We start from the raw sequence: 57,671 nt of genomic DNA on the forward strand, positions 1-57,671 counted from the left end.
CCCTTTCATGACGACAAATTTTGCTTGGGCCAACGGTTTTTTGGCGCCTTGACCCTTTCATGACGACAAATTTTACTAGGGCCACTGCTTTTTTGGCGCCTTGACCCTTTCATGACGACAAAATTTACTAGGGCCACTGCTTTTTTGGCGCCTTGACCCTTTAAAAGCGACAAGATCCCTTGGGTTTACTGATTTTTTGGCGCCATAAACCCTATTTTATTTGCCAAAGAATCGTCCTAACGAAGATGAGATAAACAACAATATTTAAGAAAGCCGAGCTAAGGAATACAGAATCCGCACCCCACCATAGGACCATCCAGCCGGAAACATACATGGTCAACGGCATGCCGACACGAAACAAAGTACCAGTAATTCCGCTGATTCTCCCAATCAATTCAGCCGGAGTTTGTTCCAGCCGAAAGGTATAGGCACTCACCGTATACAGCGCCAAAGCAAATCCGCTCAAGAATAACGACACTGCGAGAAGCTTCACATCATGGGCAAAAAACATCCCGATATAAGCAATCGCGAAAATAAGTGAAGATGTACCAAAAACAATCCCTAAACCAACGATCTGCCGCAGCTTATTCACAATAAGACTTCCTGCCAGTCCGCCGATCCCCGCAAAAGCCATAATCGAGGCAACCGCAGCTGAAGTCATTGCCAATTCTTCCTTTGCATAGATAACCGCAGTCGTACTCACAACCGTCATACTGCAATTCATGACCGCAATAAAAATAGTCATTAACCAAAGCGGTTTATTTCCGCGGAAGGATTTCCACCCCTCTAAAAAGTCCTCCGTAAACGTAGATTTTTTTCGATCAGCAAAACTTTCCTGACTAGACGTTAACTGCGTCAATAATACGAAACACAGGAAATAGGCCAAAGCTGTTATCAAGATCCCGTCATAAAGAAATGGGAGCAATAGAATAAGACCTGAGATCACCGGTCCCATCACTCCGACAAACGTTTCAATAAAGGAAAATTTCGCATTGGCCGAAGTCATTTGCTCCCTTGGGACCGTCAACTTGGTTAGGCTTACCTGGGCATTAAAATAGCCGTAATTCAAGGTCATTAATAAAAAACCAATGACATAATAAGGAAACAGCAGACCTACATCCAGCCGAATCAGCTGCACCATGGCTAGCAGTAAGAGAGCCTGCCCCCCCACCATCCACATCGCCCATTTTCTCTTTTGAACCCGGTCCACAATCACCCCGATAAAAATGCCAAAAAGCAAATTAGGCAGGAGCTCGGCCGTCCTCATCGAGGAAACCGCAACAGGTGAATGGGTTAATTCATAAATAATTAATGGCAGTAGCAATTCATATATTTTATTTGCTACACTTATTAAAAAAGTGGAAATAACCAGAATGGCAAACGATTTATTTTTCCAAATACTGGTCTGTTTCGTTTGTGTTAATGGCAAGGACATTTTCCTACCCCCTTTGTTTTTCAGATTACTAAACAATGAGATTGCTAAAAATGGAAAGATGGAAGAGTTTTATTTCATCTTTTTTGAAAAATCGTCATGGGAGGCTGTAATGCAATGAAGGAATTAGTCGAAGATTTTATTCAAATCAGCAATCATTATCCAGTAGAAAAGGTCAGCAGCCCCTTCATGGTCACAGTGGAAGAACTCTCCTCCATGCTGTTTTGCACGCCCAGAAATGTAAAATTCATTTTGAATAAAATGATTGATGAAGGATGGATCCGATTTGAACCAGGACGAGGCCGTGGAAAAAAATCCACCCTCACTTTATTGAAGTCAAAAGAGGAGATTCTGTACGAGGAAGGAATCCGCTTGATTCAGCGAGGCGCGATCTCCCATGCCTTTGAGTTGATCAGCAAGCATGGGACCCCGATACTCCGGCTGCATTTGTTGAACTGGCTCGGGGAATATTTTGGCTATAAAAAACAGGACAATGCAACTGGCTATAAAGAAATCCTTCGGCTCCCTGTATTCCGAACGATCAATACCTTAAGACCCGATCTTGCTTACTATGATTTTGACGTCCATCTTGTTAAACAAATTTACAATACTTTAGTGACGTTTGATCATAACACCCAGAAAGCAACAGGTAAATTGGCTCATTTCTGGGAGGTAAACGCGGACAAGACCGTTTGGACTTTTTTTCTTAAGAAGGGTGTCCTGTTCCATCATGGCAAGGAGTTCGAAGCAGCCGATGTTGAATTCACAATCAAAAGACTAACTAGACCAGACTATCCGCAGGCATGGCTGGTTTCAACTATCAAACAAGTAATGGTGATCGATCGATATACGATCCAATTTCAATTAAACAAGCCGAATGCCTTATTCCTTCAGTACCTTTCGTTCCCGGCACTATCAATTGTGCCCCTTGATGAGAGTATTGATCATGATGCCATGCTGCCAACAGGAACCGGGCCGTTCCAAGTGGTCAGCTGCCACTTGGACCAGTGCATCTTAGAAGCACATCCCTATCATTTTGAGGGCCGGGCCTTTATGGACCGAATTGAGATTATGAATATCCCAAAACTCTTTCCTGAAGGCTCTCCATTATCGAATAATATTTTTATCAACACCGGTGAAAATCAAGCCTATACCAAAAATCCTGATTGGTCTGCTTTAGAAGATACCTATGATGGATGCTCCCTGTTAACGTTTAACTTAAACAAGCCAGAGAGTCCCCTCTGCCACAAACTTTTCCGGCAGGTTTTGGACAAATTGATCAATCGCCGAAAAATGATCCGTGATTTAGGCTATCCTCGTGTTTATCCAGCAAGTGGATTCGAGCGCAGCAAGACCCGAACGCAGGACACACAGGAGATCACGCCAGATGAAATTAACAAATGGATCCATCATTCTGGATACCTTGGTGAACCTATTAGGTTGTTTACCTATGACCGCCATGAACAAGATGCCAACTGGCTCAAGCAGGAATCCATGGAATATGGAATTAATTTGACTGTATCCATCTATAGTTGGACGGATATGCTGGATCCTGCTATCATGCAGCAGGCTGACTGTATCTTATTTGAAGCCGTTTGGGGAGAAGACGAGTTGTCAAAAATAGAATTGTATCAATCGGGCTATAGCTTTATGCGGGTCCATCTTGATGAAGAAAACCGGAGGATCCTTGATCAAATCATAGAAAAACTTCTGAATGAAGAAGAAAAAACAGCAAGAGATCTGCTATTTGATGAAGTCGAAGAACGATTGAAGACTGAGATACTTGTCTCCTTTTTGGTTCATAAAGATAGTCATACAAATTTTCATCCGTCCATCCGCGGAGTGAAACTAAATTCCCGGGCCAGCGTTGACTTTAAGGATATATGGATCCATCCAGATTCCTCAAAAAATTAAGCGGCTCCCTCTAGGGAACCGCTTGTTTTGTGATGCATCGTCATTATCCAATGTCTTGACGGCGTTTTTGTCTATTTCTTTGCAATTCACTTTGTTTCCATATGTATTTTTGCATATAAAGCCTAAGTACTTCTTTCATGCACTTTCCATTTCTCTCCACCGCATCCCGAAAATCATCTCTTATATTTTCTGGAATTTCAATGGTTAATCGAACCATTTTTGGAATGGCTTCGTTCCCCTTGCTCTCCCTAATATTGTTGTTTCTCCCTATCTGGTTCATCTTTCTGCCCCCTGTCTTAAGATATACCCCTTTTCAAATTAGTCATAAGAAAACAAATATTTATAATAGTTATAATAAATTAAATAATAACAGTAGTAAACGTATTCAATCTTCAATTGTTTTTCGACAAATTCCGACATTCTTTCGATTATGTTCCACATCCCTCAGACAGAAACGGTCATCGTGACAGACATTTTTGAAGGAATAAAGGGATTTGGAAGACAAATAGAGAACTAATTTTCAAATACATTAGGGAGTTTTTTATACTATGGAAAAAATCGCTGTTATTTCTGACATTCATGGAAATATCCCTGCACTGGAATCCGTGCTAGCGGATATAAATTCCAAAAACATAAGGAGAATTATTTGCCTTGGTGATATAGTTGGCAAGGGGCCGCAATCAAGCATGGCCATCAAAATGATTGAAAAGCATTGTGAAAGTGTTGTTAGAGGCAATTGGGATGATTTTTTCCCTAAGCCGCAGGAATCCGCCGTTATCAAATGGCACCAAAACCAAGTAACAAAAGAACAAATGAATTATTTAAAAGAACTGCCATTTTCAGTGGAGTTTATGATGAGCGGAAAGCTTGTCAGAATGTTCCATGCTTCCCCCCGAAGCGAGTATGAAAGAATCCGTCCTGGGGACCCTCTCGAACGTCGATTGAGCATGTTTGAAAACACGGAACTCACACAAAATATCTCTGAGAATAGGGAAGCAGATGTGGTTTGTTATGGAGATATTCATGATGCCTTCCAGCAGCATATAAAAGGGAAAACCTTGTGCAACGCAGGCAGCGTCGGAAATCCGCTTGATCTCACTCAAGCCTCCTACGCCATACTGGAAGGAGAATACGGGCAACAAGAAAATGGAGTTTTTTCGATACAGCTTGTACGCGTTCCATATGACATTGATTTATCGATCCAATTAGCCAGAGAAGCGGAAATGCCCGAACTGCAGGAATATATACAAGAATTAACAACAGCCCAATATAGAGGTTTAAAAAATAGAGCAGATAACCGGCATCCCCAATAATTGGAACTATTACCTTTCCCCGTTACTTATACAAGTTTTTGTGTTACTATTTTAAGGGTATTTAATATTATTAAGAGAAAAAAGTAACAACGGAGGAAAGAAAAATAATGTCCGAGAATATCATTGCTTTAATATTAGGAATCGTAGAAGGCTTAACAGAATTTTTGCCTGTATCATCTACTGGACACTTGATATTAGTCGGTAGTTTGTTGGGCTTCCAAGGGCAAAAGGCAAACACCTTTGAGGTTATCATCCAATTGGGGTCGATGCTGGCTATTCTAGTATTGTACTGGAGAAGATACCTTTCTCTTTTAAATTTTAGTACGATCGGAAAGCCTGAAAAGAAATTAGATGTGATCCACATTATTTTGGGAGTAATACCAGCTGCTTTAGTTGGATTATTATTGCATGATTTTATCAAAACTCAGCTTTTCTCGCCCAAGGTTGTCGTAGGAAGTCTTGTTGCCGGGGCCATTTTGATGATTTTTGCCGAAAAGCGGCATCCAAAGTTCTCGGCTGGCACAGTGGATGAACTAAGCTACAAACAAGCTTTAACGATCGGAATTTTTCAATGCTTGGCTGTTATCCCTGGTTTCTCTCGTGCGGGTTCTACAATTTCTGGGGGGTTAATTGCAGGAGCCAACCATAAGACTGCAGCTGAATTCTCATTTTTAGTAGCACTGCCGATCATGGTAGGGGCAACTGGGCTGGACTTTATTAAGAGCTTGGATTTCTTGCATGCATCTGATATTCCGATGTTTGCGATCGGGTTTATTACAGCTTTTGTTGTGGCAATGTTAGTAGCGGTTGGTTTTCTTAAACTAATAGAAAAAATTGGCCTGACAATTTTTGCCTACTATCGAATTATCCTGGCCATTTTATTTACGATCTTTGTCATCTTATAAACCGTATATCATTAAATAAGGCTCGACTATATGTCGAGCTTTACATTTGTTTACGAGTTCCTTTATTCAACCTTACCTTCCCAAGCTGACATTCCGCCAGTCATGTTGATAACATTGAATCCATAGCTTTCAAGGAATTGAGATGCGCGGCCGCTTCTGCCTCCTGATTGGCAAATCATGATATACTCCTTAGATTTATCTAATTCATGCATACGGAATTCAAGTAATCCTAAAGGGATATTGATGGCACCAGGTATCTTGCCAGCCTTTACCTCCTTTACCTCACGTACATCGATCATGTTTAATTTCTTGCCGGCATTTAATAGTGCTTCTACTTCTTTTGCAGTTAGCTGTTTCATCTTTTTTCCTCCTTAATCTCTTTATATATTCCCTTTTTCCAAAGGGGCATTCCATCGTAAAATCAATTACCCTAATAGGTATTAGCCTGTTTAAAATAAATGACAGTGCTTCACCTTTCCTCAACGGCTCTTTACAAGGAGATTGACTGCCTCTTTTACTAGATCTTCCATATTTTCACCTTGACTCTCCGCTTTTTGGACGCCTTGCAGTCTTTGTCCTCTTCCATCATTTTTAAAATTCCTCTTACCTGCCCCTCAATGCGTTTTACTCTATTTTTGACTTGATCATTGTAGTCCATGAATGAGTCACCTATCCATTCGTTTCTATAGCTGCTGCTCCACCTGACATTCCAAATACGAGTAACACTTTACCCGTCATCTTGCCCCGCAAGGATTATACCCATACAGGTATTATAAACGGTATAAAAGGATTGTAAAATAAAATGCTTTTAGGTACGAAAATTATCCAAAATTGCTGGTGAACGGACATGATACATATGAAAAGGAGGCTGCTATACTTTGCAGCCTCCTTTTTTGAAGGGAATCCATAAAAAATAAATCTTATCCTGTTTTCTTATCATACTTCTGCCCTTCCTGGACAAATAAGATGCCTAGTTCATGATGGTCTCCTTCGAATAACGCACGTTGGACAAAACGGATTTCACCGTTTGTATCAAGGACCTCCAGCTTGCAATGCGCCCGATTTTTCTGCAAAGCTTCGTAAAACAACGTTTCATCACGGACTATTACACCGTTGGCCTTTGCAATAATTTCACCAACCTGAAGACCCATTTTACACGCCGGTGAATCGGGAATCACCCCAATAATCATCAAACCGTGATTTTTCCTTGAAAAATAAACCGGTCTTCCCTCGTCCTTAAGAAGTGCAAACAAGGAGATCAATTCACGGCCAATTACCGCAAGTGCCGCAGCGATAATCGACACAAGCGGATACCAATAACCTGCGCCAGCAACTATAGTGATGACCAGACCAAACACCATAACCTGACGTCCTAACTGCTTAACTGCCAATCTAGGAAGCATCCCCTTTATTTGCTGATAAAAACCGATGGCAAACGGCACAAAAATCAGCGAATACTCTTTCGCTCCTAAATGAAATACCGGCCACCACTCAAATGGCAAATGAAGCGCATCCCCGGGGACCAGCAAAAACAACGGCACCATCCAAACCCGCTTGACTTCATGCACACCAATGGTTTGCCCCCGTTTACTTTTTGCCAGTTTAGGAGATGTCCCTTTGGGTCCATTTTTATCAATCAGAATCCCTTCCGCTATTAAAAGAAGACCAAGTACCACCACAATCGAAGGATAGACTTTGTCGCCGATGGATTGAAAGGCTTCGGAAAACAGCGGTATCGACCAGCCTTTTTCAGCCATCAGAATTATGGCAAAAAATGCAGCCCCCATTGTATAGGCAGGAGAAATCCAGCGGACATTGGTGGTCAGTGACCATAAAAAGGTGAACCCTGCGATTAACACAAGCGCAGCAAAAGGAACCGCTATACCTGCACAAATCGTTGCTGCCGATAACACCAGTCCGATCAAAACTCCCTTAGGAAACAGCTGCCTAAGTTCAAAATACGCATCCTCTGCGCGAATATGGAAATTTTTCCGCTCACGTTTTACCCTTCTAACTCCTAAAATGCCGGCGAGGAAAACGAGATAGTAAAAAACAGGATGAAGAAATAACTTGCCTGTCCCCTTCAGAAACTCCACAAGCCATAGTTGCACCACTTCCTGCCACCTGCCTCTATAAAAAATTCGTCACTCATATTAAAAAGTCTCTTAAATAATATTTTACCAAATTGCAGTAATAAAAAATATTGCTAGATTCTAGAAAAGCAGTGTTTTCGTAAAAATCTTTTAAAAATAAAACAGTGAACCCGTCAATCAAGGTTCACTGTTTCTTCCAATCTCCAAGATTATTCTAAAACAAGCCGAAGCGCCGTCTGCAGTTGAAGGTCATTTTTTTCTTTTTTCATTTCTTTGATGGCTTCCTCTTCCAGTTTAGCGGCAGTCTTAGCATCAATTTTCCCAGTTACAGGCAGGTCATTTTCCTGCTGGAATCCTTTTACAGCAATCTCTGTTTGTTCGCTAAAGTAACCATCTTTCCGTCCCGGGGCATAGCCCAGTCCGGCTAAAATTTCCTGGGCGTTTTGAACCTGCTCATTATTCATATCCTCTGACAGCGTCTCTTCCACCTGAACCGGGTGCGTTGCAAAAATGGCTGGCTGCTCAACTGGCACATCCGGCTGAATGCCCTTTTTGTGAATCCAATTTCCATCTGGTGTCAGCCACTTAAACAAAGTAAGCTTGATATTGCTGCCATCTCCCATTGGCACCGCCTGCTGAACGGTTCCTTTGCCAAATGTTGTCTCACCCACTAGCGGATAATCCGCCCCTTCTTTTAAGGCCCCTGCCAATATTTCTGAGGCTGAGGCACTCCCTTTGTTTACCAAAACAGCAACCGGATAGTCTTTTTTCTTGGTTATGGTTGAAAAATAACGCTGTTTATCTCCATTTCGCTGCTCAATTTGAACAAATGGCTTATTTTTAGGGACAAACTCTTTCACAATTTCTTCCACACTTGATAACAGCCCTCCTGGGTTCCCGCGGACATCAATAACCAGTCCTTTGATATCATCCTTTTCCAACTCGTCAAGCTGCTTTTTAAAATCTTGAGCTGTGTTTTCTGAAAAGGTGGTAATTTCCATGTAGCCCACCTTTTTCCCGTCTTGTTTCTTGATGTCGGAATGGACCGTCTCAAGTGGAATCTCATCCCTTTTCACTTTGACAGTCAGCGGTTTTTTCAGTCCCTCTCGGGCAATTTCCAAGGTAACATACGTGCCTTTTTTGCCTCGAATTTGCAATGTGGCTTCTTGCAGGTTAAGGTTTTCGACACTTTTGCCGTCCACCTTTAAGATTTGATCATTTGGCTTGATACCTGCCTTTTCGGCAGGAGAATTTTTAAACGGTGATATTATCACAATTTTGTCATCGACGTTCCCGACTTCGGCTCCGATTCCTTCAAACGAGGACTCCAAGGTTTGGGTAAATTGCTGTGCCGTCTCTTTGTCCATATAAACAGAATAAGGATCTTCCAAAACGGAGAGCATCCCCTGAATGGCACCCTCCACCAACTCTTCCTCTTCTACTTTTTCCACATAGCGGCTTATAATTAGCTCATAAGCCTGCTCGACTTTTTTAAGATCGGTTGTCTCCACCGCAGTGTCAGTCGATTTATTGTTCGCAGAAACCGAATCTTCTAATTGTGACGGTTCTTCCTTTTGCTCCAATACCTGCAGCCCTGCATAGGCGCCTCCTGCTCCGGTCAGCAGCGAAGCGGTCATTAACAAGGCAACCCATTTTCGATTCATCCGGTACCCCCTCCATTATTGCTTGTTTTTATAAAAAGAAAATCCTGCAATCAGCAGTTTGATACATACGCAATGTTTCCCCTGAAAAAAACATCTGCCAATGTTTGTAATTTTCTTTAATATATGGGCAGCAATTCCTGCCCCGATTATTAACATATATGAAAGGAATGGACGAGTTATGAAATTATTTATTTATTCTTTGTATCTCCCAGTCTATTGGGCTTATTTTGATACACAAAAAAGGTGATGCATCATTTGCATCACCCTCATAGCTATAGCCCTGGAATAATTCCAACTGGATTAATTTTATTTCGCTTATCTGCTTCCCATTTTCCTTTATGCAATTCAAAGTGTAAATGTATACCGTCAGCTTGCCCCGTTTCTCCCTTTATGCCAATTTGCTGACCTTTCTTAACAGTTTGGCCCTCACTAACCAATCTGCTTCCACTCACCATATGGGCATAAACTGTAGTATAAAGCTGGCCATTTACCATAGAGGTAATCATTACACATTCACCATATGAACTCGACAAATAAGATCTGAATACGATCCCATCAGCTGCAGCAACAATTGGATCAGAATTGGTTACACGCCCAAAGTCAACCCCATTATGAAATTCATTGTTATACGTTCTATATCCATATCCAGAAGTAACCGGACCATTTGTTGGTCTGGTAAATGCCCCACTTGAAACACTGATGGATGCATTACTACTAGATTTTGACGACGAAGCCGACTGTTGTTGTTGCTGCTGCTTTTGGCGTTCTTGCTCCTGTTTAATTAATTTCTGGATAGCAGATTCCTGAGCAGCCAAGGCTTGTTCCTGCTCCTGAAGCTCCATTTTATATTCGTGGGCTTCTCCTTCCTGCTCCACAAGGTCACCTAATAGCCTGTCCTTTTCCGCACGCTGTTCAGCTAACTGCTGATTCATTTTCTCTAAATCTGCCACTAGTTTTTCGAGATCAGCCAGATCCTTTTCAACCTGAGCTTCCTTCTCTTCCAAGGTCTTCTTGTCAGCTTCCTGCTGCTTTAAAATATCTTGGTCTGCCTGCATAATCGTGGCAACTGCATTTGCCCGGTCAATGAAATCGCTGAAGCTGGTCGCCCCCATTAACACATCCAAGTAATTGACGGCTCCACCCGTTACTTGGTAGTTACGAATCCGGTCTTTTAATAGTAAATTCCGTTTCTCGATTCGCTCACTAATGACCTTAATTTCATCTTGCAGCTTAGAAATTTCAGCCTTTGTTTCATTAATTTTCGCAGTTTTCGTTTCAATTTCCTTGGTTGTGCTGCCAATCGCCAAATCAATCCGCTGCATTTCGGTCTTTACGTTCGTTTGCTGATTTTTCAAGTCATTAATTTGTCCTTGAACATCATTTAAATTCGACTGAACACCCGAGCGTTTCTCTTGAATATTACTTTGTTCTTTCTTCAAATTGGAAATAGATTCTGCTTGTGACTGTAAAGGAATGCCTCCAAAAAAAGTTCCCAGCCCAACCGCAGCGGCAGCGGCGAGTAGTTTTACCGACTTTCTCAATTCGATTTCTCCCTTCCCTTATCTCTCTATATGTACAGGCAATCGTTGTTTATCTGTTGCACATATTTAAACAGCGAAACCAGAAAGGAGCTAAAAGCACCTTTCTGGTTTTGGGGTTACACTTTTAAGAACTTACGTACGGACATGACGCTGCCCCATATCCCAATCAGGGCTCCCATTAACAGCAGGATTCCAGACACCTGATACATAAATGGATCAAATGGCAGCACTCTAATAAAGGTTCCCTGTAGTTTTGGACCAAGATAGTCATATGCCCGATAGTAGGCGATGGAAATCAGAATGATTGGCAGTACTGCCCCCAGAATCCCCAGCCACAATCCTTCCAACAGGAATGGCCAGCGGATAAAGCCGTTGGTTGCTCCTACCAATCTCATAATTTTAATTTCCCGGCGTCTAGCAATAATCGTTATTTTAATAGTATTGGAGATTAAGAAAATAGCAGTAAAGAACAGGCCGACAATCAAGACAATCCCAACATTTCGGCTTGCCTTAATAAATTTAAATAGCTTTTCAACCTTGCCTTCACCATAGTTCACTTTTGAAACAAAATTAAGCTTTTCAATTTTCTTTGCAGCATCCATGGTATCCGTCGGTTTTTTTGTTTTCACGATAAATACGTCATTTAACGGGTTATCTTGTTCAAATAGCTTAAATGCCTTACCTTCTTCACCCATGCTTTTGACTAAATTATTTAATTCCTCTTCCTTTGAGGAAAACTTAACGGATCCAACCTCTGGCATATTTTGAATGGAATCTTTTAAAGCAGTTTGATCCTGTTCGGTTGCAGCCACATCGATGTGAACGCGGATTTGCACGTCCTCTTCAATGGTCTCCGCCACACGATTTAGGTTCATCATAATGACGACAAAAACGCCAACCAAGATGAGGGTAATTGTAACAGCACTCACGGAGGCAAATGTCATCCAGCCATTTCTGCTGATGCTCTTTAAACTTTCGCGGGCGTGACGGCCTAGTGTTCTAATTTTCATAACCGTATTCACCTCTTTGTTCATCACGGGCAATCTTTCCGCCTTCAATGGCGATGACGCGATGCTTGATTGTATTAACAATTTCTTTGTTGTGGGTGGCCATCACCACGGTAGTTCCTCGATTATTAATCTCTTCAAAAATTTTCATGATCTCCCAAGACGTATCCGGATCCAGGTTTCCGGTTGGTTCGTCGGCAATGACGACTTTTGGAGAGTTGACAATCGAACGCGCAATGGAGACACGCTGCTGTTCTCCACCTGACAGTTCAGTAGGAAGCATTCTTGCTTTATGCTTTAAATTAACTAAATCCAGCACTTCCATGACGCGCTTTTTAATATATTTTGGCTGTGCCTCGATTACCTCTAAAGCAAACGCAACATTTTCATAAACAGTAAGAGTCGGAAGCAATTTGAAATCCTGGAATACAACCCCCAGCTGGCGCCGGAACTGTGGGACCTTAGTATTCTTTAATTTGGCTACGTTCACGCCATTTAACGTAATCGTCCCAGATGTCGGCACTTCCTCCCGGTACATCATTTTGATGAAAGTGGATTTTCCGGCACCACTTGGTCCGACCACATAAACAAATTCGCCCTGGTTGATCCGGACGTCGATTCCATTAATGGCGGATACGCCATTTGGATACTTCTTATATACTTCTTGCATTTCTATCATTCAGATCACCTGTTAGTTTATTTTCGTATAGAAATAATTCGACAATATTCTATTCTATTTCACAAAAAGAACCAAAATACCAAACAATCAGTGCAATTTCTTGCATGTTTTCATTATAACATCATAATCCGCTAAAAAAAGTGGTAATTATATTACAGTTTCTTTTCAAAGAATACTCCCCATGGCGTTTTTATCCAATAATACCAATATTCTTGTAGAACCCATCCTTTGTTTGTCGAATTTTATTCATTGATTAACCATATAACTATATGGTAGTACTGTCAATCTTTGTGGAAAAATTATGGGGACAGTCCCCCGCTGCGTTAAAGCGCTGCTTGGGTGGAGGACTCTCCCTTGAATTAAGAAACGCCCTGTTCAATACAGGGCGTTTAGGAATATTATTTTTTAGCAGCGAGCCAGTCTGCTACTTCATCAGCGTCATCGCCCTCTACTACATTTGGCGGCATAGCGCCTTTTCCATTTTTAATTATGTCTCGGATTTCGTCTTTCGTGTAACGGGAGCCGACTTTTGTTAAGTCAGGACCCATGCCGCCCTGAAGATTTTCGCCATGGCAGCTTGAGCATTTTTGGTCAAATATTTTTGCACCGCCTGAAGCCGTCTCATCTCCAGCTTTGTCCTCACCGCCGCCGCAAGCAGCCAGTCCCATTACAAAGGCTGTTCCGATTAATAGTGTTAACACTTTCTTCTTCAAGCTAATCCCCCCTTAAGGAATAAATCCCATCAATGTATAAGTATACCAGCATTATGAACGCTTGAAACCTTCTCCTAGCACCTCAGCCGCATCCATAACCACGACAAATGCTGATGGGTCAATGGTTTTAACCAATTGTTTCAATTTTGTGAACTCTGTTTGATCAACAACGCACATCAAGACTGGTCGTTCGTGTTCAGTAAAACCGCCATATGCCGATAGTTTTGTCACACCCCGGTCAATTTTATGCAAAATCCCGTGACGGATTTCCTCTTGCTTTTCGGTAATAATCATTGCCATTTTTGACCGCCCAAAGCCAATTTGAATTAAATCAATCGTTTTGCTTGTAACATAAAGTCCGATTAACGCGTATAAGGCTTTTTCTATATCAAATACGATGGCTGCGGCCAGAACAATTAATCCATCTATGAGTACAACGCATCTGCCCAAGGTAAAGCCTGTATATTTGTTGATAATCTGTGCGGCTAAATCCGTGCCGCCTGTGGAGGCATTGCCGCGAAACACAATCCCCAAACCTAACCCGACACCTATCCCGCCAAACAGCGATCCAAGCAGCGGATCATTGGTCCATGGCTCCACCTCTTTTGTTAAGAAAACAACAAATGGCAGGAATATGGTTCCCGCTAATGTTTTTGCCCCAAATTGCTTGCCTAATAAAAGGACACCGGCGAAAAATAGCGGGATGTTAAATGCCCATTGGACATAAGCAGGTTCCCAGCCAAACAGTGATGTAAGAATGGTGCTGATCCCGCTGACACCTCCAGAGGCGATCTGGTTCGGGAGCAAGAAAACATTAAACGAAACGGCTATAATAGCCGCACCGATAAGGACTAATAGATAATCCAAGGCGATTCGCATTTTCGGGCTCGAATCCAGCATATTTCCTATATAATTCATATGTATTCTCCTCAATCATCGTTTTATAATGATGAACCGAGAGTGAGTATAACATGGTCAAATATTGGGTGTAAATGGCATTGCACTGCCGTGATAAAGGGGTAAACTAATTATTAGCTTTTGCAGGTAATAGCGTTTTGATGATAAACTTCTCGTTCCTTAATCAACCATTTTCACAGTTTTATCGGTAGTTATTCTTTTTCTTCAAAAAAAAACGCCACAGCATTTACACTGTGACGTCTTTGATATTATGAGATTCTTGAACGCAAGTAAGCATCAATAAACTGGTCAATATCTCCGTCCATGACACCTTGGACGTTGCCGGACTCCGCACCTGTCCGATGATCTTTAACCATGGAATAAGGGTGGAACACATAAGAACGAATTTGGCTTCCCCAGCCGATTTCCTTTTGCTCTCCGCGGATTTCCGCAAGGGCCTTTTCTTTCTCCTCAATTTCCCTTTGATAGAGCTTGGATTTCAGCATCTTCATGGCATGCTCGCGGTTTTGAATTTGGGACCGTTCCGTTTGGCAGGCCACCACTATGCCTGTCGGAATATGGGTAATCCGGACAGCCGATTCCGTTTTGTTGATATGCTGTCCGCCTGCCCCGCTTGCCCGGTACGTATCTACTCTTAAATCCTCCGAGCGGATTTCAATCTCTATCTCGTCATTGAACTCCGGCATAACATCACAGGAAACGAAGGAAGTATGCCGGCGCCCTGATGCATCAAACGGTGAAATCCGCACCAAGCGATGCACCCCTTTTTCAGCTTTCAAATATCCGTAAGCATTATGTCCTTTGATGGCAAGGGTAACGCTTTTAATCCCTGCTTCATCCCCTGGTAGATAATCCAAAGTCTCAACCTTAAAGCCTTTCTTCTCCGCCCAGCGAGTATACATTCTAAGCAGCATTGAACCCCAGTCTTGGGATTCTGTTCCGCCAGCACCTGGGTGCAGCTCTAAAATAGCATTATTTTTATCATACTCCTCACTGAGGAGAAGCTGCAGTTCATATTGATTCAACCGTTCTGTCAGCTGCCCGAGCTCTTCTTCCAGCTCCGCCTGCAGCTCAGCATCATTTTCTTCTTTGACCAACTCGTAAGTAACTTCGAGATTTTCAAAGATCTCATTGAGTTCGTAAAACTCATGAACTTGGTCTTTTAAGGCATTCGATTCACTGATCACCTTTTGTGCCGTTTCTTGGTTGTTCCAAAAATCGGGGTGAAGCATTTCATCTTCTAGCTCAGCAATGCGGGCTTCTTTGTTTTCAAGGTCAAAGAGACCCCCTAAAGTCCGCTAATGTTTTAGCTGTTTTTTCAAGCTCGTTTCGAATTTCCGCTAATTCCATATTCGTCACCTCTATAAAAAATATATCATAACTACATTGCAGTTTATTCCAAAACAGTCTCATTGTTCTTGTCCATTATACCGTGACAACGGTCAAAAATTCAAAAATCAAATGGAATGCGGAAATTTCACCTGTCGAACTCTCCTTCTTATTGACAATCAGTTTTCTAAAAGTAGGAATGTATATTGTTATTCATGGAAGTACCCTCAGAACATAAAAAAGGCTGCTTCATATTTAAAAGCCGCCTAATTATTGATTACTATTAATTTTCTAAAAGCATTAAGGTCATGGATTTGATTTATGTTTTTTCGTTATGGATTACTTAATTTAGTAGGAGCATGCGCTGCTTCCATAAATGACTTAGATGAACCGCCATGGCACTCCGAACATGCCAAATGCTTGGTTTTGGAAGTATCCGTTGGGTCCAAGTCATGATTAGCATCTACTGTCTGTCCGACTACCCCATAGATGGAAGTCGCCGTTGTACCATCATGGCATTTCATACAAAAATCCTTTTCCTTCGATGCATCCCAAGAGCCTGTCGCTGCTGTAAAATCTTGAGGGTTTTCATGGCCTAATTGTGTTTTTAACATTTTAATATTTGTTGAACCATGCGTTTCGTGACATTCAGAACAAGGTATGGACCCATTTAAATTACTTCCATCGGCTTGTAAGGCTTGACCATCCGGTAGTGCCAAGAAATGTCCGGATTCTGCAGCAGATTTTGTATAGTATTTTTCAATGTCTGTAGCTCCATTTTTCTGATTATTATTATTATTATGACACTGCAAACATAATGAATAGTCTTGAACAGTGTTCGGTGCATCAGTATCCGTTATTTCCTTTGCTGTTATTTCACTTGTAGCGGTCAACGACTTTTTATAGGCTAGCGCACTGTATTCCACACCCGGAAAACTATTTGTATCAAAGATACTTACTTTTTTCTGAGCATCCTTGTCATAGACTAAGTTATCAATATGACATTTACCACAATGAGTATCCAAACTATCAATTTTAACTGCTGTAAGTTTATTTTGATCTGGATCATTTGCCACAGAAAGATTTAAATCCTCACCGTTATGTTGATAAATGTAGTGGTCCTTCAACAGATTGGAATTTTCTTTTGACCACTCCATATGCGGATTATGGCAACTTGTGCAGGTTGTTGCATCTTTTAATTTGTTTGTACTATTTTTGCCATAGTCTGAAGGATTATCATGGTGATACGTGGCGCTTATCCCACTGGTTACAGGTGCATTTAAAGTTCCATCATGACAGGCGGTACAATAGTTTTCAGAGGCACTTTGATTAAGTTGTTCATTAAAATCAATTAGGTAGTTGCCTCCCTCCCGTGATGTGGTCATTTGTGCCTTTACATCTTTTTGGTAAGGCGAGTCCACATGGGTAGTATGACAAGATGCACACATATTAGTATTTAATTGATAATGGCCATGCGGATTGGAAGAATCTTTAGTATTCTCATCCATGTCGTCCCAATCTACATTTGTCCCAGTGGTAAGTTGAAACTTTTTCGAAAAAACGGGACTTTCCGAATCGTCAACGACCAGGTCTTGGTCCAAGGTAACTGTATAAGTCTTGTTCAGTTTCAACTCATCCTGTGCAGCGGTAAAGAGTATCTCATAATAGTACTTTCCGTCGGTGGGGTCCAAGTCCAATTGGTTAACTTCGGTTATTCCTTTAATTACTTCTTGCCCTGGTCTGCTAACAATTATCGGTGTTAAAGACTGGTTATCATCCATCTTTTGTTTAAACTGCTCCATCGGCTGATCATCTGCGATTATAACCTTTATTATTGCGTCAAGCGGAACGTGGGTAAAATCTTCACCAACTTGTTGTTCGGTGCGGTCAGCCAGAAGAATCTTTGCTTCAGTAACATATGGCCTTTTCAAGAGGATAGAAAAATCAATAGAATCCTCTGTTACAGTACCGGCTGTTGTATCCTTCATTTCTATCGTAATAGTATGTGTTCCTACTTCTAATGCTAATGCGTTTATTTTAAAAGTCCAAGTCTTTGTCGTGCTGTTGGTATTGATGATCCAATCTGATACATTTGCGGCGGAATCAGATAGGTTCTCTCCGTTCTCTTTAGCAGTAAAGAGTAAATTATTTGCCGAAGCATCAGTCACATATGTTCCGGTTATTTCAATATCCTTTGTATTTAATTGGGTTCCAGATTCAGGCGATGTAATTGAGATATCCTGGATAACTGACAATTGTGCTGTATCAATTGTAAAGCTTATGGATGATTGAGCCAACTCTTCTCCAGTTGAATTCTTCTTCATTTTGATTGTCAGTGTATGAACTCCATCACTTAGTGACTGTGTTGATAAGGACCAAGTCTTTGGTGAACTTGTGTCATCAATGGTCCAAGAGGAGCCAGAAATAGCCGTTCCATTTTCGTCCGCTGTGAACACTAGATCTTCCTTAGCGACATCAGACGAGTAATTTCCTGCAATGACAACATCTTTCGAGTGAATTTGTTCATTCTCAGAAGGTGATGTCACAGTTAAGGACTCAGTTTCTCCTACTGCAAATACATCAACGATCGGTATGGAGAAACTAGTAGTTATCACAAGGATCATGATTAGACAAATATAATAACTTGATTTCATTTTCAAGAGGTTTCGAACCATCCGCAACCAGCCCTTTTACTTTATTATTTATGTACTATGTATATTGGTTTATATTCTATATGAGTTTATATATACATTATATCAATGTTGTCTGGATAAAATTGGGGCAGAAATAAAGCGATTTATCGACGAATTTGTGTCGTAGCTTTTGACAAATTTGTGTCTTTTCAAGATAATTAAAGAAAAACAAGGCAGCAATCACTGCCTTGCTTTTTTCAAATCGTATTACTCTTTTAAAAGCTAACAAATAGTGGGCTAATTGTTGGCTTTTTTAATTGGTAACATCCCATCTTGCTTCTCCAGGCATACCGCCTTTTAGGTGTTCACCAGTGCTGGTATCTGCCTCAGTGTTACGCGGGCTGCCGACGAAACTTTCGCCGCCGCCATGGCAAGCATAACATACAGACATGCCAGTGTAACGTTTTAATGCAGAAGAAGGGTTAGGATCTTTTAAGTAGTCAATAGCTCCCTGATTATTTCCTTGGAATGCTCCGCCACTTGCTGTTAAATCAAATATTGAGTTGTCATTTGCATCGTGCATGATTGAAGCTTCAGTACCATGTGCATAGTGACAACGTACACAAGTAAGCTCGTCTCTACTTACGTTAGCATGACGGTGTGCTGTTGTATAAGTTCCACTAACATCGTTACGGGATTCAGATAGATAGTCAATGTGACAAGCCGCACAGTATTTGGTCATTTCAATGCCGCTGTCAGGAACGGTACCATCCCAAAGATGTTCAATATTGCCATCTGTTTCAACGTCAATACCGAGTGCAATGTTGGCGCTCTTAATATTGCCAACATCGGCACCATATGCAAAACCATCTTTATAGACAACTTTCAAATTGGAAGCCAAGTTTAAGCTGCTTGCCTCCGGTTTACCTGCCGCAACGTTATCATATGTTGGTGCATCACTGCTGTATAATACAGTATTGGCTGTAAATGGATAGCTTAACTCACGTAACCATAAAGAGTAGTCAGCTACATATTTTGAGCTGCTCCATCTGTAGGTTTGGATAACAAGAGTATTTTCATCTGTAATACCAGCGCGCGAGTAGAAGCTGTTACCAGTTCCTGCAGTTTGTTTTACTAATACATATGGATATGGTTTATTTCCAGCAGCTTTAGATGCTGTTCCTGCAGCTGTTGCTTCTGCAACACTGTTGTAAATCGGAATATTAATAAATAATTTACCATTCGGGCTGGTTTTATTATCATAGTTGAAGGTTTTCATAGCATGCCCAGAATAAATAGTAACTGTACTTCTAGTACCAGTTGATTCAAGGTATGGAACTTCACCCCATCCAGCTGGATCAACCGCCAGGTTGTTTTCTTCAGCAGAACCTGATCCGTGGGCGTTGTGGCAGCTTGCACAATCAAAGTCTGCCGTTGCATTTGGATTTCCTCCAGGTGCTGCACTAAGTTGCACCGCACCGTCAGCATTGTGCATGGAGCCATTTTGATTAGTACCATGTACATCAAATGTACCTTGAATAGATTCTACCGTTTCCGTCGTTGCAGGAGCAAAGCTGTTGTAGGCGCCAGTTGTACCATCATGGCAGGCGGAACATGTGCTGTATACGCCATCTTTGAACAATAAGGCATTGCCTTCTGCAGCTGTGTGGGTTTGGTGACAACTTGCACAAGTGTTGGTATTGTTTTGGAAAGCTCCATGGGTAGGATGTGTTGAAGCTTTACCTACAGTATTGTTGGCGTTATTGAGGCCAGAACCGTCAACATCTAATAATCCGTCCGGATCATCAGCAATGGAAGCCATTTTAGGGTTCGAAGTGCTTGTTAAAACACCGAATTTCACGCCAACGTCACTAGCAACACCATCTTTAACCGTATATAGAACCATTTTGTAAATAGTACCTACTTGGATGCCTGCTGATGCCGGGATATCAATACTATCCTGAACACCTGCTAGTACTACCTTTTCAGGCGACGTATACAACTCCGTTGTATACGTATTAGCAGTAGTATCTTTTGGAAAAACTTTTACAACAAATGTTTGGTCAACGGAAGCCGTGTTTTTTAAACCAAAAGTAAAACCGCCAGTTCCGTTAGCTTTTACGGATTCCCAGTAGGTTCCTCTGGCGAATGCAGTTGTACTTAGCAATCCCACTATAATCAGTGCTAAGAATAATGAGAATCCAAACTTCTTCTTGCTCATTCCAAAAAACCTCCCTATTTATTTTTCTCTCTCTCTCTCTCTATCTATAAAAAAATCTTCTATAAATCTTCTTTTGAGGCACCACCTCCTATAATGCTTAGAATTATTAATTATAGACAGCAATCCGTTGGTTTACAGTATCAGTAACAAATACTTCCCCGTTATTATCGACAAATAAACCATTGGGCAAGTAAAACTGTCCCTTGTCGCTGCCAATTCCGCCTATTTGGAAAACCTGTTCCCCTTTTTGGTTAAATCCATAAACATAATGGGTCATGTTATCGACCATTAACAAGGTTCCATCTGGTTCTACTCCAACACCTCGTGGATTCACGAATTTGGTATCTCCTTTATTATTCTTGGAACCATTGATAACTCGGACATACTCGCCATTTTTTTTAAAAACTACGATGCGCTGATTTCCTGAATCAGATACATAAATGTTTTTCTCATCATCAAGCGCGACAGCATTTGGTGCATTCAGCAGGTCGTCTTTATTGGCGGCTGTTGAGACTTCCAACAATTTTTTCCCTGTTAAACTATATTCAAATACTTTACCGAGCTTAATGTCGGTTACCCATAAGTGATTGTTGAAAATTCTTAACCCTGCAGGCGACTGAAGAAAGTCTGCTTTATTTTCGTCATTGGTAAAGTATTTTACAAACTTTCCTTTTGAATCAAAAATGGATATCCGATTATTGTACAAGTCGGCAACATAAATATTGCCTTTTTTATCACCAGTAATTCCGTACGGGAATAGGAATTCCCCCTCTCCAGTTCCCTTTTTGCCGAATTTAAAGATAAATGCTCCCGATATATCAAATACTTGTACTTGCTGGTGATTTGTGTCCGTCACATAAACCCATTGCCCGATTTTTGTCGCATCCATTGGTTTATTGAGAGGGTTGTCCATATCTCCCTGAATGTAATTGCTTAAATTTGGCTTTCCACCTTTGATATTGCTCGCTACCTTAACAGCATCATTTTGAAGATGGAAGAAGTAAATGACTGTAAATAATACAATCGTCAAAGCCGCAATGGTGCCCATCCAAATATAAACTGTTTTTTTCTTCACCGGTTCCATCTCCTCTCTAGTTCTTTTTAGATAACTTATCTAGTTCTTTTAATGCGGGTTTATAGGTCGGATCATAGGATAAAACTTCCTTAAACAAGTTTTCCGCATCCTTTTTCTTCCCCTGGTCTCTAGCGACTAAGGCTGCTTCATAAACAATATCCGTGTTTGCAGGTTTATAGCGTGCCGCCTCCTCTAGGGCAGCAGAAGCTTCTTTGTACATTTTTAATTTGCGGTAGCTCCTTCCTTTTAACAACAGGCTCTTATAATCCTGCGTGACTAAACTGGAAGCCTTTATCGCCATTTGCAAAGCATCATCATTTTTATTTTCTTTATCGTAAACAATCGCCAGATTCAAATAGGCACCGTAACTTTTCTTATCAAGGTTTTTGGCTGTTTTTAATTCCTTGATGGCATTACTATCATCACCTTTTAAATAGTACGTGTATCCTAATTGAACCCTAAGTTCAGCGTCATTTGGCTTTGCTTTCACCTGTGATTGGTAATATTTTAATTGTTTTGTAATTTCATCACTTGTTTGGTTCCAAAGATACTTTTCACTGATATAGTAGCCGGCTGAAAGGCAGATGGCTAAAGTTGCCGCAAGGATAATCAATGCTTGCCACCATGTAAACTGGTCTTTTTTTACTTTTTGTACTTCTTCTCTAGAAGGTTCTTGTGCAACTGGCTGTACTGGACTTTCCATATTACCCCTCCTCATCTTGTAAATTCTTAGGATTCCTTATGACAGGATTTACATTTCTGCTCACTGTGACAGGTATAACACTTGGCAGATGGTGCCGTAATTCCTGTTAAGTCAATCGGGTGGCCTTGTCTGTAATCCGAATTGTCATGACTTGCCGGGTGGCAGCTGTTACAGGCAGGGGCTGTACCGGTACTTGATGTTGATACCGCGTTTGAAGTCAAGCCATTACTCGTCGTTCCAACGGTTATACTTTGCTCACCATGGCAAGCCATACACCCTGATTTGTCCTGCTTTGCTAACGCGCCATGGGCGTTGACATAATTGGCTCCGTGACTTTCCGGACGCGTACCGGTATGACAATTTTTACAATAGGTGTTTTCTTTCGCATAAGCTTTGGCGGGTATCGTTTCCTGCTTTGTTGACCCTGTTTTCAAAAATTGTTGTGAGGCAGGTGCGTTTGTTATATCCTTTATTTCATCACTAGACATGTATTGATGACAGCTATCGCATTTCTGTATGTCCTTATCTGCTAATTTCCCATGACCCTGTGCTTTAAAATCTGCGGCTGTATGGGATTTTGGCACCATGTTGGAACTGTGGCATGTTTCGCAATCGGTAGCAATATTACGCGCTTTATGGCAGTCCATGCATGTCTGCATTTTCGGTTCTGTATATTTTACCGTCATCATTGATTTTGCCAAAGAGCCATCCCATTTGCTGTAATCAGATTTAAAGGTAACGTTGCGTTCCGAAATATCCCCGTGAGCCACGCCGCTATGGCATTGGGTGCATTTAATGTCTTTCTCCAGGTGCTTATCGTGGGGAATAATTAAATCTCCGGATGGTGTCACTTTGCGATTTTCCATATTATGGCATTCTTCACAAGCTGAGTTTGGGATATCCTTCGGCATTTGGATTGGTGCTGTATAGGTATCAGTTCCCTTTTTATAAAGCTCTACCACAGTATTGGCCTTGCTTTTTGCTATTTTTTCTACCCCAGATCCCACGTGGCAGTTAACACAATCCACTTCGCTATGTGCGGAGGTTTTCCATGTGTAATACTCTGGTTTCATTTCATGGCACGATGAACAAAACGTTGAACTTGTGGTCGCTTTTAGCCCTAATCCGCCTACGGTAAAGAAAAGGGCTAAAAACAACACGGTTAGAGTTGCTATCTTAATTAACCTATAACTATTACGAGGAGGGGCCGACCGCGTTTGTTTTTCTTCTTCCATAAAATCTCCCTCCAGTTTAATAAATCTTTTTACTGTACATCTGATTTAAACCCTGTTCTGTGACAGTATTGGCAATAAATATCTGTCGGAGCTTTTGCTTCAGTTGAACCATCTGCCGGTTTCTCGCGGTCGTGGCAGACGAAGCACTCAGCCTTTTGTTCTGCTGTTTTCGCATTTAAAGCATGTCCAGTCAACCAATAGTTGCTCTGATCGTGACTCGCAGGACGGTTGGCGTGACAGGCGCTGCAAAACTGGTTGTTTCTGGTTTGTTCTTTTCCAACGGTTAAATTCGGTGTATACTTGCTGGTTTCTGAATCCTGCCCATTTGATTTTATAATCGAATCAAGATTGCCTGTTGGTACATCTTTAATCCACTTAGAATCTTGGTGACAATTTAAACATTTGTCTAATTGCTGAATGGCAGTGCTGCCGTGATTTCCGCTCCAATCCGATACTTTGTGATTTTCCGGAACTTTTATTTGTTTGTGGCAGGTCTCACAAGCCATAGACAGTTTCACATCTTTTTGCTGCTTTCCGATTGCCTGTAAAATAATATCCTGTGTTTTTTCATCCTGGACAGCCGAGTCTGAAATTTTTGCTTCAGTTGTTTCAGTGGTTGCCGCTATATCGGTTGTTTTCTTACTGTTTACTTCTTCCGTCTTTTCTTTCTCTTCTTCTGGATTCTTTGGTACGAGATATGCAGTATCCTTCCAAGGCTTTTCGCCGTTGTTGACTTTATCGTGGCAATCAATACAAGTTCCCATGTTCGGGTCGGTGTATTCCTTCGTCATGACAAGTTTCCCTGTTTCTTCTGTATACTTATCCCGGTCTTTTTCGGTATTAAGCTTACGGACCCCAATTTTGCCATGCGCAACCCCTGCGTGGCAGGAGATACAAGGAACCCCTTCCTCAATATGGCCTTTATGATCAACTTTCAAGTCACCGGAAGCGGTTACCAGCCGGTTCTTGGAATGACATTGTAAACAGTTCTCATCCGATACTGCCTCATCTACGGTTGAAACAATTTGCTCTGGAATGCCAGTCACATGATAGTACACTTCTTTTAACGACTTCATTTTGTGCAGTACCATCGTAACGGCACCTGGTTTAATATGACACTGGACACAAGTCAGATTGCTATGGGAGCTGGCCACATACGTTGTATGCTCCGGCGCCATTTCGTGACAGGCTTTGCAGAATGTCGGAGAGTTGGTAAAAGCGATGACACCATATCCTCCTGCACCAATCACAATAAGTGTAATGATGGATGCAAACATCAATTTCCAGCGTGTAACCGGATCCTTCCAGTTAATATTTTTTATCCAATGCCAAAGTCTCCGGAAGATTCCCTTCTTTCTCTCTTCTCTTGTATCGGGATCGGTCTCTTTGTTTTTCTTTTTCCCCCATAGAGCCAATTTCCTCACCCTTCCCATATTTATTTGGATATCTATTTATTCTCCAGATTAACCTCTCTAAAGGTAGTATCCATCATTATGAGAGTATATTCCAATGTACAATTTGTGAATATTTTTCCATAAAAAAAGCGGTTCTATTTTCACCCAAAAACAACATGTAAATGTTGATATATAAGCATTCTATTAACATCATTAATATAGTGATAATATGAATAGAAAACTAATATTTATTCATAATTACCATCGAATATTCACCCCTCATTCACTCCCCTCCTATTTCCACTAATACTTTGGAATCAAGCAGGTAAGAAAAGTCATCATCCTGTCATTTTTGTCGAAATTCCGAACATTTTGGGATGGGGAGATTCTTGATATGGCAAATCCAGTTCCAGTTTTCACAGGATATAATCGTTTTTCAAAAGCTTCCTTCGCTGGCCAAGCAGGGACAAATTTTGCAGAGGCGCTAACAGGTTGTCACTCCGTTGTTTAAAATGGTAAGATGAAGAAAGGATTATCTGCCATTTGCAATAGCATTCAGTGGTTTTTAGTAATGACAAAAAGGAGCGTTCATCATAATATGGGGATTTTAAATAAAGTCTTTGACTTGAACAAACGTGAGCTAAAACGATTAGACAAGCTTGCTAACCAAATTGAAGCGTTAGCTTCTGAAACCGAAAAACTGACAGACGAACAGCTTCGCGAAAAAACGGAGGAATTTAAATCCCGCTATCAAAAAGGCGAATCACTCGATGATCTGCTGGTTGAAGCATTCGCCGTCGTCCGCGAAGGTGCCCGCCGCGTACTTGGCCTTTACCCATACCATGTACAGTTAATGGGCGGTATTGCTCTCCATGAAGGAAACATTTCCGAGATGAAAACCGGTGAAGGTAAAACCTTGACAGCCACCATGCCCGTATACTTAAACGCTATTTCCGGCAAAGGGGTTCATGTTGTAACGGTCAACGAATATTTGGCCCACCGTGACGCCACCGAAATGGGCGAGCTGTACCAATTCCTAGGCTTAACGGTCGGCTTGAATTTGAACAGCATGGATAAAGAGGAAAAGCAGGCAGCCTATGCGGCTGATATCACATATGGTACCAATAACGAGTTCGGATTTGATTACCTGCGCGATAACATGGTCCTTTATAAGGAACAAAAAGTTCAACGTCCGCTTTTTTACGCGGTTATCGACGAGGTTGACTCCATTTTAATCGATGAGGCGCGGACTCCATTAATTATTTCAGGACAAGCTCAGAAGTCTACTGTCCTTTATATGCAGGCAAACGCTTTTGTCCGCACTTTAACCAAAGACGTGGATTACACCTATGATGAAAAAATCAAAGCCGTTATGCTGACAGAGGAAGGGATCAGCAAAGCGGAAAAAGCTTTCGGCATTGAAAACCTGTTTGATATTTCACATGTCACATTAAACCATCATATTAACCAGGCACTGAAAGCAAACGTAACGATGCACCTGGATGTGGATTATGTCGTTCAGGATGGAGAAGTCGTCATTGTTGACCAATTCACAGGCCGTTTGATGAAGGGGCGCCGTTACAGTGAAGGCCTGCATCAGGCGATCGAAGCAAAAGAAGGCGTGGAAATTCAAAATGAAAGTATGACCATGGCTACCATTACGTTCCAAAACTACTTCCGGATGTATGAAAAATTGGCCGGTATGACCGGTACTGCAAAAACAGAAGAAGAGGAATTCCGCAACATCTATAATATGAATGTTATCGTGATTCCAACCAACCGCCCGATCATCCGTGATGACCGTCCAGACTTAATTTACGCCACCATGGAAGGCAAGTTCAATGCAGTAGTTGAGGACATTGCCCAGCGCCATATGATGGGACAGCCGGTACTTGTTGGGACAGTTGCAATTGAAACCTCTGAATTGATTTCAAAAATGCTGCTAAAAAAAGGCGTCCGCCACAATGTATTGAATGCGAAAAACCATGCCCGCGAAGCGGAAATTATTGCCGAAGCAGGGCATAAAGGCGCCGTTACGATTGCGACCAACATGGCTGGACGCGGTACAGACATTAAACTGGGTGAAGGCGTAAAAGAATTAGGCGGTCTTGCTGTTATCGGCACTGAGCGCCACGAAAGCCGCCGGATTGACAATCAGCTCCGCGGACGTTCCGGACGCCAGGGAGACCCAGGGGTTACCCAATTCTACTTATCAATGGAAGACGAATTGATGCGCCGCTTTGGTTCTGACAATATGAAGAGTATGATGCAAAGGCTTGGCATGGACGATTCCCAGGCCATCCAGAGCAAGATGGTTACCCGCGCGGTAGAATCTGCCCAAAAACGGGTAGAGGGCAATAACTTTGATGCACGTAAACAACTCCTTCAATACGACGACGTTCTTCGTCAACAGAGGGAAATTATTTACAGGCAGCGGGATGAAGTAATCGAATCAGAAAATCTAAAAGAAATTGTGCAGGGCATGATTTTACGTTCCATAGAGCGGAATGTTGGTGCCCATACACCACGCCATGAGGACGAAGAAGAATGGAATCTGCAAGGTCTCGTTGATTACGTACATGCCAGCCTGCTGCCTGAAGGCGACATTACTTTAGTAGATCTAAAAGGTAAAGATCCTGATGAAATGGTTGAGATGATTTTCGCAAAAGTAAAACAGCGTTATGACGAAAAAGAAGAACTTCTTCAAGATCAAATGCGTGAGTTTGAAAAAGTCGTTACCCTTCGTGCTGTTGACTCCAAATGGATCGACCATATTGATGCAATGGATCAGCTTCGCCAGGGTATTCACTTAAGGGCTTATGGACAAATTGACCCGCTTCGTGAATACCAGCATGAAGGATTCGCCATGTTTGAATCGATGATTCAATCAATTGAAGACGAAACCGCTATGTATATCATGAAAGCGGAGATTCGCAATAATCTGGAACGGCAGGAAGTCGCGAAAGGCCAGGCTGTGAATCCAAAAGAAGACAGCGAAACGGTCAAGCGCAAACCGAAGGTAAACAAGGAGCAGATTGGACGCAACGATCCATGTCCTTGTGGAAGCGGCAAAAAATATAAAAACTGCCACGGGGCAGCGATGTAATGAATGAAAAAGAGAGCCGGCGGGATGATCGCTGGCTCTCTTTTTCATGTTTGACCGAATAGCTTTTCCATATATCCCCAGGTTTTGCAAAAAAAATCTAAATATTATTGAATTATATCCCTTTTTTGCAGAAAAGTGCCCCAATTTTATAGAAAACCATCGCCATTCGAATATATCCACATGTGGATACTCCTATATGAACAAACTAAATAGCCAGGCATCAGCCTGGCTATTGGAATGAATCTTGTTGTTTCATAAACTCCAACACTTCTAAGTCAATCCATCCGATCTTCTGCTCGCGCATCTCGAAGTTTTCAGTGTGAAGATATGTCGTAAGAGCCTTATATAAGGTCACGTCATCTCCCTCCGTCTCCGGCAGATAGTTGAGACGGGCTAACTGCCTAATAACCTCTGCCCTGACTTCGCCTTCGACTGCTGCCACTTTTTCGGGACTTGAAGGAGCAAAATAAAGCCGCTGAAGCTGGTAAATGCGCATCAGCTCCTTAATTGGTTCTGGATGGTCGTCCACTCGAAGATCAATATAGCGGTCATTAAAGCCGCCATAGCCTCCTTTTTCTTTGACCACCAATAAAGCAGCCGATTGTTTGCCGCGGCTGTCGCCTCCAGCTTCCTGCCCCGCTTCTAATGCTGCCAGCAGACGTTCAGCCAGATTCCCTTCTGCAGACTGAAACGTCTCTGCCATCACCGTAACTGTTTTTTCATTGACTAGAATATTCCCTTGCGCCGCAAAATGAGCCCCCGTCATATCGCCAGCCCAATCATAGCAGGCAGAGCCTGTATACGAAGCGGCATTTCCTTTAGCGTCAATCAGCCCGACTTGCCGCATTTCTTTGTCCGGGTCATCAGCCAGCAGTAATTTCAGCGTTTCTTGAGCCGATTTTCCTTGCCCCATTAGGTCTAAGGCTATTGGGCCATATGCTGTATTGGCATACGATTGGGTTGCTGCTGCTCCTGCTCCAGCCCTCGCCCATGGAACCACTGCCCCTACCCCTAAAAACTTGGATTGGACGGCAATTCCCCATTCTTTTCCTTCCGGATCATAACCGACTATTGAGAAAGTCATTTTTTCCCCTCCGCAACTAGGCTAAAAAGATTCCCCCATATACTAATGCCCCGGCAATGACATAAGCAGGATGCACCTTTATTTTTTCCATTAAAATATAGCTGACAGCACCAATAAACAGTGTTTGCCAGATGCCAAAATCCTGATAGGATTGAAAAATGAAATCATAGGTCATGACGCCAAGCAACACCGCAATCACGGGCCTGACAACAGTTGTCATATTTTTGACCCTTGGGGATTCTTTATATTTCATCAGCAAACTTAAAAGGGTAATCATCAGTATTAAGGATGGGGCTACGGTTGCAAATACCCCAACCACCGCGCCTAACACCCCTCCTTGGGCATAACCAATATAACCCGCCATTTTGGTGGCAATAGGGCCAGGCAGCGCATTCCCCATGGCCAGCACCTCGGAAAATTCCTGGACCGTCATCCAATGATACCGGTCAACCACTTCCGCCTCTATTAACGGGATCGAAGATGGACCTCCTCCATACCCCAGGATCCCTGGGATAAACAATGCTAAAAAGATATGCAGATAAATCATGCTGATTCCTTCTCCTTATTCTTGGCTACCTTGCCATTGTCCCCCTTTATTAGTGCCCCGAGCAATAGGGCAAAAATCAAAATGGCCGGATGGAGGCCAAACCCCTGAAGAATAATCAGACTAGCAGCCACAAAAATAATCGTCCATTTCCATCCGAGATTGGACTTTTTCGATTTCACGACAAAATCCCAGGTCAACGTGCCCAACATGACAGCCACCACTGGGACCACACCTCTCGTCGCCCCTTGCACCCAAGGTTTATCTTTAAACGCGTTTAAAGATGTCAAAAGGATGACCATCAAGATGATGGTCGGCACAATGGTTGCAGCAACCGCACTGATCATCCCCCAATATCCGCCGACTCGGTAGCCAATATACCCAGCCATTTTTGTATTAATTGGACCAGGAAGTGCATTCCCGAGCGCCAAGATATCGCCAAACTCATCGGAGTCCATCCATTTATATTTTTCCACTACTTCCTTATGTACAAGCGGAATCGAAGACGGTCCGCCGCCATACCCAAGGATGCCAACTCGGAAGAACGCTAAAAAAATTTGCCATTGCTTCAAAGTTGGTCCCCCCTTTCTAATGGTAAACTATAAAAACCTATTACAATTTCCAGCTTATTCGGTCCCAGGCTGATTCATGTCTTTAAATGTCCACACAGTTCCCGATTTAATTGAAACTCTAAAGTGTTACTGTTATTTTACCACGAGGCAATGGAACCATCCGTCCTCGGCTCTGTGCCTCCCATTAACACTCCCGTTTCCGGATCCCGCCAGATAATCTGTCCGCGTCCAAAACCGCCGGAATCAACAGCTACTTCAATCTGATGTCCTCTTCGGGCCAGTGCTTGAGCGATGTGGTTCGGAAAGCTTGGCTCAACCTGGATTTTCTTTCCTTCCACCCACTGCCACCTCGGCGCATCAAGTGCCGCTTGAGGATTTAAACCAAAGTCAATCGTATTCATAATCACCTGCATATGTCCCTGCGGCTGCATGTAGCCGCCCATTACCCCAAAGGGACCGATTGCTTGATTCCCCTTTGTTAGGAAACCAGGAATAATCGTATGATATGTCTTTTTGCCGGGCCTTAATGCATTCGCATGCGCTGGATCCAATGAAAAATCATATCCGCGGTTTTGCAATGAAATCCCCGTTCCCGGGACAACAATTCCAGATCCAAAGCCCATGTAATTGCTCTGAATATAGGAAACCATATTGCCTTCACCATCGGCTGCAGCAAGATACACTGTGCCTCCTCGAGGCGGCTGATAAGGACTTGGCATAATAGCCTCACCACTGATTTCACTCCGTCGTGACGCACCATACTCCTCGGACAGCAGTGTCTCAACCGTGACTTTCATATCGGCAGGATCCGTAATAAACGCCTTCCCATCTGTGTAAGCTAATTTCATCGCTTCCAGCTGCTTGTGATAAGTGTCGACTGTCTCTTTTTCCGTAAAATCAAAGCCCTTAACGATGTTCAGGCCTAAAAGCGCCACTAATCCCTGGCCATTTGGGGGAATCTCCCACACATCATAGCCGCGGTAGTTCACCTTGATCGGCTCGACCCATTCTGACCGAAAGCCCGCTAAATCTTCTTTGGAAATAAACCCATTGTAGCGCTCGGAAAAGTCTGCGATTTTTTCAGCAATTTCCCCACGATAAAAACTCTCGGCGCTTGTTTCGGCGATAGACCGCAGCGTCTTGGCATGGCCTTTCGAACTCCAGATTTCTCCCGCTCTTGGGGCTCTTCCATTAGGGGTAAATACATCAAACCAAGGCTGGAACTCTTCACCTGTTAGTGTCTGTTTAAAATTCCTAAATGCACGCTCCCAATTCTTGGCCAATATCGGGGATAACGGATAGCCGTTTTCTGCATATTCAATTGCGGGCTTCAATACATCCGTTAGCGGAAGCTTTCCAAATTTCTCCGATAACTCCGCCCATGCTGCTGGTGCTCCCGGCACTGTGACTGGAATCAGGCCGTGCGCAGGAATCTTGTCATAACCGCGCTCCTTAATGGCCTCTATCGTCATTTTTTGCGGTGCCGGACCACTGGAATTGAGTCCATGGAGCTTGCTCTTTGTCCAAACTAACGCAAACGCATCGCTGCCGATCCCATTGGAAGTCGGCTCCACCACAGTTAAAGCGGCTGCTGTCGCAATTGCAGCATCAATGGCGTTACCGCCCTTTTTTAAAATTTCAAGACCTGCCTGCGCTGCTAACGGCTGTGAGGTCGCAACCATTCCGCGGTTGGCAAACACCGTAGTACGCTGGGATGGGTAAGGGTGATATTGAAAGTCAAACTTCATGATTGAACACCTCTTTCTGCTATTCTTGTTTTCTATTATAATGAACATTCTAAATTTAGTATATCTAAATAAATTTCAGAATTTAAAATGATTGTTTAGCACCAGGATCTCTCTGCACAAAAAAAACGCTGCCAGGTATACTTGGCAGCGTTCTGCTTATTTTATATTATTGAGCTTCAATCAGCCCATAACGGCCGTCTTTTCGGCGATAGACTACATTTGTCCGGTTTGTATCAGAATTAGTGAACACATAGAAGCTATGTCCTAGCAGGTTCATTTGCAGAATGGCTTCTTCGCTGTCCATTGGTTTCAAATCAAACCGTTTGGTGCGGACTAATTCTAAATCCTCATCGTCATCATGAACTTCTGATGCCCCCGTAGGTGCAAATGCGAGCGGAACATTTCCTTTTTCACGGAACTTCCGGTTAATTTTCGTTTTATGCTTGCGAATTTGACGTTCCAGCTTATCGGTAATTAAGTCAATTGCTGCATACATATCAATATTTGTTTCTTCAGCCCGAAGAGTTAAATTCGGCAGCGGTATCGTCACTTCTACTTTGGAGGTTTTATCTGGATTAAATCTAAGATTGACATTGACATTCGCATTTGGTGCTTCAGTAAAATAGCGCTCCAATTTAGAAATTTTCTTTTCCAAATATTCTCTGATTGCTGGAGTTACCTCAATGTTTTCACCACGTACGTTATAGTTCATGTGTGGAGTCCTCCTTTATTTAAGGCTATGTATTACATTTCTATTTTACCCTATAAGAATCCTGCTAGTGACTAATAAAAAATTTGTCGATTTATTGACAAAAACACTGGGAAAATAGTGAGAAAGTTCAACTACATTTTTGCTTTACACGGGAGATTTTTAGTAAAATAATTGGTTATTCATCTTTATTTTAATATTATCAGGGACAATTTTCCACAAATATGGGCAGCGAATAAGGTAAATGGATGTGATATTAAAGGAGGATGCTCGATGACCACAGAAGAGAGAAGAACATTAGCCTGGCATGAAACTTTGGAATTACATGAAATGGTGGCGTTCCAATCCACCGGGCTGATGAAACTAAAAATGTCAATAAATAAAGTGACCGATCCCGGTTTAAAGGAACTTTATCGAAGATGTATCCGCGACCTTGAAGCAAACCTTAGAGAATTACTAAAATTTTATCCTCAAGCAGCAGGTTATCAGGGGCGTGAAGAGGAAGTTCGCGAAGATATGGGCTTTTTTGCAGCTGATTTGCTCGCCCTATCGAAAACATTGGTACGCAGCCTAGCGATTGCGATAACAGAGACAGCGACGCCCTCCCTTAGGAAAACATTTAGCAAGCAGTTAACTGGCGCTATCCAGGGGCATGAAAGAGTGTTTAACTACATGTATGAGCATGGCTACTATCCTGCTTATGACCTGGGCCGGCTATTGGGGAATGATATGCAGTTAGCTGAAAAGGCACTTGGGATGAAGATCTGAAGGGAGTCGGGGCGGCGCTTAGCTGCCGTCCCTTCGATTTTATGATTTCAAGACATGTCATTGCCGGCCTCTACCTCGCCAATGTTAGAGACTTAACACTAACGGCTCCTGCACCTTTTAAGAGTTTTGCAGCATGCCTTAAAGTTGACCCGGTTGTATATATATCATCAACCAAAATGGCCCTTTTCCCTTGCAATTGGACCTCATGAATAAATTGAAATACCTGCGGCAGATGGATACGCTCTGTCCGGGATTTTTTCGACTGCTTTTCTGAATGGATTCGGGAAAGTATATTTGCCGGTGGAAACCCTGCTTCAATGATCATCGCTTCCGCCTGATTAAATCCTCTCTCATAAAGCCGCTCCTCACTTAACGGAATTGGAATGAGTAAATCAATTTCCATTTTTAAAAGTGCTCTTTTCATATCCTCTGAAAAAACTTTAGCCAACATATAATCCCCACGAAATTTAAACTTGGCAATCACCTCTTTTAAAAAATCATTGTAGTGGAAAATCGGGCAGTTTTTCTCAAGGAGACCCTGCCACTGAGGATCCTCTTCCCATCTCCAGCAGTCATGGCATAAATCCCCATGACGAAAATCATCTGCCAATGCTGCAAACGAACGGCCGCATATCCGGCATGTCTCCCCCTCAATCCTCTCTAACCTCCCTTCGCAAGTGCCACAAATAAACTGGTCGGTTTCAATGGATAAAAGCGATCTCCAACCTACCTCTGGGCGGATCAACTGATCGCAAATCAAGCATCGTTCTTGCAGGAAAATATTCATATCTGTCCCCCTTAAGTGTTTATTGATGATCAAGTAATCCCATTTTAAATCCCTCTCGGTTCATCATTAAGATTTGTCTTTTGGCTTTCAACATCTCTTCCGTTTTCCCATAATGAAAGAATGTCACCATCCCGTCAGGATGATCCTTGCTTCTGCCCGCCCTGCCGGCAATTTGGACAAGCGCGCTTTCAGTAAAAATACTGTCTTCCGCTCCAATGACAGCCACATCGATGTTTGGAAAAGTAACGCCCCGCTCCAATATGGTCGTCGTCAGCAGCATAGATATTCCTTTTGCCCGCATTTTTTGGACTTTTTCCTTCCGCTTAGGGTCTTCCGCATGAACAGCTTCTATTTCGGGAGCAAGCTGGCGAAGAATCGGGAGGGCTTTCTCCATCAATGGGATATGCGGGAAGAAGATCAAGGCCTGTTTTCCGGAATCTATCCTGTTTTTGGCCCATTGAAGGACCCTAGGAGGGAGCTTGCCTTTGTGAAGCAGCTTTTGCCAATTTCCACACCAGGAGAATTCAGGAACCGGCAGAGGCTGGCGATGGAATCGGGCGGGGATGGTCGTAAAATTTCTCTTTCCTGTTCGGCATTCTTGCTGTCATTTTTGATTTGGAGTGGCAGAGAGATAAATCAGTGCTGATTCGGATTTTCGAGCATGAATCGCAGCGTGTTGAAGCGATTCTTCCACCGTATAAGGAAAAGCATCGACTTCATCGAGAATGATCGCATCGAAAGCATGATAAAAGCGGAGTAATTGGTGGGTGGTGGCAATGGTAAGCGGGGCATATACATGACGGTCTTCACTCCCGCCGTATAGAACAGCAATCTCGATGTCAGGAAATGCTGATTTCAGCCGGGGTGCCAGTTCAAGCACGACGTCTGTCCTTGGTGCAGCAATGCAAATTCTTTTAGTCGCTGCGAGAGCGGCCTCAATTCCTGCAAAAAGCACCTCCGTCTTGCCTGCCCCGCAAACGGCCCATACAAGCCATTCTTTATTTTGAAGAATCGCCTCAACTACCTGATCAGAAGCTAGTTGCTGACCTGCGGAAAGTGTTCCAGACCACCCCATAATTTTTGCTGGAAGCTCGGTGTCTGGTTCAGGCCCATTCCAACCGAACAACGGTGTGCATTCACTTATTCGACCCATCATGATGCAGTGACGGCAATAAATGCATGTTTCTCCGCATCTAGCACACTGGAATGCTCCAAATAGCTGTGGATCCTTGTTTCCGCACCGGGTACATACTGGCAATTTTCCTTGATACTCAATGCCTTTTCGGTAAGTTATATATCCGTTCTCATAGTGGGTTTGAATTTCGTCGAAAGGGAAAGGGATATCTTCAAACAGGAGTTGCTTGCCGGTGAGAAATTGCTGGAGTGCGGGGTTATAGGAGAATTCTGGTTTTAGTGCAGGCTGAGGGATTATTGGGAATTGAGAGATTCGAAGGGAACCATTCGAGGTAAATTTTTGCGGGAATATCTTGTTATTCTCAATTAAAAAACGCATTAGATATTGTTCATCTCTTTTCTAAAAAAGTATTTATATTACTTCTCCGAATAGAGTTATTTTTCCTTTTTATTTTGAATTACTTTTAGATCTAATGGTTCTTGTGAGATTTTAAAATGATTAATTTAAAAATAGTAAACTTTAATTTTATATATATTTTTAAATATGACAATAGTATTATTAAATTGTTAATAACCTAGCCAGAAAGGATGAGAAATGAGGTTAATAAAAAATATTGGAACTATTTTACTAGCAGGAATTGTTTTGGTATTGTTTACAAAAATATCATCATTGGCTTCAGCACAAACAATCGGACCATTAGGAGTGATTGATTCACCAATAAATGGCTCTACTGTTAAGGGACAAATAATGGTGAATGGATGGTATTTGGATGAATCGAGTGTATCAAAGATTGAAGTATTAGTGGACGGAGCTGTCGCAGGTCAGGCTGCCTATGGAGATCCAAGACCAGATGTACAAAATGCTTATCCACAGTACAACAATGGGAAGGCTGGCTTTCATTATACTCTCGACACCACTAAATATAGTGATGGAATACATACAGTTACAATCCGGGGGACAGGATTGAATGGCCGAGTAAACACAATACCAGGCAGCACCATCGTAATCTCCAATGTCAAAGGATATGTCGATAATCCAAGTGCTGAAAAAGCACTAATCGGGACTATTAACGTGTCAGGGTGGGTTTTAGATGAAAGCGGCGTATCCAAAATTGAAGTACTGGTGGATGGCAGACTGGAAGGGCAAGCTGCGTATGGAGATACCAGACCGGATGTCCAAAAAGCTTTTCCCCAGTACAACAATGGGAAGGCTGGCTTTCATTACACTCTCGATACAACCAAATTCAATGATGGGGCGCATACTGTTACTGTTAAAGAAACAGGATTGAACAACCGAGTTACCACATTATCTGAAACTATAATAACCTTTGAGAATGTAAAAAGTTATATAGACAACCCGGTTTTCGGAAAAACACTAACAGGTACTCTTAATCTTTCGGGATGGTTACTAGATGGCGGAGGAGTTTCCAAAATCGAAGTATTAGTGGATGGAGAATTGACAGGTGAGGCCGTTTATGGTGATGAAAGAACAGATGTCCAAAAGGCCTATCCACAGTTTAATAATGGTTCAGCAGGTTTTCATTACACTCTCGACACTACAAAGTTTAATGATGGCAGCCACACTATTACGGTTAAGGAAACAGGTGCAAACGGGCATGTCACAATATTGCCCCCTATAAGTGTCTCCTTCTCAAACGTAAAAGGATATTTGGATCAGCCTGCATTCAATTCTATCCTAAAAGGAAAAAGTAACATATCTGGTTGGTTTTTGGATGCTGGCGGGGTATCAAAAATTGAAATTCTTGTGGATGGAGAAGTCTCAGGACAAGCCGTTTATGGAGATGAAAGAACAGATGTCAAAAAAGCATTTCCTGAATTCAACAATGGTTTTTCTGGGTTCCATTATATCTTAGATACCACAAAATTCAGTAATGGCACCCACTCGATTACCATTAAGGAAACCGCAGCAAACGGTCGAATCACAATGTTTCAGGAAATAAAAGCGAGCATATCAAATGAAGTAAAAGGATATCTGGATAATCCAAATCCGAATTCCCATGTAATAGGAACAACGAATGTCTCCGGCTGGCTGTTAGATCCCAGTGGTGTTTCCAAGATCGAAGTATTAGTGGATGGCCAAGTAACTGGAGAAGCCGTATACGGTGATGAGCGCCTGGATATTAAAAACGCCTTCCCAGAATATAGTAACGGAAAGGCTGGCTTCCATTATGCATTAGATACCTCACGTTTCCCCGATGGGATACATTCCTTATCCATCAGAGAGACAGGGGTGAATGGAAGCATTAACCAATTAATTAATATTCCTATTACAATCTCAAACTTTAAGGCATATCTGGATAATCCTATTCCTGGCACAAAAATGAAAGGTACCTATAACCTTTCCGGCTGGTTGTTTGATGAGTTCGGGGTAGAAAAAATTGAAGTATTGGTAGATGGTGCAGTAGATGGCCAAGCGGTATATGGAGATGCGAGACCAGATGTACAAGGTGTTTTCCCCGAGTATAACAATGGAAAGGGCGGCTTCCACTATGCCCTTGACACAGCCAAATATAGCGATGGAAAGCATACAATTACGATTAGAGAAACAGGAATGAATGGCCGTGTAAACACATTGCCTGAAACGACCGTTATCTTCAAGCAAGTCTTCACTACAGTATTTTTGGACCCAGGACATGGCGGTTCCGATCCTGGAGCAATTGGCGGCGGCTACCGGGAATCTGACCTGAACTTGGCTGTTGCAAAAAAGGTCCAATCATTGTTAGTAGATCGTGGTTATACTGTTTATATGTCTCGTAATGATGACACTTTTGTTGAATTGCTTGATCGTTCTGAAATGGCCAATAATTTAGCCGCAGATATTTTTATTAGTATCCATCACAATTCAACAGGTGCTGGACCTACTTCTGCTTCTGGTATCGAATCTTATTTTTATAAATATAATCCGGATTACCCTTCAAAAATCAATGTGGATATGCATAATAATCCCGAAAGGATTTCAAAGAGTATGACACTTGCGAATATCATCCAAAATAATATGGTTGAGTATACAGGTGCAAACAATCGGGGAACTGATGGACAATCATTTGCAGTAATACGTGAAGCAGCTATGCCTGCAACTTTACTTGAGCTAGGTTTTATTAACAATGCAAGTGAGCGTCAAAAATTAGTGGCCGATTCTTATCAAAATACATTAGCAAAAGCAATTGCTGATGGTATTGATGAGTATTTTAAAAATTATTAATGTATTTTAAATGATTAAGAAAGTACATCATTTCAAAAAAGGACTAGAAAAAATTTTCTAGTCCCTTTTTAATGAGCTATTTTTTCATCCAGCCCATTCCCATCGATCCTTCACCCAAATGGGTGCCAATAACAGCCCCAAAGTAGCCTATAGAAAACTCAACATTTGGATATAAGGTTTCCAGTTCGTCCTTCCATTCGTTCGCTTCTTTCTCTCGATTTGCATGGATAATAACAGCGCGATAGGCTTTGCCGCTAGCCGCATCTTCTCCCAGCAGGTCACTAATCCGTTTCAATGCCTTTTTCCTAGTACGGATTTTTTCAAAAGGAACAATCACTTTGTCTTCAAAATGAAGCAATGGTTTAACCTGAAGCAAACTGCCAATGAATGCTTGGGCACCTGACAGCCTTCCGCCCCTTTGCAAATGCGATAAGTCATCTACCATAAAATACGCTCGGGCAGTCTTTTTCAGCTCCTCAAGCCTCTCCAAGATAACCTCGGGAGTTTTTCCTTGTAAAGCCATCATCGCAGCTTCAATTGCATACAAGCCCTGAACCATACAGCTGATTTCTGAGTCAAATGCAAAGACTTTAATTCCATCCACCATCGTTCCGGCTGTGATGGCTCCTTGGTACGTCCCGCTGATACCGCTTGATAAATGGATGCTGATGACTGCATCATAATCCTTTGACAGCTTTTCAAGCAATTCAACCATCTGGCCAATCGGCGGCTGGGAAGTCTTTGGCAGCTCTTTTGTCCTTACCGCTTCATAAAATTCACTTGCTGTTATATCAATTTCTTCTTGTAAAACCTCTGTTCCGAATATCACTTGTAACGGAATCATATGGATATTCCATTTTTCCCGTATATCTTTCGGAATGTACGCGGTACTGTCAGTGACAATTGCCGTTTTCATCTTAATAACCATCCTTGTTAGTTTTATATCAAACGTTTGCATAAACATCATTGTATATGAATCAAACCAAAAAAGCATTATGAAATGGCTTAAATTTCCCAACATAAAAAGAGCATACACCTGATGTATGCCCTTTTACTTGCCATGATTTCATAATTGTTTCTTACTTATCGAACCTCTACCCAGCCATTTTTAATGGCGGATACCACTGCTTGGGTACGGTCATTAACGTTCATTTTTTGAAGTATATTACTTACATGGTTCTTAACTGTTTTTTCGCTGATGTATAAAGCTTCGCCAATGCCCCGGTTGCTTTTTCCATCGGCCAGCATTTGCAGCACTTCGCATTCACGGCGTGTTAATAAGTGCAGTGGACGGCGAATTTCAACTGTTTGGGCGTAAACACCTCCGCGTGAAACGCCTGCTGCCAATTTACGATATTCATTGACTAGATTGTGTGTTACCTTAGGATGCAGGTAAGAACCTCCGTCAGCCACAACCCGAACGGCCTCAATCAAGGCATCCGCATCCATTTCCTTCAGCAAATAGCCGCTGGCGCCTGTTTGCAGGGCATGGGTGACATAATTTTCATCATCATGAATCGATAAAATAATCACCTTTGTATCTGGGTATTTTTCAATCAACTCACGGGTTGCTTCCACTCCGTTAACTTGCGGCATATTAATATCCATAATCACCACATCAGGGCGGTGCTCCTCCACAATCGTAAGTGCATCACTGCCGTCATCCCCTTCGGCAACGACTTTAAAGGATTTTTCAAATTCAAGTATTCTTTTAACGCCTTCTCTAAAGAGCTGGTGATCGTCAATAATCGCAATTTTTGTAGTAGTCATATGTAACCCCTCCTGGTTTCTCCGTGTTTTCCTGCTGGAAAGCTTTTATCTATTGACAGTTCTTGATTGTATTATACATATTCATGTTCATTAGCATTATTAATTCTTTAATGGAACCGTAATGAATACCTCAGTTCCTTTTCCAATTCTTGAATCAATGGTGATATCACCATCGAGAAGTTCCACCCGCTCCCTCATGCCAATTAATCCGAATGATTCCGGCTTTTTATGGGAAGGGTCAAACCCAACTCCATTGTCCTTTATTAATACCGTAATGCCTGTATTGGCGATTTCTAATTGGACTTTTATCTGACAGGCATTGGCATGCTTCAAGGCATTTTGCACGGATTCCTGAATCAAGCGAAACAAAGCCACTTCATATTTAGCTGGAAGCCGGCACTCAAGACCGCTGTTGATAAAAACAATTTCTGATTGATTATGGTATTCCTCAATCGTTTTTAGGTATTTTCTTAGGGTAGGAACGAGCCCCAAATCATCCAAGGCCATTGGACGTAAGTCGTAAATGATTCGACGGACCTCATAAAGGGCAGCACGCACCATTTTTTTGAAGCTGTTAATTTCAGAAAATCCCTCTTCAGGCCCTTTCTCACGGAATACCCGTTCCACTAAATCGGAGCGGACGATGACGTTGGCAAGCATTTGCGCTGGTCCGTCATGAATTTCCCTCGAAAGCCGCCTGCGCTCTTCTTCCTGCGCTTCGATAATTTTCAGCCCAAAATCTTCTCTTGCCTTCGCATTTTCAAACGCTTCGCCAAATTGTTTTAAATCACTCTGCAGGTAATTCATGACCACAGAAATTTGCGATATGAGCTGCTCTGCCCGGTCAATCGTGGAATGTATTCCAATCAGCCTGCGCTCAAGTTCATCTCTTTTTTCAAGGAGCTGCTTTTTGTACTGCCAGTTAATGGAGAGATCCATTTGCAATTGATGCGCCTTTTCGTAAGCATCCCGGATTTCTTCTTCTGTATAAAGCTTAAAATTTTTGCTCACTTCAGAGAGCTTTTGCCTGGCATCACTCACTAAAATTTCTAGTTGATCTCCTTCATCCATCAATTTTACCATCATTTGCTGGATAGAGGTAAGTTCATTGGTGATATTTTCATAGTCTTCCCGGCATTGTTCGCTAATTCGAAAAATGTCACTTTTACTGCATGTCACCGTTTCAAGCATTTCTTCGCGGATTTCATCAATGGATTTCACATTCATCTGTTTAATTTTCATTTTGGCTCCTCCAGGGGATATTTTCCCTTTAGGTCTGTAACACCTTGTGAATATTGAAAAAAATTTTTTAACAGCCATAGACCCAAGCCTGGTTTTGCTTTAGAGTAGTATAATAAATGAAGATTTTTTCTACTGCTCCTTTTTGCCTATTAAGACTGTATATATTATACCATTCGAACTTTACACCCAGATTAAAGGTATATTACAGAAATTTTTTTAATAAAAGGAAGGATTTCACGATGCTGCCTCGTTATTTAACAGTTAAACAATTCGGAGAACATGAAATTACGATTCAAAAGTCCCGTTTCATTGCCCATGTCGCTAGAGCTGAATCAGAGCAAGAAGCCCAAGAATTCATCCAAACGATTAAGAAAAAGCATTGGAACGCTACACATAATTGCTCCGCTTATTTGATCGGAGAGCACGATCAGATTCAAAAGGCGAATGATGATGGCGAACCCAGTGGAACCGCAGGCGTCCCGATCCTCGAGGTATTAAAAAAAAGAAACCTTAAAGATACGGTTGTGGTCGTGACCCGTTATTTTGGCGGGATCAAATTAGGTGCCGGCGGCCTCATTCGTGCTTACGGCAAAGCCACCTCAGAGGTCCTGGATGCAACAGGCATTGTCGAACGGCGGCTCGTTCAAGTCATGCAGGTTAAAATTGACTATACATGGCTTGGAAAAATTGAAAAAGAATTACGAAGCTCCGAGTATAAAATGAAAGATATACATTATTTAGATATCGTCAATATCGAAGTCTTTGTAGATGGAAGCAAAACCCACTCGTTTACTGAATGGATGATTGAATTAACAAACGGCCAATGCACCATCCAAGCAGGAGAGACCCTTTATCTAGAAGAAGACTTTGTAAGAAATTAACAATACCTTTAGGGAAATTATAATAGGACTTGAAAAGGAAAACAATTGGGAAATAAAACGGGACCTAGTTTAGCTGGGTCCCGTTTTTTGTCGTTATTTGTTTTATGACCTTCCTTTAGCAAAGCTTGTCCTTAATGTTTCGACAATGTTCAAAACAGGGCGATAGTTTTTTCCTACAAGACCAATTCGCTCGGCAAGGATTTCGATAAAAAAGATGACGATTGCAATTAAGAAAATGGCTCCTCCAACTTTAGCCTGTGAGTATATAACAGCCACTAATCCAAAGAATGCAGCCATGGCATAAATAAGTAAAACGGTCTGCCTGTGAGAGTAGCCGATACGGAGCAAACAATGGTGAAGATGCGATTTGTCCGGCGCTGATAATGGTTTTTTTTGAATGACTCTTCTAAGAATAGCGAATACCGTATCAGAAATAGGCACACCTAAAATGATAACGGGAATAACGAACGAAATAAACGTAATGTTTTTAAACCCGAGAAGAGATAAAACCGAAATAATGTATCCTAGAAATAATGCGCCCGTATCACCCATAAAAATTTTAGCCGGATGAAAATTATATATTAAAAATCCTAATGTGCTGGTTAGGACAATTAATCCAACCGCTACCACATATAAGTTCCCCTGTATTAAAGCAATTCCTGAAATGGTAATTAATGCTATAGAGGACACCCCGGCCGCTAAGCCATCCAATCCATCAATTAAATTAATCGCATTTGTAATCCCTACAATCCAAAAAAGTGTGAAAGGGATGCTTAATAAGCCAAACTGGACCTGTCCACCAAATGGGAGGTTTATAAATACTACTTCTAAATCGCCAAGAAAGACCACACTTAAAGCAGCCAATAACTGACCAATCAACTTATATTTCGCTGATAGCTCAAATAAATCATCTAGCAGGCCAGTCGTAACAATAATGAAGCATCCGAGTAAAATAGCAGGCGATGAGTGGTTTTCCGGCTGAAGAAGGAAAACTCCCGTCAAAAAGCTGACAAAGATAGCTAAACCACCCAGCCTTGGCATTATGGATTGATGGACCTTTCGTTGGTTAGGCCTGTCTGTTGCACCAATAAGGAAAGCTAATTTTTTTATGAGCGGTGTTATAAGCACCGTTAAGATAAAACATAATACCAAGGTAAGATAAAGCATACAAAAATCCTCCTTAAAATTAATTTTGTCCTTAAGGAGGACTTTAAAACATGTTATTGACTGTAAAATTTCGGAAGATAAACCTTTTATTTTTAATTTTATGCATTAAAAATAAAAAGCCTAAAAAGATTCGAAAATCTCTTTAGGCTGGATAAACTACTTAACGATTTCGTAAATTAATTGGCTTAAGGCCCTTCATTAGCTTTAACAGCGGTTTATAATCCTCACGAACCAAACCAATCTTCTCAACGATGATTTCAATACTAACCAACAGAACCAAGATAACGATTAAGGAACCCCATACTGTGGATTGTGAGAAGATGAACGCACTTAATCCAAAAACAGCAGCCATTGCATATATTAACAGTACCGTTTGGCGATGGGTAAATCCGGCTCTTAATAAACAATGATGCAGATGCGATTTGTCTGGTGCCGATATTGGCTGTTTGTTAACAACTCGCCTAATAATTGCAAAGAATGTATCAGAAATTGGCACTCCCAAGATAATTACAGGAATAACCAGGGAAATAAACGTTACGTTTTTGTAACCTAACAAGGATAATACAGAAATCATATAACCTAAGAATAGTGCTCCTGTATCACCCATAAAGATCTTAGCTGGGTGAAAATTGTAAAACAAGAAACCTACAGTGCTAACTGCTACAATTAAGGCCATAACCGTAACATATCCGTTTGCCATTACTACAGACATTCCTGCGATGGTGAATAGAGCAATTGATGAAACACCGCCTGCTAAACCATCTAAACCATCTATTAAATTAATTGCATTTGTAATGCCAATAATCCAAATCATTGTCAGCGGAATACTTAGAAATCCAAAGTTAATTGTCCCGCCAAAAGGCAAGTTAATAAATTCAACCTTTAAGCCGCCATATATTACAATAACAGCAGCTGCTGCAACTTGACCTGCTAACTTTAACTTTGGAGAAATTTCTTTTACATCATCCAATATGCCAGTACAGATAATAATAATACTTCCAATCACAATTGGAAGATGATATTCACCAACTGGCTTTAAAATCAGAATTCCAATAATAAAACTTAAAAATACCGCCAGTCCGCCTAATCTAGGCATGATCCGTGAATGAACTTTTCTTTGATTTGGTTTATCTGTTGCTCCAATTATAAATGCAAGTTTTTTTACTAGTGGGGTAAGAAGTATTGCAGCAAAAAAACAGATTGCTAGATTAAGATAAAACAACATACGGCCCTCCGTTAGTTCATATCCACGGCAACAATTACATGGATATTACTTTTCATTCAGTTAATTTATTCCGTATAACATAAAATCCATCCTAATGGATTATATCATACCGATCCAGATAAATAAACACTCTATTATTCTTCAACTAGTACATCCCTTAATTCCTTAAATAAAGTATCTTAAATAATTCTTAAATCTAATGAGATTATTAATTAATTGTATAGACGGTATACAACACGAAAAGTTTCATTGTGAAAATAATTCATAATAATGTACGACAAATTAATAATTCTTTTTATCGCAATGAACGTATACATATTTTGAAATTTTTTCTATTTAATACAAAAGCGCTTGGAAATCCAAGCGCTTTTGTGTCATTTATCATTATGTTTATATTTTACTCTTTCGCACTTGATCGGAACTATTTATATGCTTCCTTTTTATTTTGCTTCATTTAAATAGGCAGCCAATGCCGCCTTCCAATCACGCAGTGGAGTCAAGCCTTGTTCTTCAATCTTCTTTTTGCTTAGAACAGAATACTTTGGTCGAGCTGCCGGTCTCGGGAATTGCTCTGTAGTCAACGGATTAACTTTTACATTCAATCCGGCCTGTTTAAAAATTTCAACAGCAAATTCATACCAAGAACAAACACCGCTGTTGGTGGCGTGATACACACCATATTTTTCAGTTCCCATTAATTCAACCATAAATTTCGCTAAGTCAACTGTATAAGTTGGTGATCCAATTTGATCGTGGACGACCCCAACCTCACCTCGTTCTTTACCAAGGCGCAGCATTGTCTTTACAAAGTTTTGACCATAAATACCAAATACCCAGGCAGTCCGAACAATAAAGAATTGCTCCAAATATTCCCTAACAAATTCTTCCCCTGCAAGTTTTGTTCTTCCATATGCCCCTAATGGCTTTGTTGGTTCATCAACTTCATAAGGTTCAGTCGCTGTTCCATCAAAAACATAATCTGTACTAATATACATTAGTTTAGCCCCAGCCTGCTTAGCTGCTTTAGCCAAATTTTTAGTGCCTAATGCATTTATTTGGTAAGCCAGATCTTCATTCTCCTCTGCGGCATCCACATTGGTATAAGCTGCACAATGAAGAATAACATCCGGTTTAATCTCATTAATGAAAGCTAATACATTCTCTTCAATCGTAATATCTAATTGTTCACGGTCGGTACCAATGGCTTGATGATTTTTTTTCTCTAACTCCAAAAGAACATCTTTCCCTAATTGGCCAGCTGCACCTGTAACAATAACTTTCATTATTCTACCCCTAATCTGTCACCGTACTGTGATTTAAAGTATTCTTGATATTCACCAGAAATGATGTTTTCCCACCATTCTCTGTTATTTAAATACCATTCAATAGTTTGCTTAATCCCAGTTTCAAAATTATATTTAGGTGACCAGCCAAGCTCATTACGAAGTTTTGTTGCATCAATAGCATAACGGCGGTCATGTCCCGGACGATCTTTAACAAACTTGATTAAAGATTCAGGTTTGCCAAGCTGCTTTAATATCGTCTTGACGATATCAATGTTGGTACGTTCATTGTTGCCGCCAACATTATAGACCTCTCCAACACGGCCATTATGGAGCACAAGGTCAATCGCTTGACAATGGTCTTCAACATGGAGCCAGTCCCGGATATTTAAACCATCCCCATAAACAGGAAGCTCTTTATCATTTAATGCATTAATGATCATTAGAGGAATAAGTTTTTCTGGGAAATGATATGGTCCATAGTTATTAGAACAACGTGTAATATTTACTGGAAGCCCAAATGTCTCATGATATGCACGGACAAGCAAATCAGCCCCAGCTTTACTGGCACTGTAAGGACTATTTGGCGCCAATGGAGTTTCTTCTGTAAAATAGCCGGTCTCCCCTAAAGTACCATACACTTCATCAGTTGAAACCTGAAGATATTTTTTCACTCCAAAGCTCTTCGCTGCATCTAGTAAGGCAAGAGTTCCTTGAATATTAGTTTGAACAAAAATTCCTGGATCTGTAATACTTCTATCCACATGTGATTCAGCAGCAAAGTTAATCACATAATCAAATTTTTCCTCTTGGAATAATCCCTGTACAAAGTCTCGGTCCGCAATATCCCCCCGAACAAACTTGTAATTTGGCTTATTCTCAATATCCTTTAAATTCTCTAAGTTACCTGCATAGGTTAGTAAATCTAAATTTACGATATTATACTCCGGATGTTTATTGACCATGTAGCGGACAAAATTACTTCCAATAAATCCTGCTCCGCCTGTAATTAATAACTTCATGTGCTTCCTCCTATTTCTCGTAAGTAAAGTTAAGATGTGCTGCATCTTTTAGTCTTGGATGCTTTGTGTCCTTTTCAGACAGAATTGGGCTGGCAGTCGGCCAGTCAATCCCAAGATCAGGATCATTCCACAAAATACCGCCATCATGCTCTGGGGAATAGTATTCATCAACTTTATAAGCAACAGTTGTGTCAGGAACCAATGTACAAAAGCCATGCGCAAAACCCTTTGGAACCAGCAGCTGGCGTTTATTTTCCGCGCTTAAGATGACGCCTGCCCATTGTCCATAAGTTGGTGATCCTTTTCGAATATCAACCGCCACATCATAAATGGCCCCCGTGATGCAGCGGACTACTTTCGTTTGAGCTTTTGGGTTTAGCTGAAAATGCAAACCTCTTAATGTGCCAGTTGGTGCCGACAAAGATTGGTTGTCCTGAACAAAATCATAATACAATCCCAACTTTTCAAACAATTCCTTATTATAGCTTTCCATAAAATAACCACGATGATCACCAAATACTTTTGGTTCTAGTATTTTGACTCCCGGTAACTTCGTCTCAATTACATTCATTTGTTTAACCTCACTTATCAATTCAATCCTTGATTAGCGATTTTAATCAAGTATTGACCATATTGATTCTTTTTTAATGGCTCGGCGAGTTCTAATAGTTTATCTTTTGTAATGTATCCCATTTTGTATGCAATCTCTTCAAGGCAGGCGATTTTTAAAGACTGTCTTTTCTCAACCGTTTCAATGAACTGGGATGCCTCTAATAACGAAGCGTGTGTACCAGTATCCAGCCATGCATATCCACGGCCTAGTAGTTCAACACTTAACTCACCCATTTCAAGATAAGCCTTGTTTATATCCGTAATTTCTAATTCACCACGTGGTGATGGCTTAATATTTTTCGCAATCTCAACAACACGGTTGTCATAAAAATAAAGTCCGGTAACAGCATAATTTGATTTAGGGGCCTCGGGCTTCTCCTCGATGGAGACAGCCTTGCCAGACTCATCAAACTCTACTACACCAAAACGTTCCGGATCGTTGACATAATATCCAAATACTGTCGCACCTTTTTCGCGAGAAGCCGCCTTTCGCAATAGGTTGGTCAATCCATGGCCATAGAAAATATTATCGCCTAGTACTAACGCGACATTATCATCCCCAATGAATTCATCCCCTAAGATGAATGCTTGTGCTAATCCGCCTGGATGAGGCTGGATTTTATATGTAAAGTTCATGCCTAAATCGGAGCCATCTCCCAATATTTGTTCGAATCGTGAGATATCCTCTGGTGTTGAGATAATTAAAATATCTTTAATGCCTGCTAACATTAATACAGATAGCGGATAATAAATCATCGGTTTATCATAGACTGGCAATAGCTGTTTGGATACCACCTTCGTCAAAGGATAAAGTCTAGTACCACTGCCACCTGCAAGTATTATGCCTTTCATTTATATCAACTCCTCCTAATTTTCTACAAAAAACTTCTTAATGTCCCTTCCCCATTATAAAGAAGGACCGAGTAAAAAGCCAAAATCTGATTGGAAATGTAATGAAAACTTAAAATTAAGTACGTTTATAAATTGCGATAGCAAAAATGGTCCGAAGCCGCCCTCTTAACTGAATGAATAATGACCTTTTTTTCATGCCAGTGACATTGCCTCCATGGCGGACATATTTCATCAGTGGCTGATCGATAAAAACAATTTTTTTCTTTTTGAGCATACAAACTAGAGCAATCCATTGGTCATGCATTTCAATGGAGGATGGAAACGGCAAGATGTCTGCAACTAATTCCCTTTTAAATGCCATCATTGCCCCAGTAAAAGCATTTTTTAATATGTTCCCAAGTACCCCTTGATTTATGTTATTCTGATTATATTGATTCCAAGACGGGCTGATGGATTCAAGACTGCCATTAACTACATAGGCATCATGAACAACAAGGACAGCTTCCTGCTCCTTAAAGGCCTTGACTACAGTTGAAACTTTATTGTCCTCCCAAAGATCATCTTGGTCACACAGAAAAAGGATATCTCCCTTTGCTAAAGATATCGCTTTTTCAAAACTTTTAATTGCTCCCAAATTTCCTTCATTGACAATAACTTGAACCCTGCTGCCATAAGTTTCATTAATGACTTTGACCGTATTGTCTTTTGAACAGTCGTCTATTACAATCACTTCATCATTAGGACCCAGTTGTTTTAGAACCGTGTCAAGCTGTCTTAGTACGAACTGCTCACCATTATACGTTGCCATACAAACTGATAACATCATCATTTAGCTCCTTCTAAAATGAAAAAAGCTTACGTAAGGTATACATGGCGATTTTCTTATTTTTGACTTTCAATAACTGCTTAAGAAACCGCTTAGCAAGCTGTTTTTTATAGGCCAATAATAAATCTTTTTTGTAATTTTTGTAAAAATTTATTTCGGATTCTATAATGCTCTGATATCGGCTGAGCGATACCCTGCTATAATCCATAACGGATAATTCATGTTCCAGCACTGAGTCTATAACAAATACCTTCCGTCCTCTTGCGTATATTTCAAAGAATAGCCAGTGATCCAAATAATCAAGAGGGAATTCCTCATTAAACCCGCCAATTTCATTTAAAAATTGTGTTTTAATGAGAGTACCGGAGTTGATAGCCATGACTGGCTCTTCTTGAAGCCCGGCCTGCGGCCGCTTATTTTGCAGAGGACGTACAGAATGACTAAACACAGGCGAGATCATGGTATTTTCGCTTATAATTTTTGGAACGATAGCTGCGACTTCATCTTCTGATATTTGTAAATGTAATATTTCGTTGATATAGGAACTAGTTAATTGGGTATCATGATCTAACAATATCAGCCAATCGGACCCATTTTTTTGAGCAATTGACCATGCATAATTATAAGCAGCAGCTATTCCTAAATTTCTTGAATCATGATGATATACTATATCAACATTTGATATAGCAGGCCGCTCAATACTTTGCCTTATTGGACTATTATCATAAATAACAATTGACAAATCCCCAAAATTTCCATTGTTTTCTTTCAACGCCTCTAAAAGTGAACAATAGGTAGTCGAATCTTTTATTTTTGTTTTATATACCACTATTACTAAAGTCAGCTTCATCTTTAACAGCCTTTGAAGTTATTTTTTTTTCACTAAAAAGTGAAAATAGCAAGGGATAAACAAGTTGGAAACTTAATCCCGTGAAAGAAAACATATTACTGAAGGTTGTAAATACAAATATAGAATTCATTATTACAACGCCAATGACCAAGTACTCACTATTCAGCTTTTTAAGCAATAAAATATAAAAGAAGGCGAATAAGAAGGCGAAAAGAACATAAAATGTAATTCCAACCCATCCTAGTATTACATACGGCTGAGCAAAAGCAGTTGACACATTTAATTCAGGCGTAATTAAAAACCCTGCTGGTATTTCGATATTATACATAGAAACTACTCTCTTGCTGATAAAATCAGGCATTGTTTGAGTAATTGTAAAAACAAAGGAATCATAAACACTCACATCTTTCTCAAAAGAGAAATTGTTGATTGTTTTCTGTAAGTTTGCAATCGGTGACGCAACATAAATATAAGCCCAAAAAAATTCCTTTGGAACTACTGATTCTTTAAATTCCTCTGTAGCCCCGCCAATTTCTAAAAAAAGAGTATTGTCAAACAAGGATGTATTGGTTTGATAGGAATTATTCACCCTCATATTTCCAGCAACCCCGAAGAGATACAAACCAAATATCATTAAGACTGACAATCCAATTATTTTTTTTACCGTAATTTTGGACTGATATTTAATTAAATAAATAAAAACACAGCTCATTAAGATAATAAGCAGCATACCTCTATTTAAAATCAAAATAGAAGGCACTAATGTCAGCGTGTAGAATATGATTGATTTCTTTCTTTGGCTGGCATCGGAAAGAACAATTTGAAACAGATAAAGTGAAAAAAATGAATTAAATGTAACCAATAAAACATGGAAAGTCGGGATACCAAATTCTGTGTAACTTAAAGGCGTATTAGTGAACATTGCCAAAAGTGGAAAATTTCTATGATATAAAAATTCCAAAACGTATCCGGCTAAAATCCCATATGTGATGAGCTCCAAATGTTTCTTGTAATAGATTTTATGAAAAGTAATGATTTTCTCCTTCGTAAAAACCCTTCCTAAAAAATATGCTGCAACCATTGAGCAAACCAAAAAGAGCAGCAATGGTAATTCTAAGTTTGGAAACAGTGTTGACCATCTTAAAAAGTATGCAACCAAAACTGCCAGGAAAGAAAGAATATAAATAAAATAAGGATTAATCAAACTCCAGCTTGCCCCCTTTCCATAGTGGGTAAAAACTACGATTTTTTGGATTTAGAGGTATAGGACAGTACGAAAGAAAACACTGCGCCAATTATAAGGCCGATTATAGCTCCCATAATAATATTAGCATTAGATCTCGTTTGTAATATTTGTGCTTCTTGTCCTTTTTGAGCCTTTTCAACGATTTGCACTTTTGTTACATCTAGATAATTGCCAATTTCCTGTTGAAAAACTTCAGCTACATTATTTACCAGATTAGTTGCAGCGGATGGTGTGCTGTCTTCAACAGTTATTCTTAAAATTTGGGAGCCATTTTCAATCCCAGATTTGACCTTATTCGCAATGACTTTTGTGTTATCTTTTAAACCTAATTCTTTTTTTACTGCATTAAGGATTACTGGTGTATTTACCAAAGTTTGCGCTGTATTCATAAAACGTGCTGTGTCATCAGCTTGATTAATAAGAGTATTGGTTTGGTTAGGCTGTTGCTTGATTAATACTAAAGCCGATGTTTGATACGTTGCAGCTGGAGCTGGACCTGTTAAAAATTTCCCAGCAACTCCGCCTATAAGGCCAAGTAACAAAATCAGCCAAATGAACCTCTTTAAGATTTTAAATAAATCTCCGATATACGTTGACTCTCCCATGATAACCTCCTGGAAACAATTTAGTTTTCATAATAATGCAAGTATGGGTATGATTTATTTTATACGGCACACGCGTTAGATCAAAAAAAACGCCACCCCCATTTATTAAAATATTTAAACATCGAATGCATAAATATTTTAAATAGCGCAGGATTTTTATGGGCGCCGCGTTCATAATAATGAACAACATTTGAAAAAGGACTATAAACAATACGTTTATTGTTATTTTTTAGCTTTAAACAAAGATCATAGTCTTCAAAATACATAAAATAACGGTCATCAAAACCACCAACACTCTTGAAATCCTTTCCGCGCAAAAGCATAAAACAACCTGACCCGATTCGAATGTCAACCAGCCGGTCATCTGGAATATCTCTAAGCTCATAAGAAGCCAATCTCTTTTGGAATATTTTTTTGACGAACTTAAACGGAATAAATCTCAAAGCATAATCAAATACAGACACCCGGTCACGCATTAAGTGCTGCGTAGTTCCGTCAGAGTTAAGCACCTTTGGAACCAATAATGCAATTGATTCGTCCCTATCAATGACCTCAATCATTTTAAGCAGGTCTTCCTTAACCAATATTACATCCGGATTAAAGACTAAAAAATATGGTTCGTCTGAATTCAATAAATTATAATTGTGACCAAAGCCAAAACCGTTATTTTCATGATAAAAAGTGATATCCACAAAGTCTTGGTACGCTTTTAACTGATCTTGATAGTCTTTATTTGAATTATTATCGAATACTATAATCCGAAAACGGGAGTCACTACTGAATTCTGTTCTTAAATTATCGAGAACCTTAAAAATGTGCTTACTGTTATAGGTAACAATGCTAATTGCAACTTTTGCATTTGACAATGCCTTTCACACTCTTTCATTTAAAATACAAATTAAATTATGTAACAAAATCTAATATGTTTCGTCTTAATTTACGTGATGTCGACAGGCAAGGCAATTTCCTTGCTTTATTTTCTTCTAATTGTGTGAATAAAATTCTCTATTTCCAACAGAATTAAAGAAAAATCGGCAAATTATTCTAAATTAGCCTAGCACTCAGCCCATCAGATGTAAATTATAGCATCATCTTGTCATTATTTGTACTTTATCTGTCGATTTTTTTTTATTTCCAGTTGAACTAATATCGACAGGATATTATAATTTTTAGTAAGATTGCATTAAATTACATTAACTAAACCTGTACAGAGGGGATTGAATAATATAAATGAATTCTACTAGAGAAGGTAGAAAAAAGCAGAAAAAGAGATTTAAGAAATGGATTAAGTTAAGCTTCTTTTTATTCTTTATTCTGCTAGTCGGCGGAGGGATTTATTTCTATAACTTTTATAACAACGTTGTCAGTGCTGTTGATAAAATGAACAAACCGATTTCCAGAGAAGTTTCCCAAAAACGGGAAACCAAAGTTGAAGTGGAAGAAAAGGATCCCATATCCATCCTTCTCGTAGGTGTGGATGAACGTGAAGGGGATAAGGGCAGAACAGATTCCATGCTTGTCGTTACGGTAAATCCAGAAAAGCAATCTACCAAAATATTAAGTATCCCTCGTGATACTCGTACAAAGTTAATTAACAAAAATAACCCAAATAAAAATCGAATTGATAAAATAAATGCAGGCTATGCATATGGCGGCATTGAAGAGAGTATCGATACAGTAGAAAATTTTCTTAATGTACCAATAGATTATTATATCCAGGTGAACATGGAAGGATTTAAAGATATCGTAGACGCTGTTGGCGGGATAGACGTAGATAACCAATATGCGTTCGAATTAGATGGCGTGAGACTGAAAAAAGGTCCGCAGCACTTAGATGGTACAGAAGCACTTCAGTATGCACGTATGAGGAAAGCTGATCCAAGAGGTGACTTTGGCCGTGCAGAAAGACAGCGGGAAGTCATTTCAAAAATTATTGATAAAGGCAAATCCATTTCAACTTTAACGAAGTACGATGACATTCTTGCCGCACTTGAAGAAAATATCAAAACTAATTTAACACTTTCAGATATAATTGATATCCAGTCATCCTATAAAAATGCTGCCGGAACCATTGATAAACTTGAAATTCCAGGTGAAGGCAAAATGATTAATGGTGGTTGGTACTTCATTGTTGAAGATGAAACACGGCAAAATCTTTCAGACCAATTACGTGAGCATCTAGGCTTAGATCCGGAAATGGTTGCGGAAATAAGCATAAATTCATAATCCTAAACAGAGCCCGATTTATTTGTCTTGTACGGCATAATAAGTCGGGCTCTTTTGCGGCAAGCATAGAGTTTTATTTTCAGCTTCTTTTTTCAGCAATCATTTTCTAGTATAATAAGCTATTAACTTTTCTAAATTATTTAAGGTCATAGCTCCAACAAGGAGGTTATTAGTGTGAAATCGAAAGAAAAAATATGGAAATATCTTATATTATATTTTTTTCTATATGCTTATCACTTTATTGTTGAAAAGTTTCCGGGGGATGATGAATATTTCTCGAAAATTTCAAACCAGAAGACGATCATTGAATGGCTATACTCCAGATATATGGATTGGTCATCGCGAATTTTTCCTGATGCGATGGCGTATCTGCTGCTCGACCACAAAGTATGGTTGTGGAGACTATTCAATCCACTCCTGTTAATTTTCTTAGCAGCTGCAATGGCAAGAATTTGGAAAAGAAAGATTACGTTACTGGAAATTTTGGCCGTTCTTTCGATACTGGGTTTCTTTGCACAAAACGTATTAAGTTCAGGTGTTTTTTGGATAACAGGTTCGATGAATTATTTATGGCCAATTACTCTCGGATTACTCGTTATGGTTCCATTTGCGGATAAAATTTTCAGAAATCTTTCTCTAAATAACAATTTTTTGTTTACTTTATATCTTCTTCTTGCCTCTTTAGCATCTGTCGGAAATGAACAAGTATCACTATGCATATCATGTTTTGCAATTTTAAGTCATATTGTCTTGCTTGCGAAAAAGCAATCACTAGATAGGAAATTACTGGCTATGACGATCGTAATGATTTTAGGGACTAGTATAATGCTGCTAGCCCCAGGAAACGAAGAAAGATGGATCCAGGAAGCTGCCTACTGGTACCCAGGGTTTGAAAATTTAACCTTAAAAGAGCATTTATATTTGGGCACCATCTGGGCATTTGGGAAAATATTTTATGATATGAGATTTCTTGTATTTTTGGGGTCTTTCATTACAATCATTACTTGTTTTCAATCCGAACAATTAAAAAACCATTTTATTTTTAAAATATTCACCATTAGTTTTACAGGAATTATCATAATAAACCTTACTGGACTTGGACAAGAATGGCTAATTTCGTTCACTAATATTAAAGATTTCGACTTTAGTGCCAATTTATTATCGTTTTATAAAATGAATAAACCATTTATACTAGCTTTGTTTCCTTATATATTTTGGATAATTTACAGCTTGATGCTAGGCTATTTAATGATTAAATCAACAAAATATAAAATATTTGTTTCTATCTGTCTGCTTGCTTTTATTGCCACTCTGGCTGTCATGTTCTTTTCCCCAACGATTTATGGATCTGGAAACCGGGTGTTAACAGCAGGTTCGGTCATTCTAGGGTTGGTAATAGCAGGGGAGCTTTTAGAAAAAAATTGGATACGCAATCCATTTTATTTATCAATATTGGCATGTTTCCCAATTATGAACTTAGGATATATGTTACTTAAATGGATGAGGGATGGATTTAATCCATTTCTATAAAAAGAAAAAGCTGGCTCCAATATTCTTGAAGTCAGCTTTTTTTATTGAATGACACAATCAATAATTATCTTTGAATAATTCCTTTTCTTACTTTTTCCATATTTGTGACCGGTTGAGAAGATTCCTCTTTTACAATATAGTTAGGCCTTGCCTTGACTTCAATAAAAATTCTGCCAATGTATTCCCCAATAATCCCGAGAAATATAAGCTGAAGTCCTCCGAAAAATAACATAATGGAGACAATTGATGCATACCCGCTTACTGGGTTTCCATAAACTAGCTTTGAAAAAATGACATAAAACATATATAGAAAAGCAGAGCTTGCCGTAAACAGTCCAAAATAGGTTGCCCAGCGCAATGGAGAGATCGTAAAGGAAACAATGCCATCAATGGCGTAATGAACCAGCTTCCAAAAGCTCCAGCTAGTATTGCCAGCGGCTCTTTCGACATTCTCGAATTCAATACATTTTGACTTATAACCAACCCACATAAATAAACCTTTAGCAAAGCGATTTCTTTCCCTCAAACGCAGGAAGCTGTCAACAGCCTTGCGGTCCATTAAACGATAATCCCTCGCCCCATCTACGATGTGAACATCACTCATTTTATTGATTAATTTATAAAACTGTTTTGCAAACCAACTTCTTAGAGGAGGCTCACCGCTTCGCGTTGATCTCCTTGTATACACGACATCGTATCCGCCATTTGCCCAGTCTTCAATCATCTGAGGCAATAATTCAGGAGGATCTTGAAGATCGACATCCATTAATACGACTGCATCCCCACGAGCCGCCTCAATACCAGCCAGCATGGCTGCTTCTTTTCCAAAATTTCTGCTAAAGCTGATATATCTTACATTCTTCTTCGCATTGCTTAGTTCTCTCATTTTCTGCTCTGTAGAATCCTTGCTGCCATCATTTACATATATAAACTCATAATCAGCATATCCAATTCCTTCAATCACTGGTTGAACAGTAGAATAAAATAATTCAATCGATTCTTCTTCATTATAACAAGGAACAACAATAGAAATTAGCTTCAATTTATACACCTTCTTTATCAACATAAGCTGATGATTAGTTAATTGTTCACCACTTAATACCTTTTTATTAAAAACAGATTTATTTTAACATAATTAAATCCATATTCATATTTTCGTTTAGTCTGTAACTGGAGGTCTTTTCTTTCTTTCAAAGAAAAATATATAGACTAAGAAACAAACTAATATGACAGTTGAAAATACGAGTGACCCATATAACACATTAGGGGAATAATGCAGCTCCACTTTGTGGCTGCCCCCCTTAAGCGGAACACCTATAAATTCACCAAGTTTTAAACTCTCAACTTGCTTACCGTCCACGGTAATTTTCCAGCCCTTATCGTATGGTATTGATAAAAATAATACTTTATTATCCTCCACATCTATATTCCCTGCTATGAAATTATTTCTAAATTTTTGAATATGGAAGGCACTTTGGTTTATTTCATTTGTTCGTTTACCAACTAAAGTATAATCAAGTGTATAAAATTTAGGTAACGATACAGACTGAGCATTCTGGTCAAGTTGAAATTTGGCATTTACTGTTTCGTTTTCAAAAGTACCCAAATCCAAACTATTCAAAAAGCCTAACTTAGCTCCCTGTATTTCGTTTCCATCGATTGACAGCGAATATAACTGATCATAATTTTGATATTCCTCATCTTTCAACTGTAAATACAATTCCTTCAAGTCATCAACTTTAATTTTAAATTCTATAAAAGCTGGATTTTTAGGGTCCATTTTTTGAAAAGATTTTGTATCTGCACTGTAACTTATATTGGTTAGGTTATAATCAACTGAATGAAGTTCTTTATAATAAGAAGAGTTGCCATTATAACTCCCAAGCATTG

At 40.4% G+C, this 57,671-nt stretch carries 48 protein-coding genes and 2 pseudogenes (1 of these 50 running past the window's edge); 9 read left to right on the forward strand and 41 right to left on the reverse strand.

Annotated features, from left to right (window positions below):
- Positions 1-211: 211 nt before the first annotated feature.
- The gene (locus NFS43_RS11905) at positions 212-1,435 is read right to left on the reverse strand and encodes an MFS transporter (protein ID WP_251551895.1); all 1,224 of its coding nucleotides are present in this window, start codon (positions 1,433-1,435) and stop codon (positions 212-214) included.
- A 114-nt stretch (positions 1,436-1,549) separates the two neighbouring features.
- Between NFS43_RS11905 and NFS43_RS11910 the strand changes: the two genes are divergently transcribed.
- A complete protein-coding gene (locus NFS43_RS11910; protein ID WP_251551896.1) occupies positions 1,550-3,346 on the forward strand; it encodes an ABC transporter substrate-binding protein in 1,797 nt (598 codons plus the stop codon).
- 43 nt (positions 3,347-3,389) lie between these two features.
- Here the strand turns inward: NFS43_RS11910 and NFS43_RS11915 are convergent, their stop codons facing one another.
- Positions 3,390-3,626 (reverse strand): hypothetical protein, encoded by a 237-nt coding sequence (locus NFS43_RS11915; RefSeq protein WP_251551897.1) that lies wholly within the window; start codon positions 3,624-3,626, stop codon positions 3,390-3,392.
- Positions 3,627-3,894: 268 nt separating this feature from the next.
- Between NFS43_RS11915 and NFS43_RS11920 the strand changes: the two genes are divergently transcribed.
- Together NFS43_RS11920 and bacA are read left to right on the forward strand one after the other, a co-directional pair.
- A complete protein-coding gene (locus NFS43_RS11920; RefSeq protein WP_251551898.1) occupies positions 3,895-4,659 on the forward strand; it encodes a metallophosphoesterase family protein in 765 nt (254 codons plus the stop codon).
- Between the two features lie 107 nt (positions 4,660-4,766).
- A complete protein-coding gene (gene bacA / locus NFS43_RS11925; protein WP_251551899.1) occupies positions 4,767-5,564 on the forward strand; it encodes an undecaprenyl-diphosphate phosphatase in 798 nt (265 codons plus the stop codon).
- Positions 5,565-5,626: 62 nt separating this feature from the next.
- Here bacA and NFS43_RS11930 read toward each other — a convergent pair whose 3' ends face one another.
- From NFS43_RS11930 to NFS43_RS12005, 16 genes and pseudogenes are all read right to left on the reverse strand, one after another.
- Positions 5,627-5,923: a rhodanese-like domain-containing protein gene (locus NFS43_RS11930; protein WP_251551900.1), complete on the reverse strand. Its 297-nt coding sequence runs from the start codon at positions 5,921-5,923 to the stop codon at positions 5,627-5,629.
- 203 nt (positions 5,924-6,126) lie between these two features.
- Positions 6,127-6,222 (reverse strand): annotated as a pseudogene (locus NFS43_RS24615) (metal-sensitive transcriptional regulator); the annotation flags it as partial.
- A 262-nt stretch (positions 6,223-6,484) separates the two neighbouring features.
- The gene (locus NFS43_RS11940; protein WP_251551901.1) at positions 6,485-7,678 is read right to left on the reverse strand and encodes a PDZ domain-containing protein; all 1,194 of its coding nucleotides are present in this window, start codon (positions 7,676-7,678) and stop codon (positions 6,485-6,487) included.
- Positions 7,679-7,866: 188 nt separating this feature from the next.
- On the reverse strand, positions 7,867-9,321 hold the full coding sequence (locus NFS43_RS11945) for a S41 family peptidase (RefSeq protein WP_251551902.1): 1,455 nt from the start codon (positions 9,319-9,321) through the stop codon (positions 7,867-7,869).
- 272 nt (positions 9,322-9,593) lie between these two features.
- Positions 9,594-10,862, reverse strand: coding sequence for a murein hydrolase activator EnvC family protein (locus NFS43_RS11950; protein ID WP_251551903.1), 1,269 nt, complete (start codon positions 10,860-10,862; stop codon positions 9,594-9,596).
- A gap of 116 nt (positions 10,863-10,978) precedes the next feature.
- A complete protein-coding gene (ftsX, locus tag NFS43_RS11955) occupies positions 10,979-11,872 on the reverse strand; it encodes a permease-like cell division protein FtsX (RefSeq protein ID WP_251551904.1) in 894 nt (297 codons plus the stop codon).
- A complete protein-coding gene (ftsE, locus tag NFS43_RS11960) occupies positions 11,862-12,548 on the reverse strand; it encodes a cell division ATP-binding protein FtsE (protein ID WP_251551905.1) in 687 nt (228 codons plus the stop codon). The genes ftsX and ftsE overlap by 11 nt, the downstream gene beginning before the upstream one ends.
- A 398-nt stretch (positions 12,549-12,946) precedes the next feature.
- Positions 12,947-13,261 carry a cytochrome c551 gene (gene cccB / locus NFS43_RS11965; protein ID WP_251551906.1) on the reverse strand — a complete coding sequence of 105 codons (315 nt, stop codon included), beginning with the start codon at positions 13,259-13,261 and terminating at the stop codon, positions 12,947-12,949.
- Between the two features lie 51 nt (positions 13,262-13,312).
- A complete protein-coding gene (locus NFS43_RS11970; RefSeq protein ID WP_420910328.1) occupies positions 13,313-14,140 on the reverse strand; it encodes a YitT family protein in 828 nt (275 codons plus the stop codon).
- Between the two features lie 287 nt (positions 14,141-14,427).
- Positions 14,428-15,529 (reverse strand): peptide chain release factor 2 gene (prfB, locus tag NFS43_RS11975; RefSeq protein WP_251551908.1). Its coding sequence is split into 2 segments (ribosomal slippage): positions 14,428-15,456 and positions 15,458-15,529, totalling 1,101 coding nucleotides; the frame shifts between segments, so codons are not numbered across the junction.
- A gap of 311 nt (positions 15,530-15,840) precedes the next feature.
- On the reverse strand, positions 15,841-18,132 hold the full coding sequence (locus tag NFS43_RS11980) for a cytochrome c3 family protein (protein ID WP_251551909.1): 2,292 nt from the start codon (positions 18,130-18,132) through the stop codon (positions 15,841-15,843).
- Between the two features lie 322 nt (positions 18,133-18,454).
- A complete protein-coding gene (locus NFS43_RS11985; RefSeq protein WP_251551910.1) occupies positions 18,455-20,362 on the reverse strand; it encodes a cytochrome c3 family protein in 1,908 nt (635 codons plus the stop codon).
- Between the two features lie 106 nt (positions 20,363-20,468).
- Complete coding sequence (locus tag NFS43_RS11990; RefSeq protein WP_251551911.1) at positions 20,469-21,437, reverse strand: 6-bladed beta-propeller; 969 nt, start codon at positions 21,435-21,437, stop codon at positions 20,469-20,471.
- A 16-nt stretch (positions 21,438-21,453) separates the two neighbouring features.
- Complete coding sequence (locus tag NFS43_RS11995) at positions 21,454-22,140, reverse strand: tetratricopeptide repeat protein (RefSeq protein ID WP_251551912.1); 687 nt, start codon at positions 22,138-22,140, stop codon at positions 21,454-21,456.
- Between the two features lie 26 nt (positions 22,141-22,166).
- Positions 22,167-23,375: a NapC/NirT family cytochrome c gene (locus NFS43_RS12000; RefSeq protein WP_251551913.1), complete on the reverse strand. Its 1,209-nt coding sequence runs from the start codon at positions 23,373-23,375 to the stop codon at positions 22,167-22,169.
- Between the two features lie 29 nt (positions 23,376-23,404).
- On the reverse strand, positions 23,405-24,799 hold the full coding sequence (locus NFS43_RS12005) for a cytochrome c3 family protein (protein WP_251551914.1): 1,395 nt from the start codon (positions 24,797-24,799) through the stop codon (positions 23,405-23,407).
- Positions 24,800-25,367: 568 nt separating this feature from the next.
- Between NFS43_RS12005 and secA the strand changes: the two genes are divergently transcribed.
- Complete coding sequence (gene secA / locus NFS43_RS12010) at positions 25,368-27,875, forward strand: preprotein translocase subunit SecA (RefSeq protein ID WP_251551963.1); 2,508 nt, start codon at positions 25,368-25,370, stop codon at positions 27,873-27,875.
- A 229-nt stretch (positions 27,876-28,104) separates the two neighbouring features.
- Here the strand turns inward: secA and NFS43_RS12015 are convergent, their stop codons facing one another.
- The 5 genes from NFS43_RS12015 to hpf all read right to left on the reverse strand — a co-directional run bounded on the left by NFS43_RS12015 (position 28,105) and on the right by hpf (position 32,535).
- Positions 28,105-28,959 carry a DUF1028 domain-containing protein gene (locus NFS43_RS12015; RefSeq protein ID WP_251551915.1) on the reverse strand — a complete coding sequence of 285 codons (855 nt, stop codon included), beginning with the start codon at positions 28,957-28,959 and terminating at the stop codon, positions 28,105-28,107.
- A gap of 16 nt (positions 28,960-28,975) precedes the next feature.
- Positions 28,976-29,506 carry a chromate transporter gene (locus NFS43_RS12020; protein WP_251551916.1) on the reverse strand — a complete coding sequence of 177 codons (531 nt, stop codon included), beginning with the start codon at positions 29,504-29,506 and terminating at the stop codon, positions 28,976-28,978.
- A complete protein-coding gene (locus tag NFS43_RS12025) occupies positions 29,503-30,075 on the reverse strand; it encodes a chromate transporter (RefSeq protein ID WP_251551917.1) in 573 nt (190 codons plus the stop codon). The genes NFS43_RS12020 and NFS43_RS12025 overlap by 4 nt, the downstream gene beginning before the upstream one ends.
- Before the next feature lie 137 nt (positions 30,076-30,212).
- Positions 30,213-31,823 carry a gamma-glutamyltransferase gene (ggt, locus tag NFS43_RS12030; protein WP_251551918.1) on the reverse strand — a complete coding sequence of 537 codons (1,611 nt, stop codon included), beginning with the start codon at positions 31,821-31,823 and terminating at the stop codon, positions 30,213-30,215.
- Between the two features lie 166 nt (positions 31,824-31,989).
- Positions 31,990-32,535: a ribosome hibernation-promoting factor, HPF/YfiA family gene (hpf, locus tag NFS43_RS12035; RefSeq protein ID WP_251551919.1), complete on the reverse strand. Its 546-nt coding sequence runs from the start codon at positions 32,533-32,535 to the stop codon at positions 31,990-31,992.
- 270 nt (positions 32,536-32,805) lie between these two features.
- On the opposite strand from hpf, the gene NFS43_RS12040 reads away from it, so the two are divergent.
- On the forward strand, positions 32,806-33,300 hold the full coding sequence (locus NFS43_RS12040; RefSeq protein WP_251551920.1) for a spore coat protein: 495 nt from the start codon (positions 32,806-32,808) through the stop codon (positions 33,298-33,300).
- Positions 33,301-33,370: 70 nt separating this feature from the next.
- On the opposite strand, the gene NFS43_RS12045 is transcribed toward NFS43_RS12040, so the two are convergent.
- Both NFS43_RS12045 and NFS43_RS12050 read right to left on the reverse strand, forming a co-directional pair.
- Positions 33,371-34,087, reverse strand: coding sequence for a ComF family protein (locus NFS43_RS12045; protein ID WP_251551921.1), 717 nt, complete (start codon positions 34,085-34,087; stop codon positions 33,371-33,373).
- 19 nt (positions 34,088-34,106) lie between these two features.
- Positions 34,107-35,600 (reverse strand): annotated as a pseudogene (locus NFS43_RS12050) (ATP-dependent helicase ComFA).
- Positions 35,601-35,891: 291 nt separating this feature from the next.
- Here NFS43_RS12050 and NFS43_RS12055 point away from each other — a divergent pair.
- Entirely contained in the window at positions 35,892-38,444 is a 2,553-nt protein-coding gene (locus NFS43_RS12055; RefSeq protein ID WP_251551922.1) for an Ig-like domain-containing protein, read from the forward strand.
- Between the two features lie 76 nt (positions 38,445-38,520).
- Here the strand turns inward: NFS43_RS12055 and NFS43_RS12060 are convergent, their stop codons facing one another.
- The 3 genes from NFS43_RS12060 to NFS43_RS12070 form a co-directional block, all read right to left on the reverse strand.
- Positions 38,521-39,360, reverse strand: a complete 840-nt coding sequence (locus NFS43_RS12060; RefSeq protein ID WP_251551923.1) for a DegV family protein — start codon at positions 39,358-39,360, stop codon at positions 38,521-38,523.
- Between the two features lie 167 nt (positions 39,361-39,527).
- Entirely contained in the window at positions 39,528-40,214 is a 687-nt protein-coding gene (locus tag NFS43_RS12065) for a response regulator (RefSeq protein WP_251551924.1), read from the reverse strand.
- Positions 40,215-40,313: 99 nt separating this feature from the next.
- Entirely contained in the window at positions 40,314-41,456 is a 1,143-nt protein-coding gene (locus NFS43_RS12070; RefSeq protein WP_251551925.1) for a sensor histidine kinase, read from the reverse strand.
- A 239-nt stretch (positions 41,457-41,695) separates the two neighbouring features.
- Between NFS43_RS12070 and NFS43_RS12075 the strand changes: the two genes are divergently transcribed.
- A complete protein-coding gene (locus NFS43_RS12075; RefSeq protein WP_251551926.1) occupies positions 41,696-42,337 on the forward strand; it encodes a YigZ family protein in 642 nt (213 codons plus the stop codon).
- A gap of 102 nt (positions 42,338-42,439) precedes the next feature.
- Here NFS43_RS12075 and NFS43_RS12080 read toward each other — a convergent pair whose 3' ends face one another.
- The 11 genes from NFS43_RS12080 to NFS43_RS12130 all read right to left on the reverse strand — a co-directional run bounded on the left by NFS43_RS12080 (position 42,440) and on the right by NFS43_RS12130 (position 52,891).
- Entirely contained in the window at positions 42,440-43,504 is a 1,065-nt protein-coding gene (locus tag NFS43_RS12080) for a glycosyltransferase family 4 protein (protein WP_251551927.1), read from the reverse strand.
- Positions 43,505-43,664: 160 nt separating this feature from the next.
- The gene (locus NFS43_RS12085; RefSeq protein ID WP_251551928.1) at positions 43,665-44,726 is read right to left on the reverse strand and encodes a glycosyltransferase family 4 protein; all 1,062 of its coding nucleotides are present in this window, start codon (positions 44,724-44,726) and stop codon (positions 43,665-43,667) included.
- A 443-nt stretch (positions 44,727-45,169) separates the two neighbouring features.
- Positions 45,170-46,012, reverse strand: coding sequence for a dTDP-4-dehydrorhamnose reductase (gene rfbD, locus NFS43_RS12090; RefSeq protein WP_251551929.1), 843 nt, complete (start codon positions 46,010-46,012; stop codon positions 45,170-45,172).
- On the reverse strand, positions 46,012-47,034 hold the full coding sequence (gene rfbB / locus NFS43_RS12095; RefSeq protein WP_251551930.1) for a dTDP-glucose 4,6-dehydratase: 1,023 nt from the start codon (positions 47,032-47,034) through the stop codon (positions 46,012-46,014). Before rfbB ends, rfbD begins: the two co-directional genes overlap by 1 nt.
- 10 nt (positions 47,035-47,044) lie before the next feature.
- Positions 47,045-47,605: a dTDP-4-dehydrorhamnose 3,5-epimerase gene (gene rfbC, locus NFS43_RS12100; protein ID WP_251551931.1), complete on the reverse strand. Its 561-nt coding sequence runs from the start codon at positions 47,603-47,605 to the stop codon at positions 47,045-47,047.
- A 17-nt stretch (positions 47,606-47,622) separates the two neighbouring features.
- On the reverse strand, positions 47,623-48,498 hold the full coding sequence (rfbA, locus tag NFS43_RS12105; protein ID WP_251551932.1) for a glucose-1-phosphate thymidylyltransferase RfbA: 876 nt from the start codon (positions 48,496-48,498) through the stop codon (positions 47,623-47,625).
- 115 nt (positions 48,499-48,613) lie between these two features.
- Entirely contained in the window at positions 48,614-49,327 is a 714-nt protein-coding gene (locus NFS43_RS12110) for a glycosyltransferase family 2 protein (RefSeq protein WP_251551933.1), read from the reverse strand.
- Between the two features lie 10 nt (positions 49,328-49,337).
- Entirely contained in the window at positions 49,338-50,174 is an 837-nt protein-coding gene (locus NFS43_RS12115; RefSeq protein ID WP_251551934.1) for a glycosyltransferase, read from the reverse strand.
- Positions 50,143-51,378, reverse strand: a complete 1,236-nt coding sequence (locus NFS43_RS12120) for an O-antigen polymerase (protein ID WP_251551935.1) — start codon at positions 51,376-51,378, stop codon at positions 50,143-50,145. Before NFS43_RS12120 ends, NFS43_RS12115 begins: the two co-directional genes overlap by 32 nt.
- A 35-nt stretch (positions 51,379-51,413) precedes the next feature.
- Positions 51,414-52,025, reverse strand: coding sequence for a YveK family protein (locus NFS43_RS12125; protein ID WP_251551936.1), 612 nt, complete (start codon positions 52,023-52,025; stop codon positions 51,414-51,416).
- A gap of 80 nt (positions 52,026-52,105) precedes the next feature.
- Complete coding sequence (locus tag NFS43_RS12130) at positions 52,106-52,891, reverse strand: glycosyltransferase family 2 protein (RefSeq protein ID WP_251551937.1); 786 nt, start codon at positions 52,889-52,891, stop codon at positions 52,106-52,108.
- Positions 52,892-53,255: 364 nt separating this feature from the next.
- Between NFS43_RS12130 and NFS43_RS12135 the strand changes: the two genes are divergently transcribed.
- Positions 53,256-54,251 carry an LCP family glycopolymer transferase gene (locus NFS43_RS12135; RefSeq protein WP_251551938.1) on the forward strand — a complete coding sequence of 332 codons (996 nt, stop codon included), beginning with the start codon at positions 53,256-53,258 and terminating at the stop codon, positions 54,249-54,251.
- Positions 54,252-54,425: 174 nt separating this feature from the next.
- Complete coding sequence (locus tag NFS43_RS12140; protein WP_251551939.1) at positions 54,426-55,781, forward strand: DUF6056 family protein; 1,356 nt, start codon at positions 54,426-54,428, stop codon at positions 55,779-55,781.
- A 64-nt stretch (positions 55,782-55,845) separates the two neighbouring features.
- Here the strand turns inward: NFS43_RS12140 and NFS43_RS12145 are convergent, their stop codons facing one another.
- Positions 55,846-56,823 (reverse strand): glycosyltransferase family 2 protein, encoded by a 978-nt coding sequence (locus tag NFS43_RS12145; protein WP_338150607.1) that lies wholly within the window; start codon positions 56,821-56,823, stop codon positions 55,846-55,848.
- 117 nt (positions 56,824-56,940) lie between these two features.
- Positions 56,941-57,671 carry the end of a YfhO family protein gene (locus tag NFS43_RS12150; RefSeq protein ID WP_251551941.1) on the reverse strand. 1,819 nt of this gene lie beyond the right edge of the window, so only the last 731 of its 2,550 coding nucleotides appear in the window; its start codon lies off the right edge, out of view; it ends in the stop codon at positions 56,941-56,943.

The organism is Neobacillus muris (assembly GCF_943193175.1).
Classification (GTDB): domain Bacteria; phylum Bacillota; class Bacilli; order Bacillales; family Cytobacillaceae; genus Neobacillus; species Neobacillus muris.

Excerpts from the sequence above, each read along its gene's own strand:
- NFS43_RS11905 (WP_251551895.1), bottom strand. The coding sequence starts at position 1,435 with ATGTCCTTGCCATTAACACAAACGAAACAGACCAGTATTTGGAAAAAT.
- NFS43_RS11910 (WP_251551896.1), top strand. The coding sequence starts at position 1,550 with ATGAAGGAATTAGTCGAAGATTTTATTCAAATCAGCAATCATTATCCA.
- NFS43_RS11915 (WP_251551897.1), bottom strand. The coding sequence starts at position 3,626 with ATGAACCAGATAGGGAGAAACAACAATATTAGGGAGAGCAAGGGGAAC.
- NFS43_RS11920 (WP_251551898.1), top strand. The coding sequence starts at position 3,895 with ATGGAAAAAATCGCTGTTATTTCTGACATTCATGGAAATATCCCTGCA.
- bacA (WP_251551899.1), top strand. The coding sequence starts at position 4,767 with ATGTCCGAGAATATCATTGCTTTAATATTAGGAATCGTAGAAGGCTTA.
- NFS43_RS11930 (WP_251551900.1), bottom strand. The coding sequence starts at position 5,923 with ATGAAACAGCTAACTGCAAAAGAAGTAGAAGCACTATTAAATGCCGGC.
- NFS43_RS11945 (WP_251551902.1), bottom strand. The coding sequence starts at position 9,321 with ATGAATCGAAAATGGGTTGCCTTGTTAATGACCGCTTCGCTGCTGACC.
- ftsX (WP_251551904.1), bottom strand. The coding sequence starts at position 11,872 with ATGAAAATTAGAACACTAGGCCGTCACGCCCGCGAAAGTTTAAAGAGC.
- ftsE (WP_251551905.1), bottom strand. The coding sequence starts at position 12,548 with ATGATAGAAATGCAAGAAGTATATAAGAAGTATCCAAATGGCGTATCC.
- NFS43_RS11970 (WP_420910328.1), bottom strand. The coding sequence starts at position 14,140 with ATGCGAATCGCCTTGGATTATCTATTAGTCCTTATCGGTGCGGCTATT.
- NFS43_RS11980 (WP_251551909.1), bottom strand. The coding sequence starts at position 18,132 with ATGATCCTTGTGATAACTACTAGTTTCTCCATACCGATCGTTGATGTA.
- NFS43_RS11985 (WP_251551910.1), bottom strand. The coding sequence starts at position 20,362 with ATGAGCAAGAAGAAGTTTGGATTCTCATTATTCTTAGCACTGATTATA.
- NFS43_RS11995 (WP_251551912.1), bottom strand. The coding sequence starts at position 22,140 with ATGGAAAGTCCAGTACAGCCAGTTGCACAAGAACCTTCTAGAGAAGAA.
- NFS43_RS12000 (WP_251551913.1), bottom strand. The coding sequence starts at position 23,375 with ATGGAAGAAGAAAAACAAACGCGGTCGGCCCCTCCTCGTAATAGTTAT.
- secA (WP_251551963.1), top strand. The coding sequence starts at position 25,368 with ATGGGGATTTTAAATAAAGTCTTTGACTTGAACAAACGTGAGCTAAAA.
- NFS43_RS12015 (WP_251551915.1), bottom strand. The coding sequence starts at position 28,959 with ATGACTTTCTCAATAGTCGGTTATGATCCGGAAGGAAAAGAATGGGGA.
- NFS43_RS12020 (WP_251551916.1), bottom strand. The coding sequence starts at position 29,506 with ATGATTTATCTGCATATCTTTTTAGCATTGTTTATCCCAGGGATCCTG.
- ggt (WP_251551918.1), bottom strand. The coding sequence starts at position 31,823 with ATGAAGTTTGACTTTCAATATCACCCTTACCCATCCCAGCGTACTACG.
- hpf (WP_251551919.1), bottom strand. The coding sequence starts at position 32,535 with ATGAACTATAACGTACGTGGTGAAAACATTGAGGTAACTCCAGCAATC.
- NFS43_RS12040 (WP_251551920.1), top strand. The coding sequence starts at position 32,806 with ATGACCACAGAAGAGAGAAGAACATTAGCCTGGCATGAAACTTTGGAA.
- NFS43_RS12045 (WP_251551921.1), bottom strand. The coding sequence starts at position 34,087 with ATGAATATTTTCCTGCAAGAACGATGCTTGATTTGCGATCAGTTGATC.
- NFS43_RS12060 (WP_251551923.1), bottom strand. The coding sequence starts at position 39,360 with ATGAAAACGGCAATTGTCACTGACAGTACCGCGTACATTCCGAAAGAT.
- NFS43_RS12065 (WP_251551924.1), bottom strand. The coding sequence starts at position 40,214 with ATGACTACTACAAAAATTGCGATTATTGACGATCACCAGCTCTTTAGA.
- NFS43_RS12070 (WP_251551925.1), bottom strand. The coding sequence starts at position 41,456 with ATGAAAATTAAACAGATGAATGTGAAATCCATTGATGAAATCCGCGAA.
- NFS43_RS12075 (WP_251551926.1), top strand. The coding sequence starts at position 41,696 with ATGCTGCCTCGTTATTTAACAGTTAAACAATTCGGAGAACATGAAATT.
- NFS43_RS12080 (WP_251551927.1), bottom strand. The coding sequence starts at position 43,504 with ATGCTTTATCTTACCTTGGTATTATGTTTTATCTTAACGGTGCTTATA.
- rfbD (WP_251551929.1), bottom strand. The coding sequence starts at position 46,012 with ATGAAAGTTATTGTTACAGGTGCAGCTGGCCAATTAGGGAAAGATGTT.
- rfbB (WP_251551930.1), bottom strand. The coding sequence starts at position 47,034 with ATGAAGTTATTAATTACAGGCGGAGCAGGATTTATTGGAAGTAATTTT.
- rfbC (WP_251551931.1), bottom strand. The coding sequence starts at position 47,605 with ATGAATGTAATTGAGACGAAGTTACCGGGAGTCAAAATACTAGAACCA.
- rfbA (WP_251551932.1), bottom strand. The coding sequence starts at position 48,498 with ATGAAAGGCATAATACTTGCAGGTGGCAGTGGTACTAGACTTTATCCT.
- NFS43_RS12110 (WP_251551933.1), bottom strand. The coding sequence starts at position 49,327 with ATGATGATGTTATCAGTTTGTATGGCAACGTATAATGGTGAGCAGTTC.
- NFS43_RS12115 (WP_251551934.1), bottom strand. The coding sequence starts at position 50,174 with ATGAAGCTGACTTTAGTAATAGTGGTATATAAAACAAAAATAAAAGAT.
- NFS43_RS12125 (WP_251551936.1), bottom strand. The coding sequence starts at position 52,025 with ATGGGAGAGTCAACGTATATCGGAGATTTATTTAAAATCTTAAAGAGG.
- NFS43_RS12135 (WP_251551938.1), top strand. The coding sequence starts at position 53,256 with ATGAATTCTACTAGAGAAGGTAGAAAAAAGCAGAAAAAGAGATTTAAG.